This window comes from Filobacillus milosensis, assembly GCF_004402015.1.
In the GTDB taxonomy this organism is placed as follows: Bacteria; Bacillota; Bacilli; order Bacillales; family Alkalibacillaceae; genus Filobacillus; species Filobacillus milosensis.
This window is the reverse complement of the sequence record NZ_SOPW01000015.1, coordinates 1-57221: the sequence shown is the minus strand read 5'-3', so window position 1 is coordinate 57221 and position 57221 is coordinate 1. Positions and strand designations below refer to the sequence as shown.

Sequence of the window (57221 nt, the reverse complement as noted above, 5' to 3'; positions counted from 1 at the left end):
ACAGGTACACTAGAGGATCGCCTAGGTGCTAACGCGCACCCAATTCAGTTACCAATCGGTGCTGAAGATCAGTTCGAAGGAATCATCGACTTAGTCGAAATGCAAGCTTACTTCTATGAAGATGACCTAGGAACTCGTGCTAAAGCAACTGAAATACCTGATGAGTACAAAGATCAAGCAGAAGAGTATCGTGGTCGCTTAGTAGAAGCAATCGCAGAGCTTGATGAAGATCTTATGATGAAGTACCTAGAAGGTGAAGATTTCGAAACTGCTGAATTAAAAGCAGCAATCCGTAAAGCTACATGTGACGTTGAATTTTATCCTGTTATGTGTGGTTCAGCCTTCAAAAACAAAGGTGTACAGTTACTTCTAGATGCAGTAATTGATTATCTTCCATCACCATTAGACGTACCTCCAATTGAAGGTATTGTTCCTGGTACAGAGGAAGAAACATCTCGTAAGTCTGATGACAACGAGCCTTTCTCAGCACTTGCATTTAAAGTTATGACTGACCCTTATGTTGGTAAGTTAACATTCTTCCGTGTTTATTCTGGTACTTTAAACAGTGGTTCTTACGTTAAGAACTCAACAAAAGATAAGCGTGAGCGTGTAGGTCGTATCCTACAAATGCACGCAAACCACCGTGAAGAAGTAAGCGCAGTTTACGCTGGTGATATCGCAGGTGGTGTTGGCTTGAAAGACACAGCTACAGGGGACACTCTATGTGATGAAAAGAACTTAGTAATTCTTGAGTCTATGGAATTCCCTGACCCGGTTATCGCAGTAGCAATTGAACCAAGAACTAAATCTGACCAAGATAAAATGGCGATTGCTCTTGGTAAACTAGCAGAGGAAGACCCTACATTCCGTACTGAGACTAACGAAGAGACTGGTCAAACAATCATTCATGGTATGGGTGAATTACACCTAGACATCATTGTTGACCGTCTAAAGCGTGAGTTTAAAGTAGACGCTAACGTAGGTGCTCCACAGGTTGCTTACCGCGAAACATTCCGTGGATCAGCTGAAGTTGAAGGTAAATTCGTACGTCAGTCTGGTGGTCGTGGACAATACGGTCACGTTTGGGTTAAGTTTGAGCCAAACGAAGAAGGCGCTGGCTTCGAATTCGTTAACAAAATCGTCGGTGGTGTTGTACCAAAAGAATACATCCCTTCTGTTGAAGCGGGTATCTCTGAAGCTTTAGAGAATGGTGTTGTAGCTGGTTATCCATTAATCGATGTTAAAGCAACATTATATGATGGTTCTTACCACGATGTTGACTCTAACGAAACTGCCTTTAAAGTTGCAGCGTCAATGGCGCTTAAAGCAGCTAAAAACAAATGTAACCCTGTATTACTAGAACCAATGATGAAAGTAGAAATCGTTGTACCAGAAGAATACATGGGTGATATCATGGGTGACGTTACATCTCGTCGTGGACGTGTAGAAGGTATGGGTTCACGTGGTAACGCATCAGTAGTTAATGCATTTGTTCCATTAGCAGAGATGTTTGGTTATGCAACAGCATTACGTTCAAACACTCAAGGTCGTGGAACTTACACAATGCATTTCAGTCACTATGAAGAAGTACCGAAGAGTATTTCTGAAGAAATTGTTAAGAAAAACTCTGGGGAATAATTGACGTTTTTCGTCAAATCCCTTATAACTTTTATTGTAAACAGTTGTCTCCTATTGTAAAATTAGGGGGGCAACTGAACAAATAAAACATAAATTTTAATTTTTAAGGAGGAAATATAAATGGGTAAAGAAAAATTTGACCGTTCCAAGTCACACGTGAACATTGGTACTATTGGACACGTTGACCACGGTAAAACTACTCTAACAGCAGCAATCACTACTGTATTACACAAGAAATCAGGTAAAGGTACTGCAATGGCATATGACCAAATCGACGGTGCTCCTGAAGAAAAAGAGCGTGGAATCACAATTTCTACAGCTCACGTTGAGTACGAAACTGACACTCGTCACTATGCACACGTTGACTGCCCAGGTCACGCTGACTATGTTAAAAACATGATCACAGGTGCAGCACAAATGGACGGCGCGATCTTAGTTGTATCTGCAGCTGACGGTCCAATGCCACAAACTCGTGAGCACATCCTACTTTCTCGTCAGGTAGGTGTACCTGCTATCGTTGTATTCTTAAACAAATGCGACATGGTAGACGACGAAGAGCTTCTAGAATTAGTAGAAATGGAAGTTCGTGACCTATTATCTGAATATGACTTCCCTGGTGACGATGTACCAGTAGTTAAAGGTTCAGCTCTAATGGCTATCGAAGGTGAAGAGCAGTACGTTAACGCTATCTATGAACTAATGGATGCAGTTGATGAGTACATCCCAACTCCAGATCGTGACACTGACAAACCATTCATGATGCCTGTTGAGGACGTATTCTCAATCACTGGTCGTGGTACTGTTGCTACAGGCCGTGTTGAGCGTGGTCAAGTATCTGTTGGTGACGAAGTTGACATCATCGGTCTTGCTGAAGAATCAAGCAAAACAACTGTTACTGGAGTAGAAATGTTCCGTAAGCTTCTTGACTATGCAGAAGCTGGTGACAACATTGGTGCACTACTACGTGGTGTTTCTCGTGAAGAGATCTCTCGTGGTCAGGTACTAGCTAAGCCTGGTTCAATCACTCCACACACAAACTTCAAAGCTGAAGTATATGTTCTATCTAAAGAAGAAGGTGGACGTCATACTCCATTCTTCACAAACTATCGTCCACAGTTCTACTTCCGTACAACTGACGTAACTGGTGTTATCCAGCTACCAGAAGGAGTAGAAATGGTAATGCCTGGCGATAACGTTGAAATGGACGTTGAGCTAATCACTACAGTAGCGATTGAAGAAGGTACTAAATTCTCAATCCGTGAAGGTGGCCGTACAGTAGGCGCTGGCGTAGTTTCTACAATCGTTAAATAATATAATTGTTAATTCAAAAAGAGATTACCGATCTTCGGTAATCTCTTTTTTGTTTACTATTAAATTTTTTTGTTATTTATAAATCTTTTAAATAAGAAAGTTACTATGCACCAATTCACGAGATCATTTAGTCGTTCGCTAAAGGCCGTTGTTGTTATGGTGAATCGCTTTCGGTGGACGCTTTCCGAAGACCTGGACGGTCAAGTGTCGACGGTGGCCACAAAAGCTACTTGCTATATTTCTTTGCGTTATTTTGCACCGAGTAACCGCAGGCGCAGGACGTGGCCGTTCTTAGTCGACCAGGAGACTCCATCTTCGCTCATCACCATACAACAACTTAGTGCGATTAATATAAAATTTTAACAAAAAAATAATAACATAAAACTTGTCAATAATGTACTTTAGGAAGTTGTTTTTATAGATGTTTGTAGTGAGTTTTCTGAATATTACTCTAGCGGTTGAAAGCCTCGCCAAACCTTAGTATAATAACAAAAGTGATTGCGAAGAAACTTTGTTGAATTCTCTTGCTAAACGCAGGGATATTCTGTATAATGTTTAATGTTGCAGTCATAACATTAGGCGATGAAGTGGAAGGTTGCTGACACACCCGGCCCCTTTGCCATGGCGAGTGTGGAGGAAATTTTCACGGAGTATGTCTGTTGTAAAGATAGACGAAAAGGAGGGAAAGTAATGGCAAAAGAAAAAATCCGTATCCGCTTAAAAGCATACGATCATCGTGTGTTAGATCAATCAGCGGAAAAAATCGTAGAAACGGCAAAACGTTCAGGAGCAGAGGTGTCTGGTCCGATTCCATTGCCAACAGAGCGCTCTGTATACACAATCTTACGTGCGGTGCACAAGTACAAAGATGCTCGTGAGCAGTTTGAAATGCGCACACATAAGCGTTTGATTGACATTCTGAGCCCAACGCCACAAACAGTAGATTCTCTAATGCGTTTAGACCTACCATCAGGCGTTGATATCGAAATTAAATTATAAAACATTTTTAGGAGGTGTAACGGATGGCGAAAGGAATCTTAGGACGCAAAATCGGAATGACTCAATTGTTCTCTGAAACTGGTGAGCTAGTACCTGTTACAGTTATTCAAGCTGAAGGTAACGTGGTTCTTCAAAAGAAAACAATTGAAAATGATGGCTATGAAGCTATTCAACTAGGTTTTGCGGATCAAAAAGAAGCAAATGCAAACAAACCGGAAAAAGGCCATGCTGAAAAGGCTAATACAAAGCCTAAGCGCTTCATTCGCGAAGTCCGTAACGTTAGTCTTGATGAGTATGAAGTAGGTCAAGAGCTTAGCGTGGATATTTTTGAAGCAGGAGAAAAAATTGACGTCACTGGAACTTCAAAAGGTAAAGGTTTCCAAGGTGCGATCAAACGTCATAATCAATCTCGTGGTCCTATGACTCACGGTTCACATTATCACCGTTCTCCAGGTGCGATGGGTGTTATTGACCCAATGCGCGTATTCAAAGGTAAAAAATTACCTGGACAAATGGGTGGCAAAACTGTAACTATCCAAAACTTAGATGTTGTTAAAGTAGATACAGAGAACAACGTAATTCTTGTAAAAGGTAATGTACCTGGCGCGAAGAAATCTTACGTTGAAATTTCAAGTGCGGTTAAGGCTAACTAAATATTAAACGAAGGGAGGATATGTCATGCCTAAAGTAGCACTATACAATCAAACTGGCTCTAAAGTAGGCGATGTTGAGCTTACTGATGGAGTTTTTGGAATTGAACCTAACGAAACGGTATTAAAAGACGCAGTTGTGATGCAGCGTGCATCATTACGTCAGGGTACTCACAAAGTGAAAGGTCGCTCTGAAGTAAGTGGTGGCGGTCGTAAACCATGGCGTCAAAAAGGTACGGGTCGTGCTCGTCAAGGATCTATCCGTTCTCCACAATGGGTAGGTGGTGGAACTGTATTTGGTCCTACACCACGTAGCTATAGCTACAAACTACCTAAAAAAGTTCGTCGTTTAGCGCTTCGTTCTGCTTTATCTACTAAAGTACAAAGTGAAGATATCTTTGTATTAGAAGGTTTAAGCATTGAAGCTCCTAAAACGAAAGAAGTTGTTCAATTACTAAACAGTTTTGATGTAAATGAAAAAGCTTTAATTGTTGTTGCTGACAAAGATGAAAACATCGAACGTTCGGCTAACAACCTTAAAGGCGTGCATGTTCTAACAGTAGAACAAGTTAATGTATTAGATTTACTAAAGTATGACAAGCTGTTCATCACTAAGGAAGCAGCGGAAAAAGCAGGGGAGGTGCTTGCATAATGACTGAACCAAGAGATATCATTAAGCGCCCAATTATCACAGAACACTCTGCAGATTTAATGGCTGAGAAAAAATATACGTTTGAGGTTTCAACAAAAGCTAACAAAACGGAAATCAAAAATGCCGTTGAAACTATTTTCGGAGTAAAAGTTGATCAAGTTAACACTATCAACTTAAAAGGTAAGAAAAGAAGAATGGGACGTTACGAAGGCTACCGTCCTGATCGTAAAAAAGCAGTTGTTACTTTAACACCTGATAGCAAAGAATTAGACTTCTTTGAAGGTGCGTAAGTCGATAAAAACTATTTAATTAAAAGGAGGGAAAACAGATGGCGATCAAAAAGTATAAACCAACTAGTAATGGCCGTCGTAACATGTCGACATTAACAAATGACGAAATTACGACTTCAACGCCAGAAAAATCCCTACTTGCACCAGTAAAAAAACGTGCAGGTCGTAATAACCAAGGGAAATTAACGGTTCGTCATCAAGGCGGAGGACACAAACGTCAATATCGTATTATTGATTTCAAACGTGATAAAGATGGAATACCTGGTCGCGTTGCTACAATCGAATACGATCCAAACCGTTCGTCAAACATTGCGTTAATTCATTACGCAGACGGTGAAAAGCGTTATATCCTTGCGCCTAAAGGTCTAAAAGTAGACCAGCAAATCATGTCAGGTGAAGGTGCTGACATCAGAACAGGTAACGCATTACCATTAAACAAAATGCCAGTAGGTACAATTGTACACAACATCGAACTTAAACCAGGTCGTGGAGGACAATTAGTACGTTCAGCTGGTGCTCAAGCACAAATCTTAGGTAAAGAAGAAAAATACGTACTTGTACGCTTAGCGTCAGGTGAAACTCGTATGATTCTTGGAACTTGCCGTGCGACTATCGGTCAAGTTGGTAACATTGAACATGAACTTGTAAGAGTTGGTAAAGCAGGACGTCAACGTTGGAAAGGCATTCGCCCAACAGTACGTGGTTCTGTTATGAACCCAAGCGATCACCCACACGGTGGTGGTGAAGGTCGTGCTCCAATCGGACTTCCATCTCCTATGTCACCATGGGGTAAACCTACGCTTGGACTTAAAACACGTAAACGCAATAAACAGTCAGATAAATTTATTGTACGTCGTCGCAAGAAGAAATAATCGCTTTAGCCAATCGGCTTAAAGACGGAAGGAGGTTTATTCATGGGTCGTAGTTTAAAAAAGGGACCTTTCGTGGATGATCATTTAATGAAAAAAGTCGAAAATATGAACGAAAACAGTAAAAAAACGGTCATTAAAACATGGTCGCGTCGTTCTACAATTTTCCCTAACTTTGTAGGAAACACAATCGCAGTATATGACGGCCGTAAACATGTACCCGTTTATATCACGGAAGACATGGTTGGACACAAACTAGGTGAGTTTGCTCCATCACGTACGTTCAAAGGTCATTCCGGTGACGATAAGAAAACAAACCGCTAATTGAGAGGAGGTTAGCATGATGCAACAAGCTAAAGCAGTAGCTAAAACGGTTCGTATTGCTCCTCGTAAAGCTCGTTTGGTAATTGATTTAATTCGAGGAAAAGAAGTCGGCGAAGCTTTCGCAGTTCTAGCACACACTAACCGTGCAGCTTCACCAATCATAGAAAAAGTCTTAAAATCAGCAGTAGCAAATGCTGAGCACAATTATGAACTAGATGCGGATAATTTAATTATTACAGAAGCTTTCGTAAACGAAGGTGTAACACTTAAACGTTTCCGCCCACGCGCACAAGGTCGTGCAAGCGCGATTAACAAACGCACAAGCCACATTACAGTTGTGGTATCAGAAAAGAAGGAGGGATAATCAGTGGGTCAAAAAATTAACCCTAAAGGTCTTCGTGTCGGTGTAATTCGTGACTGGGAATCAAAATGGTACGCAGAGAAAGATTACGCTGACCTTTTACATGAAGACATTGAGGTTCGTGAATATATTGAAGAACGTTTAAAGGATTCAGCAGTATCTTTAGTTGAGATTGAACGTGCTGCAAACCGTATTAACATTTCAATCCACACAGCAAAACCAGGTATGGTTATTGGTAAAGGTGGATCAGAAGTAGAAGCACTACGTACTAAGTTAAGTGAATTAACTGGTAAACGTGTTCACATCAACATCGTTGAGGTGAAGAAACCAGAATTAGACGCAACATTAGTTGCAGATAACATTGCGCGTCAATTAGAAAATCGTGTTTCTTTCCGTCGTGTACAGAAACAAGCGATTCAACGTGCTATGCGCGCAGGCGCTAAAGGTATTAAAACGCAAGTATCTGGTCGTCTAGGCGGTGCGGATATTGCTCGTGCGGAACAATATAACGAAGGAACTGTACCACTTCACACTTTACGTGCTGATATCGCTTATGGTACTGCAGAAGCAGATACTACTTACGGTAAGCTTGGAGTAAAAGTGTGGATCTACCGTGGAGAAGTCCTTCCAACAAAAACTGATAAAAAATAAGGAAGGGGGATTCGCAATATGTTAATGCCTAAACGTGTAAAATATCGTAGACAACACCGCACTAGCCTTAAAGGTCGTGCAAAAGGTGGAACAGAAGTATCATTTGGTGAGTTCGGTCTTCAAGCACTAGAAGGTGCATGGATTACAAGCCGTCAAATCGAGGCAGCCCGTATTGCAATGACTCGTTACATGAAACGTGGCGGTAAAGTTTGGATTAGAATTTTTCCAGACAAACCAAAAACTGCAAAACCTTTAGAAGTACGTATGGGTTCAGGTAAAGGTTCTCCAGAAAGCTGGGTTGCAGTAGTAAAACCAGGAAAAATTATGTTTGAAATCGCTGGAGTGAACGAAGAGGTTGCTCGTGAAGCATTACGCTTAGCATCTCATAAACTTCCAGTTAAAACGAAGTTCGTAAAACGCGAAGAAATTGGTGGTGATAGCAATGAAAGCTAACGAAATTAGAGAACTTACCACTGCCGAAATCGAACAAAACGTCAAATCTTTAAAAGAAGAACTGTTTAATTTACGCTTTCAACTAGCAACTGGTCAACTTGAAAACACGGTACGTATCCGTGAAGTTAGAAAAGCAATTGCTCGTATGAAAACAGTTATTCGTGAAAGAGAAATCGGCATTACTAACAGATAATTGAGAGGAGGTCAGCCTCAATGAGTGAACGTAAAGATCGTAAGGTTTATACTGGACGCGTTGTTTCTGACAAAATGGATAAAACCATTACAGTTCTAGTAGAAACTTATAAATTCCACCCGCTTTATGGTAAGCGTGTAAAATACTCAAAGAAATTCAAAGCTCATGATGAAAACAATCAAGCAAAAGCAGGCGATGTTGTTACAATTATGGAGACTCGCCCGTTATCAGCTTCAAAACGTTTCCGTTTAATCGAAATTGTAGAAGAAGCTGTAATTATATAATCGCTCGGTTTGAATCCGAAGGGAGGTAACAAATCCTATGATCCAACAAGAATCTCGTCTAAAAGTTGCTGATAACTCAGGTGCTCGTGAAGTATTAACTATTAAAGTCTTAGGCGGTTCAGGACGTAAAACAGCTAACATTGGTGACGTAATTGTTTGTTCAGTTAAACAAGCAACACCAGGTGGCGTTGTCAAAAAAGGTGAGGTCGTTAAAGCTGTTATTGTACGCTCTAAGAGTGGCATGCGCCGTAAAGACGGTTCATATATTCGTTTCGATGAAAACGCAGCAGTAATCATTCGAGATGATAAAAGTCCACGTGGAACTCGTATCTTCGGACCTGTTGCTCGTGAATTACGTGAAAGACAGTTTATGAAGATCGTTTCCCTAGCTCCAGAAGTATTATAATGAAGATTATGCCTTGCAAGGAGGTGCACGATTCATGCATGTAAAAAAAGGTGATAAAGTCAAAGTAATCACTGGTAAAGATAAAGGTAAAGAAGGCACAATCTTAGAAGCGTATCCTAAAAAAGAACGCGTTTTGGTTGAAGGAATTAACAACGTGAAAAAACACGCGAAACCTTCTCAAGAGAACCCACAGGGTGGAATCTTGAACCAAGAAGCGCCGATTCACGTTTCTAATGTTATGCCTATCGATCCGAAAACAGGTGAACCTACTCGTGTCGGTTATGAAGTGCGCGACGGTAAAAAAGTACGTATCGCAAAAAAATCAGGTGAACCTTTAGATAAATAGTGTTGCGTTGAAAGGAGGTCTACAAGATGAACGAACTTAAGAAAAAATATCAAGAAGAAATTGTTCCAAGTTTAGTTGAGAAATTTAACTATAGTTCAGTTATGCAAGCGCCAAAAGTTGAAAAGATCGTTATCAACATGGGTGTAGGTGATGCAGTTCAGAACGCTAAAGCGCTTGATAATGCTGTTGAGGAATTAACACTAATTTCCGGACAAAAACCAACTGTTACAAAAGCGAAGAAATCAATCGCTGGATTCCGTTTACGTGAAGGAATGCCTATCGGTGCGAAAGTTACACTTCGTGGTGAGCGCATGTATGATTTTCTACAAAAGTTAATCGCTGTATCACTACCTCGTGTACGTGACTTCCGTGGTATCTCGTCTAAAGCATTCGACGGTCGCGGTAACTACACTTTAGGTGTTAAAGAACAATTGATTTTCCCGGAAATTGATTACGATAAAGTAAGTAAAGTACGTGGTATGGATATCGTAGTTGTTACAACTGCTGATACGGACGAAGAGGCTCGTGAATTGTTAGGTCAATTCGGTATGCCTTTCAAACAGTAATTTACTGAATAAGGAGGGAAAATTGTGGCTAAAAAGTCAATGATCGCAAAGCAAAAACGCAAACAAAAATTTAAAGTGCGTGAATACACTCGTTGTGAACGTTGCGGTCGTCCGCATTCCGTAATTCGCAAATTTAAATTATGCCGTATTTGTTTCCGTGAATTAGCTTACGAAGGACAAATTCCTGGCGTTAAAAAAGCAAGCTGGTAAACCCGTTAGTGGGAAGGAGGTAATGTAGAAATGATGTCAGATCCAATTGCAGATATGCTAACAAGAATTCGCAATGCGAACATGGTTCGTCATGATCAATTAGAAGTTCCAGCTTCTAAACTGAAAAGAGATATCGTTGATATTCTAAAACGTGAAGGTTATATCCGCGATTACGAATATATTGAAGATAGTAAACAAGGTGTTCTACGCCTTTTCCTTAAATATGGTTCAGATAACGAACGTGTTATTTCAGGAATTAAACGTATCAGTAAACCTGGACGTCGTGTATATGCAAAAGCAGAAGAAGTTCCAAAAGTTCTTAACGGACTAGGAATCGCTGTAGTATCCACTTCTAAAGGTGTTTTAACGGATAAAGAAGCTCGTCAACAAGCTGTAGGCGGCGAAGTTGTAGCTTACGTTTGGTAATATTCGAAAGTCAGGAGGTGTAAGGTATGTCTCGCGTAGGTTTAAAAACATTAGAGATTCCAAGTGATGTTGAAATTAAATTTGATGGTAACACAGTGACAGTTAAAGGTCCTAAAGGCGAATTAACTCGTACGTTCCACGAAGATATGACAATCAAAGTGGAAGATAACGTACTTTCAGTTGAACGTCCTAGTGAAAATAAAGAACACCGCTCATTACACGGTACAACTCGTAGCTTAATCGGCAACATGGTTGATGGTGTAACTAAAGGATTTGAAAAATCTCTAGAGATCCAAGGTGTTGGTTACCGTGCGCAAATGCAAGGTAAGAAATTGGTTGTAAATGCTGGTTATTCTCACCCAGTAGAAATTGAACCACTTGAAGGTATTGATATTGAAACTCCTTCTAACACAAAAATTGTTGTTAAAGGTATCGATAAAGAAAAAGTAGGAGCAGTTGCTGCGAACATTCGCGCTATTCGTACTCCAGAACCTTATAAAGGAAAAGGTATTCGTTACGAAGGTGAGTATGTACGTCGTAAGGAAGGTAAAACTGCTAAATAATATCCGTTAAAAGACAGAAAGGAGTGACCTAAATGATTACGAAAGCAGATAAAAATGCAGTTCGTAAAAAGCGTCATCGACGTGTGCGTCGTACTCTTACAGGTACAGCAGAACGTCCACGCTTAAATGTTTATCGTTCAAATAAACACATTTACGCACAGTTAATTGATGATACAAATGGTCATACAGTAGCAAGTGCTTCAACAGTTGACCCTGAATTCAACGGTGAAGGTACGGGTAACGTAGAAGCAGCTAAACAAGTAGGAGAACTACTTGCAAAACGCGCAGTAGATAATGGCTTTAAGTCAGTTGTATTTGACCGTGGAGGTTACCTCTATCACGGACGCGTAAAAGCTTTAGCTGAAGCTGCACGCGAAGCAGGACTAGAATTTTAATTGACTGATAAAGGAGGGAAATTCATGCGTACAGCAATCGATCCGAATAAATTAGATATTGAAGAACGCGTAGTTACAGTTAACCGAGTTGCTAAGGTTGTAAAAGGTGGTCGTCGTTTCCGTTTTACAGCATTAGTAGTTGTTGGAGATAGAAATGGACACGTTGGTTTCGGTACTGGTAAAGCACAGGAAGTACCTGAAGCTATTCGTAAAGCTATTGAGGATGGTAAGAAAAACTTAGTCCGTGTACCAATAGTTGGCACTACAATCCCACACCAAATTCACGGTGAATTTGGCGCTGGAAACATTCTATTAAAACCAGCTGCAGAAGGTACTGGAATCATCGCAGGTGGACCAGTTCGTGCGGTATTAGAACTTGCTGGTGTAGGTGACATCCTATCTAAGTCACTAGGTTCTAACACACCAATCAACATGGTGCGTGCTACAATTTCAGGTTTAGCTAATCTTAAAACAGCAGAACAAGTTGCGAAACTTCGCGGTAAGTCTGTTGACGAACTATTAGGGTAAGGAGGGATAACAAATGGCTAATAAATTAGAGATTACCCTCACTCGTAGTTTGATCGGTAGAAAACAAGATCAACGCGATACAGTAAAAGCATTAGGGCTTAATAAAATTCGCCAAACGGTAGTATTAGAAGATACACCAGCTGTTCGAGGAATGGTCAACAAAGTGTCACATCTCGTTTCAGTAAACGAAGCTTAATTGAAATAGATTGTTAAGAGGAGGTGCTCACATGAAACTTCACGAACTAAAAGGTTCTGGTAAAGAACGTAACCGCGTAGGACGTGGAATGGCATCTGGTAACGGAAAAACTTCTGGACGTGGTCATAAAGGACAAAAGGCTCGTTCAGGTGGCGGTACTCGCCCAGGTTTTGAAGGTGGTCAAATGCCTTTATTCCAACGTTTACCTAAACGTGGATTTACAAACATCAACCGTAAAGAGTATACTATTGTTAATCTAGAAACATTAAATCGTTTTGAAGATGGTACAGAAGTAACTCCTGAACTTTTACTTGAAACTGGTACAGTCAGTAAAGTAAAAGCAGGTGTGAAAGTGCTAGGAAACGGTAAACTAGATAAAAAATTAACGGTAAAAGCGCAAAAGTTCTCTGCTTCAGCTAAAGAAGCAATTGAAGCGGCGGGCGGTCAAACTGAGGTGATCTAATGTTTAGTACTTTTGCAAACATGTTCCGTGTTGCTGACATTAGACGCAAAATTTTATTTACCCTTGCTATCTTAATAGTATTCCGACTTGGATCATTCATTCCGGTTCCTTTCACGAATAGTGAAGCAATCAATATGATGGATGAAGTGAACGCTTTTGGGTTCATTGATACATTTGGCGGAGGCGCATTAAGTCAATTTTCCGTCTTCGCTATGGGTATTTTCCCATACATTACAGCATCCATTATCATGCAGTTATTGCAAATGGATGTAGTACCAAAGTTTACGGAGTGGAGAAAACAAGGGGAAGTTGGGCGTCGAAAGTTAGCTCAGTTTACACGTTATGGAACAGTAGTCTTAGCATTCATCCAAGCAATCGGTATGTCAATCGGTTTTAACTATATGACTCAAGGGTCTTTAATTCAAAACCCTAACGCATTTAAGTTCTTAGTTATTGCCGTTGTATTAACTGGTGGTACAACATTTTTAATGTGGCTTGGTGAGCAGATTACAGAGCATGGGGTTGGAAATGGTATTTCCATTCTAATCTTTGCCGGTATCGTTGCGGCGATTCCGAATGGTATCAACCAGTTATACGAACAATATATTACAGATGCTGGAGATCAACTATTCTTAAACTTAGTGATCATAGGTATTATTTTACTTGTGGTAATCGCTGTGATCGTTGGGGTAATTTTTATCCAACAGGCATTGCGTAAAATACCAATCCAGTATGCAAAACGAACGGTTAACCGTTCACCAGTTGGAGGACACTCTACGCATTTACCATTAAAGGTTAACGCAGCTGGGGTTATTCCAATTATCTTTGCAATTTCGTTTATTATTGCACCTCAGACTATTGCTAATTTCTTTGAAGGCAATCAATTTGCATCAATCGTAGCAAACGTTTTTGATTATACTCAGCCAATTGGTATGACAATATATGTAGCATTAATTATAGCATTCACTTACTTTTATACATTTGTTCAAGTTAACCCTGAACAAATGGCAGAAAACCTGCAAAAGCAAGGTGGTTATGTGCCTGGCATTCGTCCGGGTAAAAACACTGAAACGTATTTAACTCGTGTTATCTACCGTTTAACTTTTGTTGGTGCACTATTCTTAGCAGTTGTTTCAATTTTCCCTATTATCTTAGGAAGTATTGCAAGTTTACCAGCAGCGGTACAAATTGGTGGTACTAGTCTACTAATCGTGGTTGGTGTTGCTCTGAATACGATGAAACAACTAGAAAGTCAGTTAGTGAAACGTCATTATAGAGGTTTCATTAAATAGACGACTTATTGCTATGTCAAAATGAGAGCGAGGGGAAATTATGAATCTGATTTTGATGGGTTTACCAGGTGCTGGTAAAGGTACCCAAGCAGAAAAAATCGTTGAAAAATATGATATCCCTCATATATCAACCGGAGACATGTTCCGTTCTGCTATTAAAGAAGGAACAGAACTAGGTAAAAAAGCAAAGTCCTTTATGGATGATGGAGCTCTTGTACCAGATGAGGTTACAATCGGCATTGTGAAGGAACGTTTAAGTAAACCAGATTGTGAAAAAGGATTTTTACTTGATGGTTTCCCTAGAACAGTTGCTCAAGCTGAAGCTCTTGAAACTTTATTAGAGGATTTAAATACAAAATTAAATTATGTTCTTCATGTGAATGTACCAGAAGATAAACTTGTGGATCGATTAACGGGTCGTCGCATTTGCCCAGAGTGTGGAGCGACATATCATGTTGAGTTTAATCCACCAAAAGTTGATGGAGTATGTGATCATGATGGAGCAAAATTAATCCAACGTGAAGACGACCAGCCTGAAACGGTTAAAAACCGTCTAAACGTTAACTCAGAACAAATGAAACCATTATTAAACTTCTATGATGATAAAGGTTATCTAGTTGAAGTGAATGGTGACCAAGATATTGATGTCGTTTTCCAACAAATCGATGAGAAAATCGGAGGCCTTGTTAAATGATTATCAACAAAACTCCACGAGAAATCGAATTAATGCGACAAGCAGGTAAGATTGTAGCTCTTACTCACCAAGAGTTAAAGCCTCATATTAAGGCTGGAGTTACAACTAAAGAGCTTGATCAAATCGCTGAAAAATTCATACGCAGTATGGATGCAACGCCTTCTTTTAAAGGTTATAATGGTTTCCGTGGCAGCATTTGTGTTTCGGTCAACGAAGAACTCGTACACGGGATTCCGAGTGATCGAGCACTTAAAGATGGAGATATCATTAGTATCGATATCGGTGCGAATTACCAAGGTTATCACGGTGATTCAGCTTGGACTTATGCCGTTGGAGACATTGATGAGAAAACACAACAATTACTTGAAGTCACTGAAACTTCTCTATTTGAAGGATTAAAGCAAGTTAAACCAGGAAACCGTTTATCTGACATTTCTCATGCCATCCAGTCGTATGTTGAACCATATGGCTTTACGATTGTAAGGGAATATGGCGGTCACGGGATTGGTCAGAATCTTCATGAAGACCCTCACATTTCAAACTTCGGACCACCTAATAAAGGTCCAAGAATGAAAAAGGGTATGGTTTTGGCTATAGAACCTATGGTTAATTTAGGGGAACGTTATGTTCGAACATTAAGTGATAATTGGACAGTTGTGACAGATGATAAAAGCAACTGTGCACACTTTGAGCATACAGTGGTAGTTACCGATGATGGTTATGAAATCTTAACTAAAGCTTAAGTGAAGGTGATGATGATTGGTCGATGGTGAATCGGGAAGTCCCAGAATTGGTCAATTAGTTAGAATTAATCGTGGACGTGAGGTAGATCAACACGCGATTATTATAGGTGTGGTTGATGAAACATTTGTTTTGTTGGCCGATGGTGATAAACGTAAATTTGATCGACCAAAGCGTAAAAACATTCATCATGTAGATTTGTTAGATTATATTTCTCCAGAAGTGGAGAATAGCATGTTAGAAACTGGTCGAGTTACAAATGGTAAACTTCGCTTCGCAATATCAAAATTTGTTAACGAAGAGTTAACAGATTGGAAGAAGGGAGACTCTCTCTATGGCGAAAGATGATGTTATTGAAATGGAAGGTACCGTCCTTGAAACATTACCAAACGCAATGTTTAAAGTAGAGTTAGAAAACAAACATGAGATTTTAGCTCATGTATCAGGAAAGATACGCATGCACTTCATTCGTATTCTTCCAGGTGATAAAGTGACCGTTGAGATGTCACCTTACGACTTATCAAGAGGTCGTATCACTTATCGTTATAAGTAATAAAACTCCGATCTAAAAGGAGGTAAGAACAATGAAAGTAAGACCGTCAGTAAAACCGATTTGTGAAAAATGTAAAGTTATTCGCCGTAAAGGTCGAGTAATGGTTATTTGTGAGAATCCTAAACACAAGCAGAAACAAGGATAATCTAAAGGAGGTGCAATGCTCACATGGCACGTATTGCAGGTATTGATATTCCACGTGATAAGCGTGTTGTTATTTCTTTAACGTACATTTACGGTGTTGGAAAAACTACTGCTCAAGAAGTTTTAAAGAGCGCAGGCGTTTCAGAAGACACACGTGTTCGTGACTTAACTGAAGATGAATTATCAAGCATTCGTAAAGAATTCGATAATTTAACAGTTGAAGGTGACCTACGTCGTGAGGTATCACTAAACATTAAACGTCTAATTGAAATTGGTAGTTACAGAGGAATTCGTCATCGTCGTGGCTTACCAGTTCGTGGACAGAAAACGAAAAACAATTCTCGTACACGTAAAGGCCCACGCCGTACAGTAGCGAACAAGAGAAAATAAGTTTTAGAAGGAGGTTAGCATAATCATGGCTCGTAAAGGTAAACAAACGACTACACGTAGAAAGCGTCGCGTGAAAAAGAATATAGAATCTGGTGTAGCTCACATCCGTTCTACTTTTAACAATACTATTGTGACTATTACTGACACAAACGGTAACGCAGTAGCATGGAGCAGTGCTGGTTCACTAGGTTTCAAAGGCTCTCGTAAATCGACACCTTTCGCAGCGCAGATGGCATCAGAAGTAGCGGCGAAATCAGCACAAGAAAGCGGCATGAAAACAATCGAAGTTGCTGTTAAAGGCCCAGGAGCTGGCCGTGAAGCAGCGATCCGTTCATTACAAGCTGCAGGTCTAGAGATTACTTCAATTATTGATGTAACACCTGTACCGCACAATGGTTGCCGCCCACCAAAACGTCGTCGTGTTTAATATAGGTATATAATTTGTAACCCTGTCTATAATGGGATATGATAGGAAAATAAGCTTTACACGGTAGTGCAGGATCTTTACCCATGTCCACATGGGTTTCCTGTTTGGGGAATTTCGAGGGTACGGCTCGTATCGTCGACGTTTCGACGTTTTGAAGGAGGGTTTTGTGAATGATTGAAATTGAAAAACCGAAAGTGGAAACAGTTGAACTTAACGAAGATACTACGTTCGGAAAGTTTGTCATCGAACCGTTAGAGCGCGGTTATGGAACTACAGTAGGAAACTCCTTACGTCGTATCTTGTTATCCTCACTTCCTGGAGCAGCAGTGACATCTGTGCAAATTGAAGGTGCTCTTCATGAGTTTTCAACGTTAGACTATGTCGTTGAAGACGTCACAACGATTGTTTTAAACTTGAAACAGTTAGCACTTAAAATTTATTCAGAAGAACAAAAGACTCTAGAAATCAATGCTCAAGGAGAAGGGGAAGTTTTTGCAAGAGATATTCAACACGATAGCGATGTTGAGATCTTAAACCCTGACTTGAAAATTGCTACAATTTCAGGTAATGGTAAGTTAAATATGAAGATTTTTGCTGAAAAGGGCCGCGGTTACCGCCCAGCAGATGCAAACAAAAACGATGAACAACCAATAGGTGTTATCCCTATAGATTCAATCTTCACACCAGTTAAGCGTGTAACTTATCAAGTTGAAAATACACGTATCGGTCAGGTAACAAATTTTGATAAGTTGACTTTAGATGTGTGGACAGATGGAAGCATTCGCCCAGAAGAAGCTATTTCTTTAGGTGCGAAAATTTTCACTGAGCACTTAAATGTGTTCGTAAGTCTGACGGATGAAGCACAACAAGCGGAGATTATGGTTGAAAAAGAAGAAGACCAGAAAGAAAAAGTGTTAGAAATGACAATTGAAGAATTGGATCTCTCAGTTCGTTCTTACAACTGTCTAAAGCGTGCGGGTATTAATACTGTGCATGAGCTAGCACAAAAATCTGAAGAAGACATGATGAAAGTCCGTAATTTAGGACGCAAATCCCTTGATGAAGTTAAACACAAATTGAACGATTTGAATTTGGGTCTACGTAAAGACGACTAATCACTTCACATCGATAGATTTTTCCTACAAAGGAGGTTTTGGGAATGGCTAAAACAAAGTTAGGCCGTACAACGGAACAACGTAAGGCGTTACTACGTAATCTTGCAACTGACTTAATTGTTCATGAACGGATCGAAACAACTGAAGCTAAAGCTAAACAGCTTCGTCCAGTTGTAGAAAAAATGATTACGCTTGGTAAGCGCGGTGACCTTCATGCTCGTCGTCAAGCTGAGTCTTACTTAAGACCAGTTAATGCTGACGAAGAAGGTACACAGAGTGCATTACAAAAATTATTCTCTGATATTGCTCCACGTTTTGAAGAACGCCAAGGCGGTTACACTCGCATCTTAAAGCTAGGTGAGCGCAAAGGTGACGGAGCAAAAACGGTGATTATTGAATTAGTTGACTAATTGAATGATTTAATCATGGAAGGGGGTTCAGATTCCACGCAGTTGGAAACTGGTCCCTTTTTTGTGGCATTCAATATTAAGCCCATTGCATAAAAGCAATGGGCTTTTGATATATAATTGAGATTCTCCGAATCGCTACAGGTGGCCGCTTTTAGTCGACCAGGAGTCGCCACCTTTCGCTTTTCGTGGTTCAAATCGTGTATTGTGATATTACTTGATCAAAACTCTTCAGCTAAAAAGATTTGTTCATTGCCTGTACAATACCCCCTTCTATAATAGAGTCGACAAAGTATGATAAAATGAACTAGAATTCTATTTCCTTGGAAATATAAAAGGAGTTACAGCTGTGATTGAGTTTGAACATGTAGCTTTTAAATATCCTCAAGCCGAAGAAGAGGCGATTAAAAATATAAATATAACCATAAATGATGGTGAGTGGGTAGCTATACTTGGGCATAACGGATCTGGGAAATCGACGTTAGCCAAACTAACGAATGGTCTGCTCATGCCAACTGAAGGTAGTATTAGTGTGAATGGTCTGGAGTTAACTGAAGAACACTTATGGAAGATTCGCCGTATCGTTGGCATGGTTTTTCAAAATCCTGAGAATCAATTTGTTGGTACAACGGTATTGGATGATGTGGCCTTTGGACTAGAAAACTTAGGTATTTCAAGGGAAAACATGCAACGGAGAATTATTGATAGTTTAGATACTGTAGGAATGTCAGAATATAAATTACACGAGCCATTTCGTTTATCAGGTGGTCAAAAACAGCGCGTTGCGATCGCGAGTGTACTTGCAATTATGCCGGAAATCATGATTTTTGATGAAGCCACTACAATGCTAGACCCAGTGGGCAGACGGGAATTAATACGTCTTATACAGGATTTACATAAGAGTAGTGATTTAACTTTTTTATCCATCACTCATGACATGAATGAAGCAATTCTTGCAGACCGTATTATCGTGTTGAATGATGGTGAGTTATGGTTTGAAGGTAAACCTTCGTCCTTGTTAGAAAAAAGTGACGAACTAGAAAAGGTGGGTTTGCTGCCGCCTTTAATTACTGATCTAACAGACAAATTAAGGAAAAATGGAGTTAACATCACTACACAGCCATTAAACTATGAAGAATTGGTGAAACAGTTATGGATATTACATTCAAAAATGTAAGCTATATATATCAAAAAAATTCTCCTTTTGAACAACGAGCTTTAGAAGATATAAACGTTCAATTGCCAAGTGGTTCATTCGTTTCTGTTGTGGGTCACACAGGCTCGGGGAAATCAACATTTATTCAACATCTGAATGGTCTATTAGAACCAACTGAAGGAGTAGTACAGGTTGGACCGTATGAACTGTCACCAGAGAAAAATAAACATTTAAAGGGATTAAGAAAGAATGTAGGCATGGTTTTTCAAAATCCTGATCATCAGTTGTTCGAGGAAACCGTGCAAAAGGAAATGATGTTTGGTCCTAAAAACTTCGGGATAAATGTGACAGGAACAGAATTAGAGAATGTTATTAAAGATGTTGGTTTAGATTTAGATATACTTTCCCGATCTCCTTTTGATCTAAGTGGAGGACAAAAAAAGCGTGTGGCAATCGCTAGTGTTCTTGTTTTAAAGCCAAAAGTATTAATATTAGATGAACCAACGGCAGGCCTTGACCCTCTAGGTAAATATAAAATGATGGAATTATTCTCACATTTACATAAATCACAACAATTAACGATTATCTTGGTGACTCATCACATGGAAGATGCTTTAAAGTATTCAGATCAAATGATGGTCATGAATAAAGGGAAGGTCGTGTTAATAGACCATCCATTAAACGTGTTTAAACGAAAAGAATATTTAAAAGAAATTGGGTTAGCCCTGCCTGAGAAAATTGAATTGATTGAGATATTACAGAAAGAGTTAAATTTAACAATAGATGATGCTGGTCAATCTGTAGATGAACTAGCTAAAAGTATTGGTGACTGGGTGAAAGAAGGTAGTGGCTCATGAATTCATTAATAATTGGGCAATATGTACCTAAAGAATCTATCATTCATCAATTGGATTCCAGGCTTAAAATAAGTATCGTGTTTATTTATGTCATCATTTTATTTGCTGCTGAAACAAGTCTAAATTATCTCCTGTTTTTCATTCTATCTATTTTATGCATGAGTTTAACGCAAATTAAATTGAGCTTTATTATAAAAGGGTTAAAACCGGTGTGGTTCTTAATTGTGATCACCTTCGTTCTCCACATCATATTAACTAGGGAAGGGGATATCTGGTTTGATATATTTGGTTTCCCGGTTTATAAAGAAGCCATTATTAAAGGGTTTGAGATTGCATTAAGGTTCTTTCTACTAATATTAATGACGACACTTCTAACACTAACGACTTCTCCAATAGCCATTACAGATGCAGTCGAAGAGCTATTGAGTCCATTAAAGAAAGTGAACGTACCTGTTCATGAGCTGGCTTTAACCATGTCTATTTCTCTCAGGTTCATTCCAACGTTAATACAAGAGGTAGACAAGATATCAAAAGCACAAGCTTCACGTGGTCTGGATTTTCGTACAGGAAAAATGAAGGATAGAGTTCAAGCAATCATCCCGTTAATTTTGCCTCTATTCATCAGTGCTTTTAAACGTGCAGAAGAGTTAGCATTTGCTATGGAGGCACGAGGGTATCGCGGGGGAGAAGGGCGAACAAAGTATCGCGAATTAAGATTTAAAAATGCAGATTATATAGCAGGATTAAGTTTTATATTATTTTTAGTGGGATTTATCATCACTCGGTAAAGGTCAGGGATGGTTATGGAACGAATTAAACTCAGAGTCCAATATGACGGGACGAATTTTGCTGGATACCAAGTACAACTAAAACAACGAACTGTTCAGTTTGAAATTGAAGAAGCTCTAAAGAAAATGCATCGTCAGGATATAAGGATCTATTCTTCAGGACGAACAGATTCCGGGGTTCACGCCTTAGATCAAGTCATACATTTTGATACACATTTGACTTTAGATGAGCCTACGTGGCAACACGCACTAACCACATTATTGCCTAAGGATATTCGTGTAATGACTGCTGAAAAAGTAGAACCACATTTTCATGCTCGAAAAGACGCCGTTAGAAAAACGTATCGTTACGTTGTATTGAATCGTAAAGAACATGATGTGTTTCAACGTCAATACGAGTGGCATGTGCCACAAGAGGTCAATCTAAATCTTATGAAGGAAGCTGCCGAATTAATTATAGGTACACATGATTTTACGCCATTTGCAGCATCAAAAACGAATGTCAAAGGAGATAAAACACGAACGATTTATTCTTTGGATATTAGGGAAAAGGATGATCGTATTTATTTTGAGGTAACAGGAGATGGTTTCCTCACGCATATGGTAAGGATTATTGTTGGAACATTAATTGAAATAGGCCAAGGTAAAAAAAGAAAAGAGTGTATTCCACTCGCTTTTGAACAGCTAGATCGTAAAGTGTTGGGATTAACGGCTCCTGGACATGGATTATATTTAAAGCAAGTTGAATACGAGTAAAAAACGAACATTAAATATATTTTTAGGATTAATTTACGGTTTTTTATAAAAATAGGTTGAACTATTATAAGTGAATGTTATAATGAAGTTGTAAAAGCGAACAGTTAAATAATAGACCCTCATATAATGTTGGGAATATGGCCCAAAAGTCTCTACCCAGTTGCCGTAAACGACTGGACTATGAGGGAAGTATTCTGAACAGTTTATTTGGTATAGGGTGACGTATGTCCAGACTGCTTTCCTCATATAGGGAAGCAGTCTATTTTTATTTAGCTTTATTTAATCTATAAAAAATAATTAATATAAGAAACGCTAGAAAAGTAAAAATTTGGGTTATAAAAGGAGGATCAGCATGCGACCAGAGGTTGGAGTAATCATGGGAAGTACATCAGATTGGGAAACGATGAAGTATGCGTGTGAGATACTAGATGAACTTGAAGTTTCTTATGAAAAAGAGGTTGTCTCTGCTCACCGCACGCCGGAGAAAATGTTTCGTTACGCGGAGCAAGCCAAAGCACGTGGTATTAAAGTCATTATTGCAGGAGCAGGAGGGGCTGCTCATCTCCCGGGAATGGTTGCCGCAAAGACCCTTCTACCTGTCATAGGCGTTCCTGTTCAATCCAAAACATTAAATGGACTTGATTCATTATTATCCATTGTACAAATGCCGGGTGGCGTTCCAGTAGCGACTGTCGCAATTGGTAAAGCCGGGGCAACTAACGCAGGTTTGCTGGCTGTTCAACAGTTAGCGGTTTTTAATGATGAACTTTACGAACGATTAAATCATAGACGTTTAGCATTGCAAGAGAAAGTCGAACAATCTAATGAGGAGTTACAAACATGGTAAAACATATTGAACCAGGGAAAACGATAGGAATTATTGGTGGCGGTCAGTTGGGAAGAATGATGGCAATTGCAGCCAAACAGATGGGCTATCGGATTGCCGTGCTTGATCCCACTCCTGATTCACCAACGGGACAATTAGCTGATGTTGAAATTGTAGCAGCATATCATGACATTGAAGCAGCTCAACGGTTATTAGAAGTTTCGGATGTCATTACTTATGAATTTGAGAGTATCGATGTGGGAGTTTGTGAGTATTTAGTTGAAAATGGATATGTCCCTCAAGGTAGTGAGCTCATAAGAATTTCGCAAGATCGAGCGTTCGAGAAAAAGGCCATTACAGATAGTGGGTGTAATGTTGTAGCATATGACCTGATTCATAATATTGAAGACTTGAAGCGGGCATCAGAACACATTGGTTTTCCTTGCGTATTAAAAACAAGGCGTGGGGGCTATGATGGAAAAGGTCAATTCATCATCCGTGAAAAGTCAGATCTAATGAATGCGGTGGATTTAATTGATCATGGTCCGTGTATTCTAGAACGTTTTTTACCATTTGAAAAAGAACTGTCAGTTATCGTGAATCGAAGTGTGAACGGTGAAATGGTTAGCTTTCCAGTTAGTGAAAATATTCATGTAGACCATATTTTACTTCAATCGATCGTCCCGGCTCGAATTGTCCCGTTGATTGCTGAGAAAGCTAAACAAATGGCAGAGCAATTAGCCGAATCAATGGAGTTAGTAGGAACGCTGGGTGTTGAAATGTTTTTAACAGATGATGGAGAAATTTACATTAATGAAGTAGCACCGAGACCTCATAATTCAGGTCATTATACACTGGATGCTTGCGTGACGAATCAATTCGAACAACACATTCGTGCCATTACTGGAATGACGTTAGCTAATCCAGATCAGCACTCTGCGGTGGTTATGATGAATGTGTTGGGTGAACACTTAGACGCTGTAAAAATGAGTATTCCAAATGTACCGAATGCCAAACTACATTTATACGGAAAACAAGATGCTAAACCTAAGCGAAAAATGGGGCATGTGAATTTTATCGGAGAAAATACAAAAGGCATCATTCAACAAATAAAAGATATAGGAATTTGGAGGCAATAAGAAATGATTGAACGTTATACACGAGAAGAAATGGGTCAAATTTGGACGGAACAAAATAAATATCAAGCCTGGTTGGAAGTTGAAATCTTAGCATGTGAAGCGTGGGCTGAACTGGGTATCATCCCCAAAGAAGATGTGAAAGCCATTAGAGAAAAAGCTTCGTTTGATGTCGCTCGAATTCAAGAAATTGAAGCGGAAACACGTCATGATGTCGTTGCGTTTACACGTTCTGTATCTGAAACATTGGGCGATGAAAAGAAATGGGTTCATTACGGATTAACCTCAACGGATGTGGTTGATACCGCTTTAGGCTACTTAATTAAGCAGGCGAATGACATTATTAGAAAAGATCTTGTTCGATTTGTAAACATATTAAAAGAAAAGGCAAAAGAACATAAATACACAGTCATGATGGGAAGAACTCACGGCGTGCACGCTGAACCTACGACATTTGGCCTTAAAATGGCGCTGTGGTATGAAGAGATGAAGCGTAACCTGGAGCGATTTGATGCGGCTGCTGAGACGATCGGTTACGGAAAAATGTCTGGCGCAGTTGGAACGTATGCGAATATTGATCCGTTTGTTGAAAAATTTGTTTGTGAAAACCTTGGATTAAAGCCAGCTCCAATATCCACTCAAACGTTACAACGCGACCGTCACGCGCACTATATGTCAACGTTAGCTCTAATTGCAACATCAATTGAAAAGATGGCTGTAGAAATTCGAGGGTTACAAAAAAGTGAAACTCGTGAAGTGGAGGAATTTTTCGCTAAAGGCCAGAAAGGTTCATCCGCTATGCCACATAAGCGTAATCCAATTGGGTCAGAGAATATGGCAGGGATGGCGAGAGTTATTCGAGGTTACATGATGACAGCATATGAAAATGTGCCACTGTGGCATGAACGAGATATTTCTCATTCGTCAGCTGAACGCGTCATTTTACCTGATGCAACGATTGCTCTTAATTATATGCTAAATCGCTTTGGGAGTATTGTAGAAAAATTAACAGTATATGAAGACAATATGAAGCGTAACATGGATCGCACATTTGGTTTGATTTTCTCCCAGCGCGTACTTCTATCATTAATTGATAAAGGTTTATCTCGTGAAGCGGCTTATGATTTGGTTCAGCCTCTCGCGATGCAAGCCTGGGAAGAGCAAACATCATTCATTGAATTAGTTAGAAATCACCCTGACATTAAACAACAATTAACTGAAGAGGAACTGGATGATTGCTTTGATGCAACGTATCACTTAAAGAATGTAGACGGGATTTTCGAACGACTAGGTTTAAATTAAGGGGGCGTTTCATTTGGATAAAGGTCAACTGCTTTATGAAGGAAAGGCGAAAAGGTTATTTGAAACTGATCAATCTGATGTTCTAATCGTTGAATATAAAAATGATTTAACAGCATTCAATGGTGAGAAAAAAGCGCAAGAGCAAGGGAAAGGCGCATTAAACAATCAAATCTCATCAATATTGTTCGAACGTTTAAACCGTGAAGGGATTTCGAATCATTGGCTTGAGCAATTAAACCAGACTGAGCAGTTGGTCCAGCATAATGAGATTATCCCAATCGAAGTTGTCGTTCGGAACATTGCCGCAGGTAGTTTAGCTAAACGAATAGGGCTAAAAGAAGGAAGAGAATTGGCATTTCCGATTGTTGAATACTATTACAAAGATGATGATCTAGGTGATCCACTGATTAATGAAGATCATATTAAACTATTAAATCTAGTTAATCAATCTGATTTAAATCAAATGAAAGAAATGGCATTAAAAGTGAATGATGCTTTAATTGAGCTTTTTGAAGCATGCGAGATCAAGCTTGTAGATTTTAAATTAGAATTCGGTTACGACCGCTCAGGACAAATCATTTTATCTGATGAAGTTTCACCTGACACGTGTCGCTTATGGGATATTCATACGAATGAAAAACTAGATAAAGATGTGTTCCGACAGGGTTTAGGTAGTGTCGAACATGCTTATAAAATTATATTAAATCGATTAAAGGGGGCTTTGTCTCATGGTTAAAGTAAAAGTATTTGTCACATTAAAAGAAGGTGTACTTGATCCTCAAGGAAAAGCAGTAGAACAGGCGTTAGATGCTAGAGGATTTAGAGGAGTTAGCGAGATGCGTGTTGGGAAGTATATGGAATTTTATATGGATCATGAAGCTGCAGGCGATCAAGAGATTCAAAACATGTGTGAGCAATTACTGGCTAATCCCGTCATAGAGGATTACCGCTATGAGACAGAGGAGGTCGTTTCGAAGTGAGGTTTGCGGTCATTGTATTCCCCGGCTCCAACTGTGATACCGACCTCTTCCGTGCGATAGAGGAAGTGTTATGTGAAGAAGTAGACTATGTCTCTCATCATGAAACAAATCTAGAAAACTATGATGCTGTTCTTTTACCTGGAGGGTTCTCATACGGTGATTACCTTCGTTCAGGTGCGATTGCCAGTTTTTCTAATATAATGCCAGCCATTATAGACTTTGCTGAATCTGGTAAGCCGATTTTAGGCATTTGTAACGGATTTCAAGTTCTATTAGAATCAGGGCTTTTACCAGGTGCGATGAAACGTAATGAACATCTTAAATTTATTTGTCAGACGACACCTTTAATCGTTGAAAATAACGAGACTGCATTTACTAATCAATATCGATTACAAGAGCGAATTAATCTTCCAATCGCTCATGCTGAAGGAAATTATGAGTGTGATGAAGGTACTTTAGCAGATTTAGAGAAGAACCATCAGGTTGTCTTCCGCTATGCAGATAACCCGAACGGATCCAAAGGGGATATTGCAGGTATTGTGAATGAACGAGGTAATGTCTTAGGAATGATGCCGCACCCTGAACGTGCAGTTGAACAATTATTAGGTAATGATGATGGATACAAATTGTTTCAGTCGATTCTAGTGCATTGGAGGGAACAGCATGCCGTTACTTCTTGAGCCAAGTCCAAATGAGGTTAAAGATAAAAAGTTATATGCTGAGATGGGTTTAAGTGATGAAGAGTTTAATCGTATAGAAGAATTACTTGGTCGTACACCTAACTATACAGAAACAGGAATTTTTTCAGTGATGTGGAGTGAGCATTGCAGCTATAAAAAATCCAAACCACTTTTAAGTAAATTCCCTACAACCAGTGAACGGGTTTTACAAGGTCCTGGTGAAGGTGCAGGTATTGTTGATATAGGAGATGAGTTAGCGGTAGCTTTTAAAATTGAAAGTCACAATCACCCTTCAGCGATTGAACCTTATCAAGGGGCTGCGACAGGTGTAGGTGGAATCTTACGTGATGTCTTCTCGATGGGAGCGAAACCCATTGCTTTGTTAAATTCTTTAAGATTTGGAGAGCTTAATCACCCTCGTACAAAGTACTTGTTTGAAGAAGTGGTGGCAGGAATTGCGGGTTATGGAAATTGCGTCGGGGTTCCAACAGTCGGTGGCGAGATTCAATTTGATGATTGCTATAAAGGGAATCCGCTTGTAAATGCCATGTGTGTCGGGTTAATAAAACATGAAGATATTCAGGTGGGTCAGGCCAAAGGAATCGGCAACACCGTCATGTATATTGGGTCAGCAACAGGTAGAGATGGTATTCATGGAGCTACGTTTGCATCAGAAGAGTTAACAGATAATTCTGCTGAAGACCGTCCAGCTGTCCAAGTTGGCGATCCGTTTATGGAAAAACTTTTAATTGAAGCTAGTTTAGAGATTGTGAAGTGCGATGCGCTAGTCGGGATTCAAGATATGGGTGCAGCAGGACTAACGTCTTCTGCAAGTGAGATGGCGAGTAAAGCTGGAACAGGAATTGAAATGAATCTCGATTTGGTCCCGCAGCGTGAAAGAGATATGACACCTTATGAGATGATGCTTTCAGAATCACAAGAGCGCATGTTAATCGTCGTTGAAAAAGGTCGAGAACAAGAAATTAAAGACATTGTTTCGAAATATGACCTTGAAGCGGTGGAAGTTGGTCAGGTCATTGAAGAAAAGCAATTTCGTCTATTGTTTAAAGGTGAAATTGTAACTGATGTACCAGTTGATGCACTGGCAGAAGATGCACCGGTATACCATATGCCATCTAAGAAACCTGAGTTTAATAGAGTCTCTCAAAAGTTAGAATTTAACGACGCTAACGATATACTTGAACAATTATTACAACAGCCTACGATTGCAAGTAAAGAGTGGGTTTATGAACAATATGACCATCAAGTTCAGACAAATACGGTAGTTAAGCCAGGTTCAGATGCAGCGGTATTGCGCGTTAGAGGAACAGATAAAGCTATTGCTATGACAACGGATTGTAATTCGAGATACTTGCACTTAGACCCACAGCAAGGCGGTCAAATTGCGGTCGCAGAAGCTGCAAGAAATCTTGTCGCTTCAGGCGCTGAACCGGTTGCGGTTACAGACTGCTTGAATTTTGGTAATCCAGATAAACCTGAAGTGTTTTGGATGATGGAACAAGCAACTGACGGGATGGCGAAAGCGTGTGAATTACTAAAAACGCCTGTCATCAGTGGAAATGTATCCCTTTATAATGAGACGAATGGCACGAGCGTTTACCCAACACCTGTCATCGGTATGGTTGGGCTTGTGCATGACTTAAAACATATAACTACACAATTAGCTAAAGAGCCAGGCGATGCGGTGTATGTCATTGGTGAGACAACTGAAGAGATCGGTGGCAGTGAAATTCAAAAGCTTTTATCAGGTCAATATGAAGGCAATTGTCCGACTATTGATTTAAAGACAGAACAAAAACATCAACAACAATTACTTCAAGCGATTCAAGCTGGGGTGGTCGCTTCAGCGCATGACGTTTCAGAAGGTGGCTTAGCAGTTGCTTTAGCTGAAAAAGTGATGACAACCCCTTTAGGCTTAACGGTTGATATTGATGGTGAAGATGCAATTGAACTGTTTAGCGAAACACAATCAAGATTTGTTGTGACGGTTCAACCTGAACTTACAGATCAATTTGAACAAATGGTTGATGCAGTAAGAATTGGAACTGTAACGAATAATGGGCAAATGGTTATTAAGTTCAATAATGAGAAAGTAGTTGATCGTTCCATAGATGATTTAACTAAGCTTTGGAAAGGAGCCATTCCATGCTTGCTGAAATCAAAGGATTAAACGAAGAATGTGGAATCTTTGGAGTATACGGGCACACACAAGCAGCACATATGACTTATTACGGCCTTCACGCCTTACAACACCGTGGTCAAGAAGGTGCAGGTGTTGTTGTGTCAAACGGTCAAGAATTAAAGCAAGCAAAAGGCCAAGGGTTAGTCACTGAAGTGTTGGATGAAAATGAATTAATGAATCTTTCTGGAAGTTCGGCTATTGGTCATGTACGATATTCAACCGCTGGTGGTAAAACCTATGAAAACATTCAACCTTTATTTTTTCGCTCAAGTACAGGGTCGCTGGCGATTGCGCATAACGGTAACTTAGTGAATGCTAACAAACTAAGAGAAGAATTAGAGTGTAGCGGCAGTATTTTTCAAACGACGTCTGATACGGAAGTCATCGCCCATTTAATTAAACGCTCTAAGCAAGACGTGATGATTGAGCGGGTCAAGGAGTCATTATGCGAACTAGAGGGCGCGTATGCGGTTGTGATGTTAGTGGAAAATCAACTCATTGTTGCCTTGGATCCTCGAGGGATGCGTCCACTCTCGGTCGGTCGTGTAGGAAGTGGGTATGCAGTGGCTTCAGAGACGTGTGCTTTTGATGTCGTTGGTGCTGAATATATGCGAGAAGTCGAGCCTGGTGAGATATTAGTTATAGATGATGAAGGAATGCACTCAGATTATTTTTCTAAAACTAAAAATCGAGCTATTTGCACGATGGAATATGTCTATTTTGCTCGTCCTGATAGTAATGTAGATGGAAATAATATTCATAGTGTGAGAAAGCGTTTAGGTAAAAAACTGGCAGAAGTTGCACCCGTTAAAGCGGATGTTGTAACAGGTGTACCCGATTCAAGTATATCTGCAGCGATCGGTTTTGCTGAGCAATCAGGAATTCCTTATGAGCTTGGGTTAATTAAAAATCGATATGTTGGTCGGACATTCATTCAACCTTCACAAGAGTTACGTGAGCGTGGTGTACAAATGAAGTTATCAGCTGTACGTAAGATAGTAGAAGGAAAACGTGTCGTTATGGTTGATGACTCCATAGTTCGAGGTACAACTTCGAAAAAGATCGTGAAAATGCTAAAACAAGCAGGAGCAAAAGAAGTACATGTACGCATAAGTTCACCTCCAATTACTCACCCTTGTTTTTATGGAATCGACACATCCAACGCAGGTGAATTAATCGCTGCTAACCATAGTGTTGAGGAGATTGGTGAGATGATTGGCGCAGACTCTATATCTTATCTGCCTATTGATTCGATGGTCGAAGCGGTAGACCGCCAAGACTCTAATCCTAACTGTGGACATTGTCTCGCATGTTTTACTGGAAATTACCCGACAGATTTATATGAAGATTCAGTACCACCTTATGAAAAAGAACAGCTGATTGGAGCGAAAAACTAATGTCTGAAGCCTATAAACAAGCAGGAGTAAATATTAAAGCGGGTTACGAAGCGGTTGATCGGATGAAAAGCCATGTTGATCGTACGAAGCGACTTGGGGTTATGGGGACATTAGGAAGCTTTGGTGGCATGTTTGATTTATCTCAATTGAAATACGACGAGCCTGTACTCATCTCAGGTGCAGATGGTGTTGGAACGAAATTAAAATTAGCTTTTAACTTGGGTCTTCATGACACAGTTGGAATCGATGCAGTGGCGATGTGTGTTAATGATATTGTCGTTCAGGGAGCCGAGCCTTTATACTTTTTGGATTATATCGGACTAGGTGAAGCTGACCCTAAAAAAGTCGAACAAATAGTAAAAGGTATTTCAGATGGATGCGAAGATGCAGGATGTGCTTTAATCGGTGGTGAAACAGCTGAAATGCCTGGTATTTACGAAGATGATGAATATGATCTAGCAGGTTTTGCTGTTGGAGCATGTGAAAAAAGCGAAATAATTACAGGTGATTCGATCCAAGAAGGTGACATCCTTATCGGCCTTCCTTCTAGCGGTGTGCATAGTAACGGTTTTTCATTAGTACGAAAAATCATTTCAGATGCTGGTTTAGATATAAAAAAAATGTATGAACCCTTTGATCGTTCGCTCGGTGAAGTTCTATTAACTTCAACCAGAATCTACGTTAAAGATGTTTTAAAAGTGAAAGACCATGGTTTATTGAAAGGTGCCGCTCATATCACAGGTGGTGGATTCTATGAAAATATTCCACGTATGTTACCTGAAGGGCTGACAGCGACAATTGATGTAGGAAAGTTTCCACGTCCAACCATATTTGAATTTTTACAGCAAAAAGGTCAACTAACCCAACAGGATATGTACGGGGTGTTTAATATGGGCATAGGTATGGTTTTAGCAGTGGAACCTGACCAAGCAGAAACGGTTATAGAACTATTAGATGAAGCTTATGTTATTGGAAGCATTCAACGTGGAAATGAATTGAAGATTGTTGGGGAGGTTATTTGATGAAACGGGTAGCCGTATTTGCCTCGGGGAGTGGCTCAAATTTTGAATCCATTGTTAATGCTACAAAAGGAAAAGAAAAGGGATATGAAGTTGTCTTATTATTTTCCGATCAGCCAACTGCCTATGCGTTAGAGCGGGCAGATCAGCTAGGTGTAAGCTCGTATTTTATTTCTCCAAAAAATTACCCCGATAAAATGGCTTACGAAGCTGATATATTAGGTTTATTAATGAGGTACCGCGTTGATTTTATTGTGTTAGCAGGTTACATGCGTCTCATCGGACCTATGCTGTTGAAAAGATTTGATGGTGACATTATTAATATTCACCCGTCGCTTTTACCTGAATTTCCAGGACTGGATGCGATTGGGCAAGCGTTAGAAGCGGGTGCCAAGATTACAGGTGTCACGATTCACTATGTTGATGAAGGAATGGATACCGGACCAATCATTGCCCAAGAAAAAGTAGAAATCAAACCTAGTGATACATACGACAGTCTTCAAAAGAAAATACAAAAAATAGAACATCGTTTATATCCTCAAACATTAGATCAGCTGTTACGAAAGGGTGAAACCATTGCAAAAACGAGCGTTAATTAGTGTTTCAGATAAAACAGGTATCGTTGATTTAGCCAAGCAGTTAGTAGAACACGGTATTGAGATTATTTCAACAGGCGGTACAAAAAAAGCTATTGAAGAAGCTGGTATTAAAGTTACAGGTATATCAGAAGTGACTGGATTTCCAGAGATTTTAGGAGGTCGAGTCAAAACTCTTCACCCCAATGTTCATGGTGGACTTTTAGCTAAAAGGTCTGAAGAAAATCACATGGATCAGCTTCAAGCGCAAAACATACAACCTATTGATTTTGTAATAGTGAATCTATATCCGTTTAAAGAGACGATTTCAAAAGAAGATGTAACATTTGATGATGCAATTGAAAATATCGATATTGGTGGCCCTACCATGCTAAGGTCTGCGGCGAAAAACCATCAAGATGTAACGGTTGTAGTTGACCCTGCTGATTACTCAGCAGTTATTGAAGCTTTAAGTGAAGGGGAAATCTCGCTTCAGTTAAAACGTGAATTAGCCGCAAAGGTATTTAGACATACCGCCCATTATGATGCATTGATTGCTGATTATTTGACAAATCAAGTGGGAGAAAAATTTCCTGAAACTAAAACATTAACTTATGAACGAAAGCAAACGTTACGTTATGGTGAAAACCCTCACCAACAGGCCGCTTTTTATGCGGATGCTTTAGCAGAATCATCTACATTAGTTATGGCAAAACAATTACATGGCAAAGAGCTTTCTTATAACAATATTCAGGATGCAGATGCCGCATTAACCATTGTGAAAGACTTTGAAGAACCTGCTGCAGTCGCGGTAAAGCACATGAATCCATGTGGTGTAGGGATTGGTAAAAACTTATATGATGCTTTTACACGGGCGTATGCTGCTGATCCAGTCTCTATTTTTGGTGGAATTATCGCATTAAACCGCTCTGTCGATGAACAAGTGGCGGAAAAATTAAGCTCTATTTTTTTAGAAATTGTCATTGCGCCAGCGTTTACAGATGGGGCTTTAGAAATTTTAACTAAGAAAAAGAACATTCGATTATTAGAGGTACCCGTAAAGTTGAATGAAGCGGTAAATCAAGTGAAGACAGTAAGCGGAGGCATGCTCATTCAAGAAGAAGATAGACATGAGATGGAAGAGCATGATTTTAAAGTCGTAACAGAGCGATCACCATCTGATGGTGAATGGGGTGACCTAAAATTCGCATGGAAAGTCATCAAACACGTCAAATCAAATGCCATCTTATTAGCCAAAGATGCACAAACCATTGGAGTTGGTGCTGGGCAAATGAACCGAGTGGGCGCTGCCAAAATTGCTATCGAGCAAGCTGGCGAAAAGGCACAAGATTCTGTTATGGCTTCGGATGCCTTTTTTCCGATGGCCGATACAGTCGAAGCAGCTCACGAAGCGGGTATTCGAACAATTATCCAACCTGGTGGCTCTATACGTGATGAAGATTCGATTCAAAAGTGTAATGAATATGGCATCTCAATGGTTTTCACAGGTGTTCGTCACTTTAAACATTAGTAAGTGCTCAAGTTGGGACACTTACTACTCAAAATTTTAGTTAAGTACTTAAATGGCGAAATTATTTACTCAACTTTTTAGCTAAGTACTTAAGTTCAGTCAATAACTGCTTAAGTATCGGAGGAGGTTCATATGAACGTACTTATTATTGGACGCGGCGGAAGAGAACACGTGCTTGCTTGGAAGATCAAACAAAGTGCGAATGTCAAAGAAGTATATGTGGCACCTGGAAATGACGGGATGGAAGATGTTGCGAAAAAGGTCGCAATTGATGAAAACGATGCTGATGCTTTAGTGAAGTTTGCGAAGGAGCAAGACATTGGTTTAACGATTGTTGGCCCTGAGGCACCTTTAATGAATGGAATTGTTAATCGATTTCAAAAAGAGGGTCTCCCAATCTTTGGTCCAACCAAAGAAGCGGCTTTAATTGAAGGAAGTAAAACGTTTGCGAAAGATATCATGAAAAAGTACGCCATTCCAACAGCTACCTATCAATATTTTACAAGTGTTGAACAAGCCAAAGAGTACGTTAGAGATCAAAGCCTGCCTATCGTCATAAAAGCGGACGGTTTAGCAGCTGGTAAGGGCGTTGTTATAGTGGAAACTCTAGATCATGCTGATGAAGCGATTGATCAGATGCTCTCGGAACAGCAATTTGGCGCTGCAAGCCAAACCATTGTGATTGAAGAGTTTTTACAAGGTGAAGAATTTTCATTGATGGCTTTTGTAAATGGTACATCAGTATATCCATTGGACATTTCGCAAGACCATAAGCGAGCATTTGATAACGACCAAGGACCTAACACAGGAGGTATGGGTGCATATTCACCCGTTCTGCAAATCAGTGAACAAGTAAAGCAACAAGCCATTGAGTCTATACTGAAACCAACAGCTGAAGCGCTTGTAAAAGAAGGTCGAGACTTCCAAGGCGTTCTCTATGCTGGGTTAATTCAGACTGACCAAGGGCCAAAAGTCATTGAGTTTAATGCGCGTTTAGGCGACCCTGAAGCACAAGTAGTTCTACCGAGACTGGAAACGGACCTTATAGTTACTCTGAAAGGAGTTATGAATAGAGAGACCATAAACCTGTCATGGTCAAAAGAAGCAGTGGTAGGAGTTGTTTTAGCCTCTCAGGGCTATCCCAACGCTTATGAAAAAGATCATACGATCCCAAATATAGAAAAATTGAGTGATAAGATATTAACCTTTCATGCTGGTACAAAAAGAGTTGGTCTTGAATGGCAAGCAAATGGTGGGCGCTTGCTTTTGGTGGGCGCAAAACAGCCGACCCTAAAAGAAGCGCAAGAGTTAGCCTATCGAGAGATTGAGCGCTTAAAAACTGTTAATAATTTCTATCGCACAGATATAGCGAAAAAATCGGAATCTGTATTAAAATAGTTCAGCGTGCAGTGACTGACGACACAATGGAATAAACCATATGGGAGCTGCATGTCAATAAAGCCGGTCGTCTGGGCAGAGGGCAATCCTCTCTAATCAACAGGAGGGTATAAAATGGATCCATTGATTCTAGACGGAAGAAAAGTCGCACAATCGGTTAAAAATCAATTGAAGCTACAGATTGCAGAACTGAAACAACAAGATGTAACCCCTAAACTTGCTACGATACTAGTTGGAAATGATGAAGCATCAAAGACATATGTACAAATGAAAGCTAACACATGTCATAAATTAGGTATGGAATCAGAACGTGTATTTTTACCAGAAGAAACAACAACAGAAGAACTACTCTCAGTTATTCATCAATTAAACCATGATGATACGGTGCACGGCATACTATTACAGCACCCGGTTCCATCACAGATTAATGAACGACTTGCATTTGACTCAATTGCATTAGAGAAAGACGTTGACGGAGTCACTTCACACGGTTTTGGAGAAAATACTTTTCAACTTGGTGCCTATCCATGTTGTACTCCAGCTGCGATCTTACAAGTCATCGATTTTTATAACTTAGATTTAGAAGGTAAGCATGCAGTGGTCATTGGGCGCAGTCCAATTCTTGGTAAACCAGTATCTATGATGCTGTTAAATCGTAATGCGACGATTACGGTTTGTCATTCAAAAACAGAAAACTTACCAGACGTCGTTAAACATGCGGATGTGGTGGTTGCAGCTGTAGGTCAGCCTAAATTTGTAAAAGGAGAATGGCTAAAAGAAGGGGCAATCATTCTAGATGCCGGCTATAATCCTGGTAATATTGGGGATGTAGAATATGAGACGTGCTACAATAAATCTTCTGCAATCACACCAGTTCCAGGAGGCATTGGTCCAGTAACTATATCAATGCTTTTAAAGCACACAGTTGAAGCGGCGATGAAGCAATCTAATAACCTTGCGATGAAATTAAATATGTAAATAAGCTAAAATCTCTTGACATCCATGCCGTAGATATTATAATATATTCTATGGCATTTTATCATAACCACGACTAGCCCCGGAACTATTCGTGTTACGATAAAAATATGTTCGAGTTATCGATTTAATTAGGAGGGAAAACAATGCGCACAACTTTCATGGCTAATGAAAACAACGTTGAGCGTAAATGGTATGTAGTTGATGCGGAAGGACAAACGTTAGGTCGTTTAGCTACAGAAGTAGCATCAATCCTTCGCGGAAAAAACAAACCAACTTACACACCACACGTTGATACTGGTGATCACGTAATTATCGTGAATGCTGATAAAATTCATTTAACAGGTAAAAAATTAACAGATAAAATTTACTATCGTCACTCAAACCACCCAGGTGGTTTAAAACAACGTACTGCAAACGAAATGCGTACGAAATACCCTGAGCAAATGCTTGAATTAGCGGTTAAAGGTATGTTACCTAAGAACAAACTTGGTAACAAAATGGGTAAAAAACTTCACGTTTACCGTGGACCTGAGCATAAACATCAAGCACAAAATCCAGAAGTTTACGAACTTCGCGGGTAATTGAAAAAGGAGGTATAACACTTTGGCACAAGTTCAATACTATGGAACTGGTCGTCGTAAGAGCTCGGTAGCTCGTGTACGTCTTGTTCCTGGAAGCGGAAAAGTTATTGTTAATAAAGTAGATGCACAAGATTACTTCCCACACGAAACGTTACGCTTAGTCATCAACCAACCACTTGAAGCAACTGAAAACGTTGGTAACTATGATGTACTAGTAAACGTTCACGGTGGTGGATATACAGGTCAGGCAGGTGCGATTCGTCTAGGCGTCGCTCGTGCACTATTAGAAGCTGACCCGGACTATCGTCCAACGCTTAAGCGTGCTGGTTTCTTAACTCGTGATGCACGTGAGAAAGAGCGTAAGAAATACGGTCTTAAAGGTGCTCGTCGTGCGCCACAGTTCTCGAAGCGTTAATATTGCTAACAGTGAAAGGCTTTCAACCTATATTGGTTGGGAGCCTTTTTTAAATTAAAAGGTAAGAAATATAACCACCACAGAATGTAGTTCTGTGGTGGTTTTTGTATGTGTTATAGATATTCTAAAGGTGAGTTTCTTCTCAGTGGGAATGTTCTGTAAATAGGTCTGAGAGCGAATTCGTTCTATTATCATAAAAGAAGCAGAGTATACAGAAAAAGTCTTTAAATTATTTGTGTACGAAAGATGTAATGAAGCTTGTGAATTTTAGTACAGTTGAAAAGTGAGACAAGATTATTAATGAGAATCTAATAGGGAAGTTTTTTTAATAAAACTAACTAAAGTTAGTTTTATAACAGTTCAAAAAACTTTATTCTAAATAATAGATATGGTCAATGAAAATAATCTTCATTATCTAACTATCTTATGATATTTGAAAAATTATAATTTGAGGTTACTTATTTGTGAGGTATGTTTTTTGATGCTTGATTATTTTCATAAATGACAGTCCAAGCTTCATAGTATTAAAGAGATACTTAAAAGAAAGGAGAGTATTATGGAACAATATATCGGAGAAATTCGAATGTTTGGAGGAAGTTATGCACCAGTGGGATGGGCTATCTGTAACGGTCAGAAATTGGCGATATCCCAAAATGAAGCGTTATTTTCACTCATAGGTACAAAATATGGCGGAGATGGCAGGAAAACGTTTGCTTTGCCAGACTTTCAAGGGAGAATACCATTACATCAAGGTAAGAATAGCTTAACAGGTACGTATTACTCATTAGGGCAAAAAGGTGGAGAGGAGCTGGCTACACTGTCGATTCAACAACTTCCAAGACATAATCACCAAGCTTTGTCCGTATCATCAGACGGTTCAACTAAAAGTCCTGAAAATGCATTTTGGGCACACTCACCCTACAAGCAATATGCTGCGTCACCACCAGACAGTTCTATGCACCCAGACACCATCTCTAGTGCTGGGGAAAATCTACCTCATGAAAACGTTATGCCCTACCTCGTTGTAAACTATATCATCTCTTTAACAGGCATTTATCCATCTCGCAGTTAGATAATTTTAAAAGGAGGTTTATCCATGTCAGAAGAACCGTATTTAGGTGAAATAAGATTGTTTTCATTCGACTTTGCTCCAGCTGATTGGGAGTTGTGTAATGGTCAAGTTATTTCTATCTCACAAAATCAAGCCTTATTTTCTCTAATAGGGACAACATTTGGTGGTGATGGTAGGTCGACATTTGCCTTACCAGATTTACGTGGAAGAGTACCTGTTCACGTAAGCGAAGAAATCAAGTGGGGAGAAGTTGAAGGTGAAGAGATGCATGCACTCACTATGCAGGAATTGCCGAAACATAATCATCAGGTATATGCAAGTAGTCAAATAGCGGATCAGCCGATTGCTAAAGACCATGTTTGGGCCAAAACAGAAGCTAAAGTTTATTCAACAGATCAGAATATCACAATGAATAATGAATCACTATCCTATGCTGGGGGCAATGCAGGACATAATAATATGCAACCTTACATTGTAGCAAATTATTGTATTGCTACTAAAGGCATTTTCCCGCCTAGAAATTAATGGAGGTAATTAAATGGATCCTTATATCGGAGAAATACGTATTTTTTCGGGGAAGTTTGAACCGAAAAATTGGGCGTTTTGTAACGGCCAATTATTACCGATTTCTCAAAACACAACTTTATTTTCAATAATAGGCACTACTTATGGAGGTGATGGAAAAACGACTTTTGCACTGCCAGACCTAAATGGTAGAACTGCCATGCACCAAGGTAATGGAGAGGGATTGTCATCAAGAGAGTTAGGAGAGAAAGGAGGTCAATCTGAAGTCACTCTAACACTTGAGGAAATACCTTCCCATTCACATGTACCGGGTAGTCATACTAATGCAGATCAAGAAAGTCCGGAAAACGCCGTGTGGGCAGATGTGAAAGGTTCAATAGTTTCGACACCAGATGCATATACAAATATTAAACCAGATATTGCAATGAACGCTCAATCATTACAATTTGAAGGTGGAAATGACCCTCATAATAACAGGCAACCCTATGTAGGTTTAAATTTTATCATATGTCTATTTGGCTCCTATCCACCGCGTGCATAAGCTACGTGGTATTGGTTGTAATTTAGTTGAGGAGTGTTTGAAACATGAAGTATAAAGTGATTTGTTTTTTTGCAGCTATGTTTACAATCCCGTTATTGTTTTCAATACAGACATATGGAATAGTGGATAGATATGAGAGTTCTCCACCAGATGTTTTTGATAAAGATGTTGATGATGCAAATGAGGGGGTTAATAGTGTAGATAGAGTCATGGGGGATTTCACACTAAGATACAATTCTCCTTTAAATGCAGATGGTGACCATGCTGTATTTCATCTTTTTGAAGGTATCGGGGAAGGAGGATCTAGAGCTTTTGTCGTCTATCACAATTTTGGAGATGTGGAAAACACTGAAACGTTTACCATTAAACGTGAAGACGGAAAACCATTTATTATTGAAAATATGTATTTATTATTCGACCTTTATGGTCGGGATCTAACTATTACTGGTTATAATAATGGAAACGTCGTATATGATGAGCTATTTGTTACCAATTATGATGAAAGTCAAATAGTTGATTTTAATAATACTGTGGTTGATAAGGTGGAATTTTCATCAGTACTTTTCGGTTTAATTATTGACAACCTCACAATATCTTCGCCACCATCCAATATTTCGATTGATTCAACCCAAATCAACTTAAGTGCTGGTGCGAATGCGGTGGTAGGTCACTTATCAACTACCGATTCAGATAGTGGAGATTCCCATGTTTATAATTTAGTCACGGATAACCCCTCATTTCAAATTAACGGAAACCAATTGCTCACGACCAATAATCTTAAATCAGGCACGCACAATATTACAATTCAGACCACTGATAGTAAAGGTGCTACGTATGAGAAAACATTCACTATAAAAGTCATTGATGATGTCGTACCAGAGTTTGGAGAAGTTCCATTTATGAGTGGAACAACTGCAAACCAAACTACGTTAACTGTTCAACTTAATGAACCCGGTACAGCATATTATGTGGTCGTTCCTAATGGGGCGAGCGCACCTAGTGTCACACAGGTAAAAAAAGGTTTCAACAGTTCTGGGGTTGCAGCTATTCAGTATGGTTCAATAGTTGTAGATACAGCGCTAACCAACAAATCAAGTGTTATTTCTAATTTAGAAAGTAGCACTCCATATGATATTTATGTAGTTGCTGAAGATGATGCAAATCCGCCGAATTTACAGGTGAGTCCGATTAAGATGGATGTAAGTACTCTTAATCAACAACCTATTTTTACTGAGATAGGTCCTTTCTCAATAAAAGAAGATGCCGAAAATAATAGGATTGTTGGGGATGTCGATGCGAATGATGGGGACGGTGGAGAAGATGATGAGAATATTAGGTATAATATAATATCTGGTAATCCAGACATTGACGGAGATAGTATTTCCCTATTTGCTATCGATGGTAGTGGAATAATTACAATTTCGGATGCAGATGATTTGAATTACGAGAATGAGTCTAGTCACAGTTTAATCATCCAAGCCGATGATGCTGAAGACCATAATAGTACCTCAGATCAAATAGTGACGGTGAATGTACTAGACGTCAATGAGTTTTCGCCAGATATTATTTCAAATGGTGGTAACGATAATGGCATTATTAGTGTTAGCGAAGGCAGTGCAGACATTACAACTTTTCAGGCTATCGATAATGATGGAACGGCTGAATTAACCTATTCCATCATTGGGGGTGCAGATGATGGGCAATTTATTATTAATCCATCATCAGGAGACTTAACTCTAGCTTCATTAGTAGATTATGAGAATCCAAGTGATTCAGACAAAAATAACAGCTATCAAGTTAGAGTTCAAGTGTCTGATGGATTAAACACTGACAGCCAGTTGTTAACTGTGAATGTAAAGGATGTTAATGACAATTCACCCATCATTACTAATCAAGATTCTATTAAAGTCAATGAAAATACCTCTACTGTAATAACCATAAACGTGACGGATGCAGATACTGTAGGGTTGTTTGAATATAATATTATCGGGGGTGTAGACTCTGATTTATTTAGTGTCAATTCTGTAAACGGAGAATTGTCGTTTTCTGGTTCGCCAAATTTTGAATCTCCCCAAGACTCTGATAATAATAATAGCTATAAAGTTCAAATTCAAGTGTCTGATGGTGTTCATTTCGTTAATAAAAACATCTCAGTCATTGTTCAAAATGTGAATGAGTCGCCTGTTTTATCTAGTAGCGGTAATGTAAATGTTAATGAAAATAACAGCTTCGTGTTAACCGTAACGGCTGATGATCCGGAAGGTGACAGTATAACCTACATCATAAAAGAGGGGAAAGATTCAAGTCATTTTAAAATAAATGATGCATCAGGTGAATTATTTTTCTCAACAGCACCGGACTATGAAAAGCCTGGAGATATTGATGTAAACAATACTTATGAAATTGATATTGAGGCAACTGATGGATATAAAGGTAGTACACAAACACTAATAATAAGTGTTGAGGATTTAAATGATAATGCACCTGCTATTCCCAACAAATCCTTAAAAATTACTGAAAATAATACAAAGGTTAATTTCATTGTAACCGACGTGGATAATGTAGGAGTTTTAAATTATGCCATTGTGAGTGGGGCGGATTCAAATTTATTTAAAATTGATGCGGTTACTGGTGAGTTAACATTTAAAGTGGCTCCAGATTATGAATACCCACTTGATGCAGATGGAAATCAGCTTTATGAATTAGACATTAAGGTATCGGATGGTATTAATGAAACTAACGAAGAAATAATTGTTAGTGTACAGGATGAGAATGACACTACCCCAATTATTACTAATAATTACTCCATAAGTGTTAATGAAAACAAAAAGACCGTTACATCAGTGAATGTGAATGATCCTGACACGATAGGAACGTTTGAGTATTCCATATACGGAGGAAAGGATGCAGCCCTGTTTGAAATAGATTCATCTTCAGGAGAACTGGCTTTTAAATCGTTACCTAATTATGAGAATCCGTTAGATAAGGATAAAAATAACGTTTACAAAGTGACGGTCGGAGTTACTGATGGTGTTAATGACAACTCGATGACATTTGATGTAACTGTGATGAATCAAAATGAAGCGCCACAAGTATCTGATAGTTCATTTAACGGAATCGAGGATCAAGCTTTTCGATTTAACAGTAGTCACTTTTCATACACTGACGAAGACGGCGACACGTTAGCAAAAATTCAAATAATATCCAAACCATTGAATGGCGTCTTATTATTTAATGGAACTGAGATTCCTCTTCCTATTGATATATTAATATCTGAGATAGATAGTTTGATATTTCAACCTGACGATAATTGGAATGGATCAACCAGTTTTAAGTGGAAAGGAAAAGACAATGAATTAAAATCCCTTGATCATGCGGCTGTTGCTTTAACAATTGCCTCTGTTAATGATCCTCCAGTGGCAAAATCTATGGATGTCATCATCAACGTAGACACACCATATGAAGGGAAGTTGCATGCTACAGATGCTGATAGCGATACATTAACTTTTGAAGTGGTAAGTCAGGGGCTCAAAGGAGAAACGTTAATTAGTGATGTTAATACGGGTGAATTTACTTATACACCATACGCAGGTGAACATGGTCAGGATACGGTGACCTATAAAGTTTATGATGAGAAGGGTCAGACGAGTAAGGGTAAAATCAACGTTGAAATATTACCTTCTGATGATGCTCTTTTGTCAGCTTTATCAATTAATGCCGGCAATCTCACGCCTAAATTTGATTCAAATGTATATCAATACAAAATAGCTTTACCTTATTCAGTTAGTAAATTGTCTGTTACGGCTAGCTTGTTAAATCAATATGCTTCCTTTAAGGTGAATGGTTTGAAAGGTACAGATCAGTTACAGTCAGACCCCATTACTTTGAAGGTAGGTAACAATGATATTTTTATTGAGGTCACAGCACAAGATGGTATAACGACCCAAATATATCATCTAGTAGCCACAAGGAAAAGCAGACCAACATTTGATTACGATGATGATTCAAGTGACGAACAGGATGAAGATAAGCAGGATGGTAAAAATGAAGAAGATCAAGATGAAATAGATTATTATGGGCCATATATTCAAGGCTTTCCGGATGGTACATTTCGACCCAATAAAGGAATGACGCGTGCTGAAATAGCAAGCATGTTAGCGAAAATATTCTCAAATGAATTATCTGATGAAATAAAAGAACCTACAGATGTTGCGAATAATCATTGGGCAGCTAAAGCGATTACAGAGGTTGTTACGTCTGGGTTAATGGTTGGAGATTACCAAGGCAATTTTCGGCCGAATGATTCGATTACTCGAGCTGAAATGGCAGTCATCACCTTTAAGTTGAAACAAGGTAACTTCGATATACAACCTAATGCTAAATATTCAGATGTCGCAGAACATTGGGCTAAGGATATTATCCTGAAAGTGAGTGACTGGGGAATTATGAGCGGGTATCCAGATGGGTCTTTTCGTCCTAATCAAACTTTGACAAGAGCGGAAGCAGTAATTGTTTTCAATCGTTTGCTGGATCGAAAGCCTATACAGGAAGTAGACCAAACTTCTTTTCCAGATGTCCCTACCAATCATTGGGCTGCAGGAGAAATTGAGGCAGCTTCTACTCACAGTCAAGAGGATAAATAATTTATGAAAGTAGTTTATTGGTGGAGAGGACGCTTTTAAGTGCGATATGTCCAAACTAGGGAAATCATACCTGAAGTTGATCAAAGTTTCTTATTTGAATTGTATGCAAGTACTCGCCAGAATGAGATGATGCTTTGGGGATGGGATAACCAGCAACAGATTGAGTTTTTATTAATACAATATCGAGCGCAACAGCAATCTTACGAACAACAATATCCGAACCTTTATAAGCTATTAATTTCGGTTAAGAGTGAGAATGCAGGAAGGGTCTTGATTGATCATTCCCAATCTTGTCTCACTCTTGTCGATATATCTTTACTACCTAAATTTCGAGGTAGTGGAATAGGCACTAAACTTATAAAGGAACTTCAACATGAAGCAGCAAAAAATAAAATCTCTATAAGGCTTACCGTGCGACCTGACAATCCAGCTTTAAAACTATATAAAAGATTAGGGTTTCATGTGATAGATGGTAATGACATTAATATTTACATGGAATGGAAATCGCTAAAGTAGTTGTAGTTTTGGGTTGAGTGTACTAAATTGGTCCATATCAAGAGATCTGATACATGAGTGGTAATTATGCTGCTCATGTTTTTTTATATATGAGAATTAATAATCTCTTATTATTTTAAGTTTCCTCGCTTTTTGAAGCGCCTGAGTTCGATTATTAACCTGAAATTTTGAGTAGATATTATGGTTATATCCTTTGACGGTCCCCTCAGTTAAACAAAGCTTATCCGCAATTTGTTTATTTGTTAACCCTATATTCAAAAGTTCTAATACTTTTAGTTCACGTGGGGTTATGGCTTCGATTAATTCTTGGTTGATCAAATCGTCATGTAAGAAGTCCCCTATAGAGGTGTGCCACTCAATTAAAAGTTCTTTCCTATAATTGCTTGATAACGATTTTTGTTGTTTAGGTGGATTTTTAATAAACCTTTTAACCATTTCTGATACCAGTTCAGGTTGGTCTAGTTGAATCATGTAAGAGGCGTCAGGAACGATATAATACCGAGCCTGTTTAATAAAGTTCAGATTAAAACTGAACACTTCGGGGGGATAAATTGAATCCTCTGCACCAGACATTAATAAAATAGGAAAATCGACTTGGGCTAAAGATTCCTTAATAGAGTCAGAGTTATCCAAGTTAAATAACTTATAATACAACTCTGGTTTAACCTTTTTATATGCATCTAGTAAAATCTCCTTTTTTTCTTCTGTAGTTTTATAACAGATAATGTTGATCATCTTTTCAGCCAAACTCAATAAAGATATTTCATCTGATTGAGATTTCTCCCTTTTAATTATTTGATTCACTAAACTATTAGGGAAATTTATCGGCACACCAACTAAAATGAGAGATTTTAAATTAAGTTGACTTGCAGCCTGTATTCCGACATATCCTCCAAGCCCTTGTGCAAAAATATGAAAATTGCTGATATCTAATTCCTTGATCAAGAGTCTTAAATCTTGAGCAAGACTATCAAAAGTGATTGCTCCATCTGTTTCGGAGCTCTTGCCATGTCCCCTTAAGTCGTAAGTTAATATATTAAAGCTTTCGTTGAGGTAAGGAATGATATAATTCCATGTACGGTGATCATGGCCGAGGCCGTGAATGAATATTAAGGTATCTGCAGAGGCGTCATTAGTAGATTCAATCCATTTGTAATAGATGCTTTGTAAATCGAACTTATGAGTCATTAGGCTCATCCTTGTAACATTAATTAGTAATATTATTATATAACTCTCTTGAAAATTTGTCTATTTCTACCAAAATACATGTGTTATGGGAGAAAAGGAAAATCGCAACGTCTTCAAAACTTTCTACCTCAAGTTAAAGAAACAATAGTCCCTACAAAGAAAGATTCGCATAAATTAAGTCCATAGTTCACACAGAAACCCTAATCAATCAAATTGGTTAGGGTTTCTGTGTGATTCGACAAAATCATTATCCTATCTATTTCTAAGTTCGAATGTTTCGTATTGCGAAGTATAGCCAGTCCTGTAATACATTTTTAAAAAAGTTTTTAGAATATTTTTAAGTTTTATCACAACTTTCTACAAATTTCGATAAAATTAGACAAAATAACAAAAAATTAGAACTATTTATAATATTGAAAAAACTTAAAAAGTTTGTTTATATAAATACATGGTATAAATTCTCGAAAATCTCTCTAATAAATTATTTAAGGCAAGCATAGTTTTTAAGAGAGGAATATAGTACATATTTCGTATCCATAAAACAATTTTGGGGTGTTGCTAGGTGACAAATGAGACGGTATTAGATGTTAAAGATCTAAAAACTTACTTCTTTTTAGATGATGACAAAGTGGCAAGAGCAGTAGATGATGTGGATTTAACAGTTAAGGCCGGTGAGACAGTAGCATTAGTTGGGGAGTCGGGCAGTGGTAAGAGTATCACCTCATTATCTATTATGCAGTTGATTAATAAACCCGGAAAAATTGTAGATGGAGAAGTTAGCTTACTTGGACGAAATCTATTAACTTTATCAGATAAAGAAATGACTAAAATTCGTGGTAATGATGTCGCGATGATTTTTCAGGAGCCAATGACTGCGTTGAACCCTGTATATACGATAGGAAACCAAATTACCGAAGTGCTGAGAAAACATAAAAAGATGAGTAAGAAGCAGGCAAGACAGCGTGCGATTGATTTATTAAAATTAGTTGGTTTTCCGAGGGCAGACCAGACTATTGATGAGTATCCTCACCAGTTATCAGGTGGAATGAGGCAGCGTGCGATGATTGCGATTGCTATCTCCTGCGATCCCAAGTTATTAATAGCGGACGAACCCACAACCGCACTAGATGTGACAATTCAGGCCCAAATCCTGGATTTAATGAACGAAATGAAAGCTAAGCTGAATATGGGACTCTTATTGATTACGCACGATTTAGGTGTCGTAGCCGAATATGCTGATCGAGTTCTGGTAATGTATGGTGGCCAAATAGTTGAAGAATCACCTAAAAAGGTACTTTTTAAAGACCCTAAGCATCCATATACTGAAGGGCTATTAGAGAGTCTACCAAGTATATATAAAGAAGAAGATAGATTGGGAACTATTCGAGGAACGGTTCCGCCAGCGCATAGTTTTCCTGAAGGTTGCCGTTTCTCAAGCCGATGTCCGCATGCCATGGATCAATGTTTTAAATCTAATCCAGAGATTATACATTTAGATCATGATCACGCGGTACGTTGTTACTTATATTCAAAGGATGATTAAGGGGGCTAACCATGGCGACTGTTGAAGAAAAAGATCTTATTCAAACTGAACAACAAACGTTAGTAAGAGTGGAAAACTTAAAAAAGTATTTTCCAATCAAAGGCGGGGTATTAAAGCGCACTATTGGTCATGTCAAAGCTGTTGATGGTGTCACCTTTGATATTAAACAAGGAGAAACATTGGGGATTGTTGGTGAGTCAGGATCAGGTAAATCAACGTTAGGTCGTGCCATTCTTCGGTTACTCGAGCCAACTGATGGAAAGATTCTTTTTAATGATCAGGATATTACTCATTTGAGGAATAAAAAATTACGTCCAATAAGAAGAGATATGCAGATCGTTTTCCAAGACCCTTTTGCATCTCTGAACACAAAGATGAGTGTAGAACAATTAATTGAAGAACCATTGATTATTCAAACGGACATGAACAAAAAAGAGCGAAAAGAACTTGTTAACACTTTGTTGGAAAAAGTAGGGTTAAGAGCCAGCGATCGTATGAAATACCCTCACGAATTCTCTGGTGGACAGCGTCAACGAATTAGTATCGCTCGAGCACTAGCAATTAATCCTAAATTTGTAATTGCAGATGAAGCTGTTTCTGCTTTGGATGTTTCCATTCAAGCTCAGGTTCTGAATTTGATGGATGACCTTCAAGATGAATTTGGATTAACATATCTATTTATTTCACATGATTTAAGCGTGGTTAAGCATGTCAGTGATCGTGTAGGTGTTATGTACCTTGGAAGGCTAGTAGAGGTGGCTCCTAAAAAGCCAATCTATGAAAACCCTCTACATCCTTATACACAGGCACTTCTTTCTGCTATTCCAGATACTAATGTAGACGTTGAACGCGAAAAGATAAAGTTAGAAGGGGATTTACCAAGTCCTTCTAATCCGCCGAGTGGTTGTGCTTTTAGAACAAGGTGTCCAATGGCACATGAGAGGTGTGCAGAAGTTAGGCCTGAACTTCAACATAAAGGTGATGGTCATTATGTCGCCTGTCACTTATATGATGAAGAATAATATTTTCTTACATACTTTTAGGGGGTGATTAGTGGGGAGGGAGCCACGATAGTTGGTTAAATTGTTTCTCGAAATTATTAAAGGGGGATTGAGTTTGTTGAATAAGAAATTTTGGTATTTGTTAATTGTTTTAACTTTATTTGCATTTTTGTTAGTGGCTTGTAATTCAGATTCAGGAAATGAAGAACCTTCAGATGAAGACGATCAAACAGAAGAGCCATCAGATGAAGATAGTGATGATGGTGGCGAAGATTCTGGCGAAGACGATGGTGGAGAAACGGCTAGTGATGAGCCGAAATCAGGTGGAGAACTAGTAGGTGCAATGGACACAGCACCGGCGGGAGTTTACAACCCAATTTTCTACTCAGAGGCTTATGAGGCTAATATTCTTTCATTTACACATGAAGCATTAGTTTCTCAGAACGGATCACTCGAGTTTATTCCTCAGCTGGCAAAAGAATGGAAAACGAACGAAGATCAAACGGCGATTACCTTCCAGTTAGAAGAAGGTGTGAAATGGCATGATGGTGAAGAATTTACAGCAGAAGATGTTGTATTTACTTACCAGACCATTGCTGACCCAGGATACACAGAAGCAGGTGGTATCCGTACTGAGTATGTAACACCTCTTGTAGGGTATGAAGAATACGTTGCAGGTGAAACGGATGAATTCCAAGGTGTTACGGCAGATGACAAATATACGGTAACATTCCACTTTAAAGAGCCGAATGTAAACCCGTTATACTACTCTAGTTTCACGATTATACCTAAACACATTTTTGAAGACATACCTGTCTCAGAAATGCCAAGTCACCCAGCGACTTTAGATGCTGGAGAAGTTATTGGTACTGGGCCATTTGTTTTCAGTGATATGGTCGAACGTGAACAATATGTTCTTACTAGAAATGATGATTACTGGAACGGCAAGCCTTACCTTGACAAAATTACTTGGAAGGTTGTAGACCAATCGGTTATTACTAGTTTATTAGAAACTGGTGAGATTGATTTCGTGGCAGACCCTAACGGTGTGCCGGCTGCTGACTATGATATGGTAGCGGGATATGACAATATTGAAATGATGGAACAAACGGACTTTGGTTATCAGTTAATGGGCTTTAAACTGAACTATCGTACGACAGAAGATGCTGAGTCGGGAACTATTAACCCAGACAATTGGATTGAAAACCCTGATGTAGCTGATCAACAAGTTCGTCAAGCTATTGCTTACGCGATTAACCGACCAGGCCTTGTTCAAGGGTTATTACATGGTCATGGTAGTGTAATTAATGCGCCAATCGCGCAACAATTCTGGGCATATACAGAGGATGTTCCTCAGTATGAATATAACCCAGACACAGCTGCTCAAATGTTAGATGAAGCAGGTTATGTAGATGCTGATGGTGATGGATGGCGTGATACACCTGAGGGTGAAGAGTGGATTCTAGATTTAGCATACCCAACAGGTAACAAAATTCGTGAGAGATCAGCGCCTATTATTGAAGAGAATCTTGAAGAGATAGGGATTAATGTAAATCTTGGGCAGGCGAGCGAGTTTTCTGCTTATATTGAAGATATTATGACCAACGATGACCAAAATCCAGAAGTAGATTTATATCTTTTAGGTTGGTCTCTAGGTAGTGGAGATCCGGATCCGAACGGTCTTTGGAATATTGAAGCAGCTTACAATATTTCACGTTGGAACAACCCTAAATCAGATGAGTTAATCAACAAAGGTCTTAAAACACCTGAAGCATTTGAACAATCGTTCCGTGAGCAAGTTTATGCAGAATGGCAAAATTTATATGCAACAGATTTACCAGCTGTATTACTTTATGCACAAAACAAAATCTATGCCTATAACGAACGTTTACAAGGTGTAGATCCATTACCATATAGCTTCATTAATAATCCACACTTATGGTGGGTAAATGACGCTCAATAATTTTTAGCCTTTAATATTTTGAGGGGTATGCGTTAAAACGCATACCCATCCCCTTTTTTGAACAGGGAGGTTATGTAAATGTATAAGTATATTATTAGAAGAATACTAATTTTTGTTCCGATGCTTTTCGCATTATCTGTGGTCGTTTTTGCTTTAGCCAAAGCAGCCCCTGGTGACCCTTTTACTACGATGCTAGATCCAAATGTTGACCCCGAAGTTTATGAAGAAAGAAGGGAAGCGGAAGGGTTAAATGATCCATTACCTGTTCAATATTATCACTGGATTTGGAGTACTGTACAAGGGGATTTTGGTGAGTCACTCATTTATAATGGTCGACCTGTTTTAGATTTAATTAGTGCGAGATTTTTAAATACGATTTATTTAGGCCTAGTGGCATTATTTTTTACAATTATTGTTGCTATTCCAATTGGAATCTACTCAGCTCGTAATCCTTATTCATGGTTAGATTATTTTGCGACTGGTTTTGGTTTCTTTGGTTTGGCTATACCTAACTTTTTCTTTGGGTTATTAGCTATTTATTTCTTCTCTATCAAAATGGGCTGGTTTCCGTCACAGGGAACCATTAGTGGGACAGATGTAGCGGGTATGCAGGAGTTTTTTGATCGGTTACATCACATGATTTTACCTGGTATTACATTGGGATTAGCAGGTACAGCTACATACATGCGTTATATGCGTTCCGAAGTATTAGATGTATTGGGCAGTGACTATATACGAACGGCTAAAGCCAAAGGTATGACGAATCGAAATGTATTGTATAAACATACATTGAGAAACGCATTAATTCCAATTATTACGCTAATGGGATTTGAATTTGGTGTTTTAATTAGTGGAGCAGTTATTACTGAACGAGTTTTTAATTACCCTGGTCTAGGTACGTTATTCCTGCAAGGGGTTATTAACCGCGACTATCCAATTGTGATGGCGTTAGCTCTGATATTTGGTGTCTTTATTTTAGTGGGTAACTTATTGGCGGATATCTTCTACAGTGTTGTAGATCCGAGAATTCGTTATGATTGAGGTGAGTAAATATGGATAAAGAAACACTGAACACACCAAATATTAATGCGGTTAAAACAATTGAGGACAATTCGGAACAAAACATAAACGGTAAAAAACCGCAAAAAAGTAAAAGTCCCTTTCAATTAGCTTTAAGAAGATTTTTGAAGAATAAATTAGCTGTTATTGGGGTATTCACGTTAATTGTAATTATTGCTGGGTCATTAAGTGCCCCGCTATTGACTGACCATAGCCCGACCAAAAGTAATTTGCTGATGGTAGAACATCCACCAAGTGATGAACACTTATTAGGTACAGATCAATCAGGCCGAGATAATTGGTCGAGATTATTATACGGCTCAAGAATTTCGTTAATTGTCGGCTTTAGTGCCATGTTTTTTACTTTAATCATTGGTATTATTCTTGGCTCAATTTCGGGTTATTACGGTGGCAAGATTGATAATATTATTATGCGATTTACTGATTTAATTTTAGCCTTACCTTTCTTAGTTTTGGCACTGACAATCATGGCGATTGTTGATGATATTTCTGTCTCGTTATTCGTCACGATTATCGCTTTAGTAAGCTGGCCAAACTTAACGCGTATCATAAGAGGTTCGTTCTTATCGTTGAGAGAACAAGAATTTGTCTTGGGAGCCAAAGCAATCGGTGCATCGGACATGCGTATTATCTTTAGACATATGATTCCTAATATAATGGGTCTCATCGTCGTAAATGCTACGTTAATGGTAGCGGTCATGATCATTGTAGAATCGGGTTTGAGCTTTATTGGGATGGGAATTCCGCAGCCTCAACCGACGTGGGGTAATATGTTAACAGAAGCATTAAGTGTTCGAATATTAACTCAACATTGGTACGCCTGGATTCCGCCAGGTTTATGTATCCTTATCACAGTTTTAGCCATTAATTTTATCGGTGACGGCTTGCGTGATGCATTTGATCCAAAAAGTAATCAACGATAATCCTGCTGGTTTTCCAGTAGGATTTTTTTCATATTTAAGCCTCCTTGTCCATATATTGAGTTGAGGAGGTTTGCACATGAAGCGGTTAATATACCTGGTTTTATGGTTGATTTGTTTTATTCTCTTAGTTTATTTGTTGCGATACCCTGTTCCTTCACTTTCTGAACCTTCTGATGTCGTGATGCCTCTTGTTGGTAAAGTAATCGTTCTGGATCCCGGACATGGTGGGGTGGATGGTGGAGCGGACTATGGTGATGTCAAAGAAAAATCCATTGTATTAAATACAACCATTTTCTTGAGGGATTATTTAAGACAAGCAGGTGCTGAAGTTCACTTAACTCGAGAAACAGATAAAGACTTAGCTCCAAAAGATATGAAGGGTTATTCTAAACGTAAAGCATATGATATTCGAAAGCGTGTAGATTTTATTAAGCATCACGATGCAGACATCATCGTTAGCCTCCATCTAAATTCCTTAGTCAATGAACGATGGAAAGGCGGTCAGACTTTTTATTACCCGGGTGATACGAATGAGGCGCTCGCAAAGGCCATTCAGGAAAGGATTCGAGAGGTAACCGAAACGAATCGCCAAGCTTTTTCAACTTCAAATATATACATCTTGAAAAAATCAGAAACAACGGGAGCGTTAGTTGAGTTAGGCTTTTTATCTAACGCACAGGAACGAAAAAGATTATTAACGGAGGATTACCAAAGAGAGTTAGCGTTTGCGGTTTATCAAGGTATTGTTGAGTACGTACACGGTGAACAAATAACCAGTAATCAATCTAACTGAGATGTTATTAATTTTATGTTATACTAGCGATTGAAGTTAGTAGAACTCGTCTTGGGCGAGTTTTTATAAACATAAAATTGACCAACAAAGGAAGGTGTATGGTTTGATTACTGAAGACCGTATTAAAGAGTTATTGAATCCGGTAAAGGATCCTCATATACATAAAACATTTGAGGAAACAGGTGCCATTGAGAATATAAAAATTAAAGAAGATAAGAATCATGCAAGTATCAAAATTGCATTAGCGGAACCTAATTCGGCTGAACAAATGCAATTACAACAAGAAATTGTAGGCATGCTGAAAAAAGAAGGTGTAGCTACAGTTGGTTTACGCTTTACAGAATTACCAGAAGAAAAGCGTGAAGAATACGTAAGCGCAGCTAACGAAGAAAAAGAAGCGAACCTGATCGGACAAACCGGAACTAAGTTTATTTCAATCGCAAGTGGTAAAGGTGGCGTAGGTAAGTCTACTGTTACCGTTAACTTGGCAGTTGCTCTTGCTCGTTTAGGTAAAAAAGTCGGCATTGTTGATGCGGATATTTACGGTTTTAGTGTTCCAGATATGATGGGGATTGAAAACCGCCCACAAGTTCGTGGTGAAAAAATTATTCCAGTTGAGCGCTTTGGTGTACAAGTTATTTCGATGGGATTCTTTGTTGAAGATAACTCCCCAATCATTTGGAGAGGTCCAATGCTTGGTAAAATGCTTACGAGCTTCTTTAAAGAAGTAGAGTGGGGCGACTTAGATTACTTACTATTAGACTTACCACCGGGAACAGGTGATATTGCTTTAGATGTTCAGGATCTATTACCTTCATCTAAACAAGTAATCGTTACAACTCCTCACCCAACTGCGGCATTTGTAGCAGCGCGTGCTGGTCAAATGGCGCTAAAAGCAGACCATGACATTATTGGTATTGTAGAGAATATGTCTTACTTTGAAAGTGCAATTACTGGTCAACGTGAATATGTATTTGGTGAAGGCGGAGGAGACAAGTTAGCTGAAGTACTGGATACGGAAGTGCTTGGCCGTCTACCATTACAACAACCATATGATGAAGAAGATGTTTTTGCTCCAGGAGTTTACCAAGAAGATCACCCAACAGGTAAAATTTTCTTAAATATTGCTAATAAGCTTACCAAACGTGCGAAATAAGATAAGAGCTGTCCTTTTTTGAAGGACAGCTCTTAATTTTTTATGATCCGCCACCGCCACCTGATGAGCTACCTCCGCTTTGGCCGCCACCGCCACCACTTTGTTGCTGTTGATCTTGGCCTTGGCCGCCGCCTTGGGATTTCTGCTGTTCTTCAGCCGCTTTTAATAAAACTTCTGTCATTCTCGCTTTAAAAAGCGGACTGTTAAGCGTTTCTTGAATGGTTTTCTCTAAATGCTCACGGAACTGCTGACTTTTTAAAGCGGACTGCAACATTTTCTGCATTTCTTCATTTTGAAACAATTGAAGCATTTGGGCTTGATAAGTTGAGTCATTCATCAGCCCTTTAATTAACTTTTCATTGGCTTCCTTGGTAGCTTGGACATAAGTTTGAACAAAGGAAGGGTCTTCGAACATTTTTGTCCAAAACTCTTTCCCTTTTTTCTCGTCAGTTAGTTGTTCAACTGATTTCTTAACGACGTCTGAATTAATCACTAGCTGTTGTTTCATTTCTTCTTCGGTTAAAATTTCTTTAACAGCTTTTTTACCATCATCAGTCTTTAGTATATCAACAACCATTTTCTTGGTGGCTTCATACTCCGGACTTTGTTTTGACTGTCCACCACCTTGAGTACAGGCGGTTAAAAGCATAATAAATATTAATATTAAAATATGTCGTGTTTTCATAGAAGACGACTCCTTTAGGAACACATTCATTTATAATAAGAAAATACATTAATTCTTAAAAATTAACCTATATATTTGTTAATATTAGATGGATGTGAAAAAATATACACAATTGAAGACAGCAAATAAAGGCAATTAATGATAAAATGCAAATGGATTGAAATGTTTAGGGGGAAATGTAGTGACAGTTAGAAAATGGTTAAAGTTTTTCTTTACGTGTTTAATAATCGGAGCTTTAACGACAGTCATCACAAGTTTCTTTGTACAACCTGATGCTTATACGCCATTTTTGGATCCGATTAATTTATGGGAACTAATCGGAGCATTATTTTGGTTTATCGGTTGGGGACTGGTTTACAGTGTGATTAGTCAAATGGGCTTCTTTGCATATTTAACGTTACATCAGTTTGGACGAGGCTTTTTCGGATACTTTTGGAAGCACGCTCAAATCTTGATTATCTTAATTGTTTTGTTTGATCTGGTCTATTTAAGATATACAAGAGCTGATGAACCAAACAGTATTTTATCTTATATTATTATCGCAGCGGCATTAACGATTTATTCTTATATTATCGCTAAAATAAAAGCGAAAGAAACACACCCGCGTGCTTTCTTGCCAGCATTATTTTTTATGATTGTTGTAACTACATTAGAGTGGATTCCAGCATTGAATGTTGGGGAAGCCGAATGGATTGGACTCATGATCGTTCCTTTATTAGCTTGTAATACTTATCAATTATTAACCTTACACCGTATTGTAGGTTTTAATGAGGGACCAACAAAAGAAGCGAAATAATGAAAGGTAGCCTTATAATCAGGCTACCTTTTTCTATTCTATAGGGGTAAGTTTAATTCTAGCTGGTGAAAGAAGTTCAGAAACAGTCGTAAATTTATAACCTTCATTCCGCTTTTGGTCGATTAACTGGCTAATCGTTTCAGAGGTTGCTGTTAAATCATCTTGTGCTTGAAACAAAATTATATCACCGTTAGATAATTGATCAGCTAAATCTTTACTTTTTTGATTAACATCTGTTTTTTGATCTATTCCTGCAAAAACACTCCAAAATACAGTTCGGTAACCCAAACTGTTTATATGTTGAACAACATTCTGATTATATTTATTTTCAGGAGGGCGGACTAATGTTAATGGTTCATAATTTAACTTTTTTAAGGTTCGCTCACCATTTTGGATATCTTCAGTAATTTGTTCTAAATCTAATTTTTCATAAGGATCACTGTAAAACCCTAAAAGACCAACTTCATGATTTTCTTCTATAATTAATTCGGCGATGTCTTCATTTCTTAACGCCCATTCACCATTAATGAAGAAAGTAGCTTTTACTTTTTTACCCTTTAATACTTCTAACACTTCAACAATGACATCATCACCCCAAGCAACATTAACTGTAAGGGCAATTTCTTTTTCATCTTTTAAACTTTTAGTGATTCCGCCTGTTTGTTGGGCGTTAGAACCTGGTTGAAAAACATATACTGAGGAAAGTTGAAATGATAAATATACTACAAATCCAACTAAAATAAAAAAGATCCATTTCTTCCAGCTTGTCCAATTTAATACATAGAACATATTCAACCCAACCTTTTTTAAATTTCTTGTTTAAAAGTTATTGCTATATGGTAATTCTTTAATATATATGACCCTTAATAGAATTTTAGAAGGATAACAGCTAATAAACTTTAAAGTAATGGACAAAATGAGGGTACAATGTTTTATAGCATGAATAAGGATGTGAGTAGGTTGTTAGGGTTAATGATTACTGAACAAGAACAGAAAGAGATTGAGTATCTACTTAAAAGAGAGATGGATGAACTCTTATATGACTTTAATTATCAAGACATGGACAAGCAAGTAAAAGAAGCCATTAAAGAACGTTACTCTATATTGTTTAATATTTTCAGAAGAATGGCCAACCACTCATCATGTTTAAACTATACTCCTAAGAAAAATTTCCCCCGAGTTAAATAGTAAGTAATAAAAGGAGCTGGCAAAGGGAAGTCCAGCTCCTTTTAATGTAGGTTATAGGCATGATTTTAATGAGTTGCTTAGCACCTAAAGATTTGATGCTAATATTATAAAAATTCTTAATAAATAAAATTACAATAAACGTATTGTCATGAATTAAATGCTGTGATACTATAAATTTTGTCGTCAAAACAACGGCGATAAAACAAGTTAAAAAATGATTTAAAAAAGTTATTTAAAACTTGTTGACATCTTATCAGCCCTATGATAAATTTAATCTCGTCGTCAAAACACGACACTGATTTTGAACCTTGAAAACTAAACAAAATAGCCTGTCGTCAATTCGGTAACTTTCAACGGTTGGTGGAAAGTTACTAAGACGAAACAAACAAGCCAATCAAACTACTTTTATGGAGAGTTTGATCCTGGCTCAGGACGAACGCTGGCGGCGTGCCTAATACATGCAAGTCGAGCGCGGGAAGCAGACTGAATCCTT

At 38.7% G+C, this 57221-nt stretch carries 69 protein-coding genes, 1 rRNA gene and 2 riboswitches (1 of these 72 running past the window's edge); of the genes, 67 read left to right on the top strand and 3 right to left on the bottom strand.

The features are described 5' to 3' along the window. The 57 genes from fusA to E3U55_RS12775 all read left to right on the top strand — a co-directional run. Window positions 1-1638, top strand: partial view of an elongation factor G gene (fusA, locus tag E3U55_RS13055; RefSeq protein ID WP_134340925.1) — the 3' portion only. The gene continues 441 nt to the left of window position 1, outside the view; only the last 1638 of its 2079 coding nucleotides appear in the window; its start codon lies beyond the left edge, outside the window; the stop codon is at window positions 1636-1638. 120 nt (window positions 1639-1758) lie between these two features. Next, complete coding sequence (gene tuf / locus E3U55_RS13050) at window positions 1759-2949, top strand: elongation factor Tu (protein ID WP_134340924.1); 1191 nt, start codon at window positions 1759-1761, stop codon at window positions 2947-2949. 690 nt (window positions 2950-3639) lie between these two features. Next, on the top strand, window positions 3640-3948 hold the full coding sequence (gene rpsJ / locus E3U55_RS13045; RefSeq protein WP_054753888.1) for a 30S ribosomal protein S10: 309 nt from the start codon (window positions 3640-3642) through the stop codon (window positions 3946-3948). A gap of 23 nt (window positions 3949-3971) precedes the next feature. Continuing rightward, on the top strand, window positions 3972-4601 hold the full coding sequence (gene rplC / locus E3U55_RS13040) for a 50S ribosomal protein L3 (RefSeq protein WP_134340923.1): 630 nt from the start codon (window positions 3972-3974) through the stop codon (window positions 4599-4601). A gap of 25 nt (window positions 4602-4626) precedes the next feature. Beyond that, window positions 4627-5250, top strand: a complete 624-nt coding sequence (gene rplD / locus E3U55_RS13035) for a 50S ribosomal protein L4 (RefSeq protein ID WP_134340922.1) — start codon at window positions 4627-4629, stop codon at window positions 5248-5250. Continuing rightward, window positions 5250-5540: a 50S ribosomal protein L23 gene (gene rplW / locus E3U55_RS13030; protein WP_134340921.1), complete on the top strand. Its 291-nt coding sequence runs from the start codon at window positions 5250-5252 to the stop codon at window positions 5538-5540. The genes rplD and rplW overlap by 1 nt, the downstream gene beginning before the upstream one ends. 38 nt (window positions 5541-5578) lie before the next feature. Next, window positions 5579-6412, top strand: coding sequence for a 50S ribosomal protein L2 (rplB, locus tag E3U55_RS13025; RefSeq protein WP_134340920.1), 834 nt, complete (start codon window positions 5579-5581; stop codon window positions 6410-6412). 42 nt (window positions 6413-6454) lie between these two features. Then, on the top strand, window positions 6455-6733 hold the full coding sequence (gene rpsS / locus E3U55_RS13020; RefSeq protein ID WP_134340919.1) for a 30S ribosomal protein S19: 279 nt from the start codon (window positions 6455-6457) through the stop codon (window positions 6731-6733). Window positions 6734-6752: 19 nt separating this feature from the next. Continuing rightward, complete coding sequence (gene rplV, locus E3U55_RS13015) at window positions 6753-7097, top strand: 50S ribosomal protein L22 (RefSeq protein ID WP_134340918.1); 345 nt, start codon at window positions 6753-6755, stop codon at window positions 7095-7097. Between the two features lie 3 nt (window positions 7098-7100). Continuing rightward, window positions 7101-7745: a 30S ribosomal protein S3 gene (gene rpsC, locus E3U55_RS13010; protein WP_134340917.1), complete on the top strand. Its 645-nt coding sequence runs from the start codon at window positions 7101-7103 to the stop codon at window positions 7743-7745. Window positions 7746-7763: 18 nt separating this feature from the next. After that, complete coding sequence (gene rplP, locus E3U55_RS13005; protein WP_134340916.1) at window positions 7764-8198, top strand: 50S ribosomal protein L16; 435 nt, start codon at window positions 7764-7766, stop codon at window positions 8196-8198. Continuing rightward, window positions 8188-8391 (top strand): 50S ribosomal protein L29, encoded by a 204-nt coding sequence (gene rpmC, locus E3U55_RS13000; protein WP_134340915.1) that lies wholly within the window; start codon window positions 8188-8190, stop codon window positions 8389-8391. The genes rplP and rpmC overlap by 11 nt, the downstream gene beginning before the upstream one ends. 20 nt (window positions 8392-8411) lie before the next feature. Further along, window positions 8412-8675: a 30S ribosomal protein S17 gene (rpsQ, locus tag E3U55_RS12995; RefSeq protein WP_134340914.1), complete on the top strand. Its 264-nt coding sequence runs from the start codon at window positions 8412-8414 to the stop codon at window positions 8673-8675. A 37-nt stretch (window positions 8676-8712) separates the two neighbouring features. Then, a complete protein-coding gene (gene rplN, locus E3U55_RS12990; RefSeq protein ID WP_134340913.1) occupies window positions 8713-9081 on the top strand; it encodes a 50S ribosomal protein L14 in 369 nt (122 codons plus the stop codon). A gap of 34 nt (window positions 9082-9115) precedes the next feature. Next, a complete protein-coding gene (gene rplX / locus E3U55_RS12985; RefSeq protein ID WP_134340912.1) occupies window positions 9116-9427 on the top strand; it encodes a 50S ribosomal protein L24 in 312 nt (103 codons plus the stop codon). 26 nt (window positions 9428-9453) lie between these two features. Further along, window positions 9454-9993, top strand: coding sequence for a 50S ribosomal protein L5 (gene rplE / locus E3U55_RS12980; protein ID WP_134340911.1), 540 nt, complete (start codon window positions 9454-9456; stop codon window positions 9991-9993). Window positions 9994-10017: 24 nt separating this feature from the next. Continuing rightward, window positions 10018-10203 (top strand): type Z 30S ribosomal protein S14, encoded by a 186-nt coding sequence (locus tag E3U55_RS12975; protein WP_091773731.1) that lies wholly within the window; start codon window positions 10018-10020, stop codon window positions 10201-10203. Window positions 10204-10233: 30 nt separating this feature from the next. Continuing rightward, window positions 10234-10629, top strand: coding sequence for a 30S ribosomal protein S8 (rpsH, locus tag E3U55_RS12970; protein ID WP_134340910.1), 396 nt, complete (start codon window positions 10234-10236; stop codon window positions 10627-10629). A gap of 26 nt (window positions 10630-10655) precedes the next feature. Beyond that, window positions 10656-11192, top strand: coding sequence for a 50S ribosomal protein L6 (gene rplF, locus E3U55_RS12965; RefSeq protein WP_134340909.1), 537 nt, complete (start codon window positions 10656-10658; stop codon window positions 11190-11192). A 32-nt stretch (window positions 11193-11224) separates the two neighbouring features. Further along, window positions 11225-11587 carry a 50S ribosomal protein L18 gene (rplR, locus tag E3U55_RS12960; protein WP_134340908.1) on the top strand — a complete coding sequence of 121 codons (363 nt, stop codon included), beginning with the start codon at window positions 11225-11227 and terminating at the stop codon, window positions 11585-11587. A 24-nt stretch (window positions 11588-11611) separates the two neighbouring features. Next, window positions 11612-12115 (top strand): 30S ribosomal protein S5, encoded by a 504-nt coding sequence (gene rpsE / locus E3U55_RS12955; RefSeq protein WP_134340907.1) that lies wholly within the window; start codon window positions 11612-11614, stop codon window positions 12113-12115. A gap of 13 nt (window positions 12116-12128) precedes the next feature. Continuing rightward, the gene (gene rpmD, locus E3U55_RS12950; protein ID WP_134340906.1) at window positions 12129-12311 is read left to right on the top strand and encodes a 50S ribosomal protein L30; all 183 of its coding nucleotides are present in this window, start codon (window positions 12129-12131) and stop codon (window positions 12309-12311) included. Between the two features lie 31 nt (window positions 12312-12342). Beyond that, window positions 12343-12774, top strand: a complete 432-nt coding sequence (gene rplO, locus E3U55_RS12945; protein ID WP_134340905.1) for a 50S ribosomal protein L15 — start codon at window positions 12343-12345, stop codon at window positions 12772-12774. Beyond that, window positions 12774-14066: a preprotein translocase subunit SecY gene (gene secY / locus E3U55_RS12940; protein WP_134340904.1), complete on the top strand. Its 1293-nt coding sequence runs from the start codon at window positions 12774-12776 to the stop codon at window positions 14064-14066. The genes rplO and secY overlap by 1 nt, the downstream gene beginning before the upstream one ends. Before the next feature lie 40 nt (window positions 14067-14106). Then, window positions 14107-14760, top strand: coding sequence for an adenylate kinase (locus tag E3U55_RS12935; protein ID WP_134340903.1), 654 nt, complete (start codon window positions 14107-14109; stop codon window positions 14758-14760). Then, window positions 14757-15503, top strand: a complete 747-nt coding sequence (gene map, locus E3U55_RS12930; RefSeq protein ID WP_134340902.1) for a type I methionyl aminopeptidase — start codon at window positions 14757-14759, stop codon at window positions 15501-15503. The genes E3U55_RS12935 and map overlap by 4 nt, the downstream gene beginning before the upstream one ends. A gap of 16 nt (window positions 15504-15519) precedes the next feature. Further along, complete coding sequence (locus tag E3U55_RS12925; protein WP_134340901.1) at window positions 15520-15849, top strand: KOW domain-containing RNA-binding protein; 330 nt, start codon at window positions 15520-15522, stop codon at window positions 15847-15849. After that, entirely contained in the window at window positions 15836-16054 is a 219-nt protein-coding gene (gene infA / locus E3U55_RS12920) for a translation initiation factor IF-1 (RefSeq protein ID WP_134340900.1), read from the top strand. Before E3U55_RS12925 ends, infA begins: the two co-directional genes overlap by 14 nt. A 31-nt stretch (window positions 16055-16085) precedes the next feature. After that, a complete protein-coding gene (rpmJ, locus tag E3U55_RS12915) occupies window positions 16086-16199 on the top strand; it encodes a 50S ribosomal protein L36 (RefSeq protein ID WP_039312872.1) in 114 nt (37 codons plus the stop codon). 23 nt (window positions 16200-16222) lie between these two features. After that, complete coding sequence (rpsM, locus tag E3U55_RS12910; protein WP_134340899.1) at window positions 16223-16588, top strand: 30S ribosomal protein S13; 366 nt, start codon at window positions 16223-16225, stop codon at window positions 16586-16588. A 25-nt stretch (window positions 16589-16613) separates the two neighbouring features. Next, window positions 16614-17015, top strand: a complete 402-nt coding sequence (rpsK, locus tag E3U55_RS12905) for a 30S ribosomal protein S11 (RefSeq protein ID WP_134340898.1) — start codon at window positions 16614-16616, stop codon at window positions 17013-17015. Between the two features lie 170 nt (window positions 17016-17185). Then, on the top strand, window positions 17186-18130 hold the full coding sequence (locus E3U55_RS12900; protein ID WP_134340897.1) for a DNA-directed RNA polymerase subunit alpha: 945 nt from the start codon (window positions 17186-17188) through the stop codon (window positions 18128-18130). A gap of 44 nt (window positions 18131-18174) precedes the next feature. Continuing rightward, a complete protein-coding gene (gene rplQ, locus E3U55_RS12895) occupies window positions 18175-18540 on the top strand; it encodes a 50S ribosomal protein L17 (protein ID WP_134340896.1) in 366 nt (121 codons plus the stop codon). 346 nt (window positions 18541-18886) lie between these two features. After that, window positions 18887-19714 (top strand): energy-coupling factor transporter ATPase, encoded by an 828-nt coding sequence (locus tag E3U55_RS12890; protein ID WP_134340895.1) that lies wholly within the window; start codon window positions 18887-18889, stop codon window positions 19712-19714. Further along, on the top strand, window positions 19690-20550 hold the full coding sequence (locus E3U55_RS12885; protein WP_134340894.1) for an energy-coupling factor transporter ATPase: 861 nt from the start codon (window positions 19690-19692) through the stop codon (window positions 20548-20550). Before E3U55_RS12890 ends, E3U55_RS12885 begins: the two co-directional genes overlap by 25 nt. After that, on the top strand, window positions 20547-21338 hold the full coding sequence (locus E3U55_RS12880) for an energy-coupling factor transporter transmembrane component T family protein (protein WP_134340893.1): 792 nt from the start codon (window positions 20547-20549) through the stop codon (window positions 21336-21338). Before E3U55_RS12885 ends, E3U55_RS12880 begins: the two co-directional genes overlap by 4 nt. Window positions 21339-21353: 15 nt before the next feature. Then, a complete protein-coding gene (truA, locus tag E3U55_RS12875) occupies window positions 21354-22094 on the top strand; it encodes a tRNA pseudouridine(38-40) synthase TruA (RefSeq protein WP_134340892.1) in 741 nt (246 codons plus the stop codon). A gap of 99 nt (window positions 22095-22193) precedes the next feature. Continuing rightward, a riboswitch (purine riboswitch) is annotated at window positions 22194-22295 on the top strand. Between the two features lie 151 nt (window positions 22296-22446). Beyond that, window positions 22447-22941 carry a 5-(carboxyamino)imidazole ribonucleotide mutase gene (gene purE / locus E3U55_RS12870; RefSeq protein WP_134340891.1) on the top strand — a complete coding sequence of 165 codons (495 nt, stop codon included), beginning with the start codon at window positions 22447-22449 and terminating at the stop codon, window positions 22939-22941. Then, complete coding sequence (purK, locus tag E3U55_RS12865) at window positions 22935-24059, top strand: 5-(carboxyamino)imidazole ribonucleotide synthase (RefSeq protein ID WP_134340890.1); 1125 nt, start codon at window positions 22935-22937, stop codon at window positions 24057-24059. The genes purE and purK overlap by 7 nt, the downstream gene beginning before the upstream one ends. A gap of 3 nt (window positions 24060-24062) precedes the next feature. After that, window positions 24063-25358: an adenylosuccinate lyase gene (gene purB / locus E3U55_RS12860; RefSeq protein WP_134340889.1), complete on the top strand. Its 1296-nt coding sequence runs from the start codon at window positions 24063-24065 to the stop codon at window positions 25356-25358. Window positions 25359-25371: 13 nt separating this feature from the next. After that, on the top strand, window positions 25372-26094 hold the full coding sequence (purC, locus tag E3U55_RS12855; RefSeq protein ID WP_134340888.1) for a phosphoribosylaminoimidazolesuccinocarboxamide synthase: 723 nt from the start codon (window positions 25372-25374) through the stop codon (window positions 26092-26094). Then, window positions 26087-26338 carry a phosphoribosylformylglycinamidine synthase subunit PurS gene (purS, locus tag E3U55_RS12850; RefSeq protein ID WP_134340887.1) on the top strand — a complete coding sequence of 84 codons (252 nt, stop codon included), beginning with the start codon at window positions 26087-26089 and terminating at the stop codon, window positions 26336-26338. The genes purC and purS overlap by 8 nt, the downstream gene beginning before the upstream one ends. Continuing rightward, window positions 26335-27018 (top strand): phosphoribosylformylglycinamidine synthase subunit PurQ, encoded by a 684-nt coding sequence (gene purQ, locus E3U55_RS12845; protein WP_134340886.1) that lies wholly within the window; start codon window positions 26335-26337, stop codon window positions 27016-27018. The genes purS and purQ overlap by 4 nt, the downstream gene beginning before the upstream one ends. After that, a complete protein-coding gene (gene purL / locus E3U55_RS12840) occupies window positions 27002-29209 on the top strand; it encodes a phosphoribosylformylglycinamidine synthase subunit PurL (RefSeq protein ID WP_134340885.1) in 2208 nt (735 codons plus the stop codon). Before purQ ends, purL begins: the two co-directional genes overlap by 17 nt. Next, entirely contained in the window at window positions 29185-30618 is a 1434-nt protein-coding gene (purF, locus tag E3U55_RS12835; RefSeq protein ID WP_134340884.1) for an amidophosphoribosyltransferase, read from the top strand. Before purL ends, purF begins: the two co-directional genes overlap by 25 nt. Beyond that, entirely contained in the window at window positions 30618-31640 is a 1023-nt protein-coding gene (gene purM, locus E3U55_RS12830; protein ID WP_134340883.1) for a phosphoribosylformylglycinamidine cyclo-ligase, read from the top strand. The genes purF and purM overlap by 1 nt, the downstream gene beginning before the upstream one ends. Continuing rightward, a complete protein-coding gene (gene purN, locus E3U55_RS12825; RefSeq protein ID WP_134340882.1) occupies window positions 31640-32236 on the top strand; it encodes a phosphoribosylglycinamide formyltransferase in 597 nt (198 codons plus the stop codon). Before purM ends, purN begins: the two co-directional genes overlap by 1 nt. Then, window positions 32214-33743: a bifunctional phosphoribosylaminoimidazolecarboxamide formyltransferase/IMP cyclohydrolase gene (gene purH, locus E3U55_RS12820; RefSeq protein WP_134340881.1), complete on the top strand. Its 1530-nt coding sequence runs from the start codon at window positions 32214-32216 to the stop codon at window positions 33741-33743. Before purN ends, purH begins: the two co-directional genes overlap by 23 nt. Window positions 33744-33875: 132 nt before the next feature. Further along, window positions 33876-35141 (top strand): phosphoribosylamine--glycine ligase, encoded by a 1266-nt coding sequence (purD, locus tag E3U55_RS12815; protein ID WP_134340880.1) that lies wholly within the window; start codon window positions 33876-33878, stop codon window positions 35139-35141. A 1-nt stretch (window position 35142) separates the two neighbouring features. Further along, window positions 35143-35225: riboswitch (ZMP/ZTP riboswitch) on the top strand. Window positions 35226-35255: 30 nt separating this feature from the next. Next, entirely contained in the window at window positions 35256-36119 is an 864-nt protein-coding gene (locus E3U55_RS12810; RefSeq protein ID WP_134340879.1) for a bifunctional 5,10-methylenetetrahydrofolate dehydrogenase/5,10-methenyltetrahydrofolate cyclohydrolase, read from the top strand. A gap of 143 nt (window positions 36120-36262) precedes the next feature. Further along, window positions 36263-36700, top strand: a complete 438-nt coding sequence (gene rplM, locus E3U55_RS12805) for a 50S ribosomal protein L13 (RefSeq protein ID WP_134340878.1) — start codon at window positions 36263-36265, stop codon at window positions 36698-36700. Between the two features lie 22 nt (window positions 36701-36722). Then, window positions 36723-37115, top strand: a complete 393-nt coding sequence (gene rpsI / locus E3U55_RS12800; RefSeq protein ID WP_134340877.1) for a 30S ribosomal protein S9 — start codon at window positions 36723-36725, stop codon at window positions 37113-37115. A gap of 556 nt (window positions 37116-37671) precedes the next feature. Further along, entirely contained in the window at window positions 37672-38187 is a 516-nt protein-coding gene (locus E3U55_RS12795) for a phage tail protein (RefSeq protein ID WP_407644118.1), read from the top strand. A gap of 24 nt (window positions 38188-38211) precedes the next feature. Beyond that, the gene (locus E3U55_RS12790) at window positions 38212-38712 is read left to right on the top strand and encodes a phage tail protein (RefSeq protein ID WP_134340875.1); all 501 of its coding nucleotides are present in this window, start codon (window positions 38212-38214) and stop codon (window positions 38710-38712) included. Window positions 38713-38725: 13 nt separating this feature from the next. Continuing rightward, entirely contained in the window at window positions 38726-39253 is a 528-nt protein-coding gene (locus tag E3U55_RS12785; protein WP_134340874.1) for a phage tail protein, read from the top strand. A 44-nt stretch (window positions 39254-39297) separates the two neighbouring features. Beyond that, on the top strand, window positions 39298-43896 hold the full coding sequence (locus tag E3U55_RS12780) for a cadherin domain-containing protein (RefSeq protein ID WP_134340873.1): 4599 nt from the start codon (window positions 39298-39300) through the stop codon (window positions 43894-43896). 39 nt (window positions 43897-43935) lie between these two features. Then, window positions 43936-44412: a GNAT family N-acetyltransferase gene (locus tag E3U55_RS12775; protein ID WP_134340872.1), complete on the top strand. Its 477-nt coding sequence runs from the start codon at window positions 43936-43938 to the stop codon at window positions 44410-44412. Window positions 44413-44508: 96 nt separating this feature from the next. On the opposite strand, the gene E3U55_RS12770 is transcribed toward E3U55_RS12775, so the two are convergent. After that, the gene (locus E3U55_RS12770) at window positions 44509-45600 is read right to left on the bottom strand and encodes an alpha/beta fold hydrolase (protein ID WP_194840919.1); all 1092 of its coding nucleotides are present in this window, start codon (window positions 45598-45600) and stop codon (window positions 44509-44511) included. 562 nt (window positions 45601-46162) lie between these two features. On the opposite strand from E3U55_RS12770, the gene E3U55_RS12765 reads away from it, so the two are divergent. The 7 genes from E3U55_RS12765 (at window position 46163) to E3U55_RS12735 (ending at window position 54059) form a co-directional block, all read left to right on the top strand. Continuing rightward, the gene (locus E3U55_RS12765) at window positions 46163-47143 is read left to right on the top strand and encodes an ABC transporter ATP-binding protein (protein ID WP_134340870.1); all 981 of its coding nucleotides are present in this window, start codon (window positions 46163-46165) and stop codon (window positions 47141-47143) included. An 11-nt stretch (window positions 47144-47154) separates the two neighbouring features. Beyond that, on the top strand, window positions 47155-48165 hold the full coding sequence (locus tag E3U55_RS12760) for an ABC transporter ATP-binding protein (RefSeq protein ID WP_134340869.1): 1011 nt from the start codon (window positions 47155-47157) through the stop codon (window positions 48163-48165). A 94-nt stretch (window positions 48166-48259) separates the two neighbouring features. After that, window positions 48260-50107 carry a peptide-binding protein gene (locus E3U55_RS12755; protein ID WP_194840918.1) on the top strand — a complete coding sequence of 616 codons (1848 nt, stop codon included), beginning with the start codon at window positions 48260-48262 and terminating at the stop codon, window positions 50105-50107. Between the two features lie 78 nt (window positions 50108-50185). Continuing rightward, a complete protein-coding gene (locus E3U55_RS12750; protein WP_134340868.1) occupies window positions 50186-51148 on the top strand; it encodes an ABC transporter permease in 963 nt (320 codons plus the stop codon). A gap of 11 nt (window positions 51149-51159) precedes the next feature. Continuing rightward, window positions 51160-52110 (top strand): oligopeptide ABC transporter permease, encoded by a 951-nt coding sequence (opp4C, locus tag E3U55_RS12745; RefSeq protein ID WP_134340867.1) that lies wholly within the window; start codon window positions 51160-51162, stop codon window positions 52108-52110. Between the two features lie 76 nt (window positions 52111-52186). Next, complete coding sequence (locus tag E3U55_RS12740; RefSeq protein WP_134340866.1) at window positions 52187-52903, top strand: N-acetylmuramoyl-L-alanine amidase; 717 nt, start codon at window positions 52187-52189, stop codon at window positions 52901-52903. Window positions 52904-53006: 103 nt separating this feature from the next. Continuing rightward, the gene (locus E3U55_RS12735; RefSeq protein WP_134340865.1) at window positions 53007-54059 is read left to right on the top strand and encodes an Mrp/NBP35 family ATP-binding protein; all 1053 of its coding nucleotides are present in this window, start codon (window positions 53007-53009) and stop codon (window positions 54057-54059) included. Window positions 54060-54099: 40 nt separating this feature from the next. On the opposite strand, the gene gerD is transcribed toward E3U55_RS12735, so the two are convergent. Beyond that, window positions 54100-54744 carry a spore germination lipoprotein GerD gene (gene gerD, locus E3U55_RS12730; protein ID WP_134340864.1) on the bottom strand — a complete coding sequence of 215 codons (645 nt, stop codon included), beginning with the start codon at window positions 54742-54744 and terminating at the stop codon, window positions 54100-54102. A gap of 181 nt (window positions 54745-54925) precedes the next feature. On the opposite strand from gerD, the gene E3U55_RS12725 reads away from it, so the two are divergent. Then, complete coding sequence (locus E3U55_RS12725) at window positions 54926-55540, top strand: KinB-signaling pathway activation protein (protein ID WP_134340863.1); 615 nt, start codon at window positions 54926-54928, stop codon at window positions 55538-55540. A gap of 33 nt (window positions 55541-55573) precedes the next feature. Here the strand turns inward: E3U55_RS12725 and E3U55_RS12720 are convergent, their stop codons facing one another. Continuing rightward, entirely contained in the window at window positions 55574-56329 is a 756-nt protein-coding gene (locus E3U55_RS12720; protein ID WP_134340862.1) for a polysaccharide deacetylase family protein, read from the bottom strand. A gap of 171 nt (window positions 56330-56500) precedes the next feature. Between E3U55_RS12720 and E3U55_RS12715 the strand changes: the two genes are divergently transcribed. Both E3U55_RS12715 and E3U55_RS12710 read left to right on the top strand, forming a co-directional pair. Beyond that, window positions 56501-56728 (top strand): hypothetical protein, encoded by a 228-nt coding sequence (locus E3U55_RS12715; protein ID WP_134340954.1) that lies wholly within the window; start codon window positions 56501-56503, stop codon window positions 56726-56728. Between the two features lie 404 nt (window positions 56729-57132). Further along, a 16S ribosomal RNA gene (locus E3U55_RS12710) occupies window positions 57133-57221 on the top strand; the annotation flags it as partial.

Excerpts from the sequence above, each read along its gene's own strand:
- tuf (WP_134340924.1), top strand. The coding sequence starts at position 1,759 with ATGGGTAAAGAAAAATTTGACCGTTCCAAGTCACACGTGAACATTGGT.
- rpsJ (WP_054753888.1), top strand. The coding sequence starts at position 3,640 with ATGGCAAAAGAAAAAATCCGTATCCGCTTAAAAGCATACGATCATCGT.
- rplC (WP_134340923.1), top strand. The coding sequence starts at position 3,972 with ATGGCGAAAGGAATCTTAGGACGCAAAATCGGAATGACTCAATTGTTC.
- rplD (WP_134340922.1), top strand. The coding sequence starts at position 4,627 with ATGCCTAAAGTAGCACTATACAATCAAACTGGCTCTAAAGTAGGCGAT.
- rplW (WP_134340921.1), top strand. The coding sequence starts at position 5,250 with ATGACTGAACCAAGAGATATCATTAAGCGCCCAATTATCACAGAACAC.
- rplB (WP_134340920.1), top strand. The coding sequence starts at position 5,579 with ATGGCGATCAAAAAGTATAAACCAACTAGTAATGGCCGTCGTAACATG.
- rpsS (WP_134340919.1), top strand. The coding sequence starts at position 6,455 with ATGGGTCGTAGTTTAAAAAAGGGACCTTTCGTGGATGATCATTTAATG.
- rplV (WP_134340918.1), top strand. The coding sequence starts at position 6,753 with ATGCAACAAGCTAAAGCAGTAGCTAAAACGGTTCGTATTGCTCCTCGT.
- rplP (WP_134340916.1), top strand. The coding sequence starts at position 7,764 with ATGTTAATGCCTAAACGTGTAAAATATCGTAGACAACACCGCACTAGC.
- rpmC (WP_134340915.1), top strand. The coding sequence starts at position 8,188 with ATGAAAGCTAACGAAATTAGAGAACTTACCACTGCCGAAATCGAACAA.
- rpsQ (WP_134340914.1), top strand. The coding sequence starts at position 8,412 with ATGAGTGAACGTAAAGATCGTAAGGTTTATACTGGACGCGTTGTTTCT.
- rplN (WP_134340913.1), top strand. The coding sequence starts at position 8,713 with ATGATCCAACAAGAATCTCGTCTAAAAGTTGCTGATAACTCAGGTGCT.
- rplX (WP_134340912.1), top strand. The coding sequence starts at position 9,116 with ATGCATGTAAAAAAAGGTGATAAAGTCAAAGTAATCACTGGTAAAGAT.
- rplE (WP_134340911.1), top strand. The coding sequence starts at position 9,454 with ATGAACGAACTTAAGAAAAAATATCAAGAAGAAATTGTTCCAAGTTTA.
- rpsH (WP_134340910.1), top strand. The coding sequence starts at position 10,234 with ATGATGTCAGATCCAATTGCAGATATGCTAACAAGAATTCGCAATGCG.
- rplF (WP_134340909.1), top strand. The coding sequence starts at position 10,656 with ATGTCTCGCGTAGGTTTAAAAACATTAGAGATTCCAAGTGATGTTGAA.
- rplR (WP_134340908.1), top strand. The coding sequence starts at position 11,225 with ATGATTACGAAAGCAGATAAAAATGCAGTTCGTAAAAAGCGTCATCGA.
- rpsE (WP_134340907.1), top strand. The coding sequence starts at position 11,612 with ATGCGTACAGCAATCGATCCGAATAAATTAGATATTGAAGAACGCGTA.
- rpmD (WP_134340906.1), top strand. The coding sequence starts at position 12,129 with ATGGCTAATAAATTAGAGATTACCCTCACTCGTAGTTTGATCGGTAGA.
- rplO (WP_134340905.1), top strand. The coding sequence starts at position 12,343 with ATGAAACTTCACGAACTAAAAGGTTCTGGTAAAGAACGTAACCGCGTA.
- secY (WP_134340904.1), top strand. The coding sequence starts at position 12,774 with ATGTTTAGTACTTTTGCAAACATGTTCCGTGTTGCTGACATTAGACGC.
- E3U55_RS12935 (WP_134340903.1), top strand. The coding sequence starts at position 14,107 with ATGAATCTGATTTTGATGGGTTTACCAGGTGCTGGTAAAGGTACCCAA.
- map (WP_134340902.1), top strand. The coding sequence starts at position 14,757 with ATGATTATCAACAAAACTCCACGAGAAATCGAATTAATGCGACAAGCA.
- infA (WP_134340900.1), top strand. The coding sequence starts at position 15,836 with ATGGCGAAAGATGATGTTATTGAAATGGAAGGTACCGTCCTTGAAACA.
- rpmJ (WP_039312872.1), top strand. The coding sequence starts at position 16,086 with ATGAAAGTAAGACCGTCAGTAAAACCGATTTGTGAAAAATGTAAAGTT.
- rpsM (WP_134340899.1), top strand. The coding sequence starts at position 16,223 with ATGGCACGTATTGCAGGTATTGATATTCCACGTGATAAGCGTGTTGTT.
- rpsK (WP_134340898.1), top strand. The coding sequence starts at position 16,614 with ATGGCTCGTAAAGGTAAACAAACGACTACACGTAGAAAGCGTCGCGTG.
- E3U55_RS12900 (WP_134340897.1), top strand. The coding sequence starts at position 17,186 with ATGATTGAAATTGAAAAACCGAAAGTGGAAACAGTTGAACTTAACGAA.
- rplQ (WP_134340896.1), top strand. The coding sequence starts at position 18,175 with ATGGCTAAAACAAAGTTAGGCCGTACAACGGAACAACGTAAGGCGTTA.
- E3U55_RS12885 (WP_134340894.1), top strand. The coding sequence starts at position 19,690 with ATGGATATTACATTCAAAAATGTAAGCTATATATATCAAAAAAATTCT.
- E3U55_RS12880 (WP_134340893.1), top strand. The coding sequence starts at position 20,547 with ATGAATTCATTAATAATTGGGCAATATGTACCTAAAGAATCTATCATT.
- truA (WP_134340892.1), top strand. The coding sequence starts at position 21,354 with ATGGAACGAATTAAACTCAGAGTCCAATATGACGGGACGAATTTTGCT.
- purE (WP_134340891.1), top strand. The coding sequence starts at position 22,447 with ATGCGACCAGAGGTTGGAGTAATCATGGGAAGTACATCAGATTGGGAA.
- purK (WP_134340890.1), top strand. The coding sequence starts at position 22,935 with ATGGTAAAACATATTGAACCAGGGAAAACGATAGGAATTATTGGTGGC.
- purB (WP_134340889.1), top strand. The coding sequence starts at position 24,063 with ATGATTGAACGTTATACACGAGAAGAAATGGGTCAAATTTGGACGGAA.
- purS (WP_134340887.1), top strand. The coding sequence starts at position 26,087 with ATGGTTAAAGTAAAAGTATTTGTCACATTAAAAGAAGGTGTACTTGAT.
- purL (WP_134340885.1), top strand. The coding sequence starts at position 27,002 with ATGCCGTTACTTCTTGAGCCAAGTCCAAATGAGGTTAAAGATAAAAAG.
- purF (WP_134340884.1), top strand. The coding sequence starts at position 29,185 with ATGCTTGCTGAAATCAAAGGATTAAACGAAGAATGTGGAATCTTTGGA.
- purM (WP_134340883.1), top strand. The coding sequence starts at position 30,618 with ATGTCTGAAGCCTATAAACAAGCAGGAGTAAATATTAAAGCGGGTTAC.
- purN (WP_134340882.1), top strand. The coding sequence starts at position 31,640 with ATGAAACGGGTAGCCGTATTTGCCTCGGGGAGTGGCTCAAATTTTGAA.
- purD (WP_134340880.1), top strand. The coding sequence starts at position 33,876 with ATGAACGTACTTATTATTGGACGCGGCGGAAGAGAACACGTGCTTGCT.
- E3U55_RS12810 (WP_134340879.1), top strand. The coding sequence starts at position 35,256 with ATGGATCCATTGATTCTAGACGGAAGAAAAGTCGCACAATCGGTTAAA.
- rplM (WP_134340878.1), top strand. The coding sequence starts at position 36,263 with ATGCGCACAACTTTCATGGCTAATGAAAACAACGTTGAGCGTAAATGG.
- E3U55_RS12795 (WP_407644118.1), top strand. The coding sequence starts at position 37,672 with ATGGAACAATATATCGGAGAAATTCGAATGTTTGGAGGAAGTTATGCA.
- E3U55_RS12790 (WP_134340875.1), top strand. The coding sequence starts at position 38,212 with ATGTCAGAAGAACCGTATTTAGGTGAAATAAGATTGTTTTCATTCGAC.
- E3U55_RS12785 (WP_134340874.1), top strand. The coding sequence starts at position 38,726 with ATGGATCCTTATATCGGAGAAATACGTATTTTTTCGGGGAAGTTTGAA.
- E3U55_RS12780 (WP_134340873.1), top strand. The coding sequence starts at position 39,298 with ATGAAGTATAAAGTGATTTGTTTTTTTGCAGCTATGTTTACAATCCCG.
- E3U55_RS12770 (WP_194840919.1), bottom strand. The coding sequence starts at position 45,600 with ATGACTCATAAGTTCGATTTACAAAGCATCTATTACAAATGGATTGAA.
- E3U55_RS12760 (WP_134340869.1), top strand. The coding sequence starts at position 47,155 with ATGGCGACTGTTGAAGAAAAAGATCTTATTCAAACTGAACAACAAACG.
- E3U55_RS12750 (WP_134340868.1), top strand. The coding sequence starts at position 50,186 with ATGTATAAGTATATTATTAGAAGAATACTAATTTTTGTTCCGATGCTT.
- opp4C (WP_134340867.1), top strand. The coding sequence starts at position 51,160 with ATGGATAAAGAAACACTGAACACACCAAATATTAATGCGGTTAAAACA.
- E3U55_RS12740 (WP_134340866.1), top strand. The coding sequence starts at position 52,187 with ATGAAGCGGTTAATATACCTGGTTTTATGGTTGATTTGTTTTATTCTC.
- gerD (WP_134340864.1), bottom strand. The coding sequence starts at position 54,744 with ATGAAAACACGACATATTTTAATATTAATATTTATTATGCTTTTAACC.
- E3U55_RS12720 (WP_134340862.1), bottom strand. The coding sequence starts at position 56,329 with ATGTTCTATGTATTAAATTGGACAAGCTGGAAGAAATGGATCTTTTTT.